Origin of the sequence: Algoriphagus sediminis (assembly GCF_030403435.1) — a bacterium.
GTDB classification, from domain to species: domain Bacteria; phylum Bacteroidota; class Bacteroidia; order Cytophagales; family Cyclobacteriaceae; genus Algoriphagus; species Algoriphagus sediminis.
This window is the reverse complement of record NZ_JAUEPH010000001.1, coordinates 115,344-173,014: the sequence shown is the minus strand read 5'-3', so window position 1 is coordinate 173,014 and position 57,671 is coordinate 115,344. Positions and strand designations below refer to the sequence as shown.

Below are 57,671 nucleotides of genomic sequence, written 5' to 3'. Positions count from 1 at the left end.
GGCGACATAGTTCCTGAAGTTACTTCACCGATGTTTTCTCCATTGCTATTTACAATTGGGTAATGTCCACGAGGAATACCTCTTTCCTGCATGACGAAACCTACAAGCCGTCGAGAAACTCCAGCCTCTTTTTGAGCTTTTAAGGCTTCTGAGTTGATAAAATCCTTTGTGAATTTTGTGATCCAGCCCAGGCCTGCCTCAATCGGTGAAGTAGTATCATCAATGTCGTTTCCGTAAAGACAGTATCCCATTTCCATTCTTAGAGTATCTCTTGCTCCAAGACCAATCGGTTTGATATCAAAGTCTTTTCCTGCCTCGAAAATTGCATTCCAAACTTCCTCAGCATCCTCATTCTTGACATATATTTCAAAGCCTCCTGCCCCTGTATAGCCAGTTCCTGATATAATCACGTCCTTCTTTCCAGCGAATTCACCAACAGTGAAGTGGTAAAACTTAACTCCTGCTAGATCCACCGGAGTAAGGGATTGAACTGCTTCAATAGCTTTTGGTCCCTGAACGGCAAAAAGAGAAATATCGTCTGAAATATTGGTGAGCTTGGCACCCATGGTATTATGCTCATTAATCCACTCCCAGTCCTTTTCAATATTAGAAGCATTGACCACAAGCATATATTTCTCCTCTGAGAAGCGATATACAATTAGGTCGTCCACAATTCCACCCGTGGAATTTGGGAAGCAGGAATATTGAGCCTGAAAGTCGACGAGCTTAGAAGCATCGTTTGAGGTCACCTTTTGAATGAGGTTCAAAGCTTCTTTTCCTTCCACCATGAATTCCCCCATATGTGAAACATCAAATACACCAACTCCTTCCCGCACGCATAAATGCTCTTCTTTGTCAGAACTATATCTCACTGGCATGTAGTATCCTGCAAAAGGAACCATTTTTCCTCCCAGTGATTCATGAAGGTCGTTAAGCTGGATTTTTTTGATGTTTTCTTCCATCATATTTGGATTTGGTTTTGCTGGCAAATGTAAGAGTTGATCCCGGGATTATCAGTCCGTTTATATATAATTTGGTCGAAAATCAGGACAAAAAAAAACAGCCCGAAGGCTGCTAAATTAATTTAAGGACTGATCAAACCGAGAAGCTTTCGCCACATCCGCAGGTTCTGTTCGCATTCGGATTTACAAATTGGAAGCCTTTTCCATTCAGTCCATCAGTGAATTCAAGGGTAGTTCCCGCGAGATACAATAAACTCTTTCTGTCTACCAGAACTTTTACACCCTTGTCCTCGAAAACGTGATCAGTCTCAGTTTGGGTAGCGTCAAAACTCAAGTCATACATGAGGCCTGAGCAACCTCCTCCCTTCACCGAAACTCGAATATTTTCGTCTTGGGATCTTCCTTCCTCCTGACGTAATTCGAGAATTCTATCCTTTGCTTTGTCTGAAACGATTATCATATCTTACTTATCTTTACTTCTTCTTACTAAACTGGTCTTACAACATTCGCGTTGCGTAAAAGATTCAGGACAAATATAAGAAATATCAGAATGAGGAAAATAGAGCATATTGGCATTGCTGTGAATAACCTTGAGCAATCAAATGAACTGTTCAGAAAATTAATCGGCAAAAAGCACTTCAAAACAGAGATTGTGGAAGGAGAAGCGGTAGAAACTTCCTTTTTTCAGGTAGGAGAGACTAAGGTTGAATTACTCCAAGCCACCAATGAAAATTCAGCAATCGCAAAATATTTGACAAAGAAACCTGAGGGAGTACATCATATCGCTTTTGATGTGGAGGATATCTATAAAGAAGTGGCTCGATTAAAAGGAGAGGGCTTTGAAATTTTGAATGAAACACCCAAGGAAGGGGCGGACAATAAATTAGTCGTATTTTTGCACCCGAAAAGCACCAACGGGGTGTTGATTGAGCTTTGTCAGGAAAAATCCTGACCCAAATAAAAAAATCTAATGTCAGAAAAGAGAACAGAAATCGGAGACCTGGGGGAATTCGGCCTGATCGATCATATCAAGGAAAGAGTCAAACTCTCTCAAAAGTCAACCCTAAAAGGTATTGGAGATGATACCGCGGTAATCGATGCAGGAGATCATGTGAAGGTGGTTTCTACTGATTTATTGTTGGAGGGAGTCCATTTTGATTTATCCTATGCGCCTTTGCCGCATGTTGGATTTAAGGCAGTGGCGGTGAATGTATCCGATATTGCTTCGATGAATGCTGTTCCAACCCAGATAACCGTTAGCATAGCCCTATCCAATAGATTCAGTGTTGAGGCTGTAGATGCATTGTACGAAGGAATTTACGCGGCATGCGAGCATTATGGGGTTGATCTGGTGGGTGGTGACACAACAGCATCCAGATCCGGTCTGGTGATCTCAGTGACTGCTATTGGGGAAGTGGACAAAGACAAAGTGGTTTACCGCGATGGAGCCAAAATGAATGATATCCTTTGTGTCACGGGTGACTTAGGAGGTGCCTTGGTTGGCTTGCAGATTCTGGAGAGAGAAAAGCAGGTTTTTCTGGCTAATCCTGATATGAAACCTGAACTGGATAAATACACCTTAGTCACAGGTCGGCAATTGAAACCTGATGCCAGGATGGACATCATTCATGAGTTGAAAGAACTTGGGGTTGTACCCACTAGCATGATAGATGTTTCCGATGGTCTTGCCTCGGAGATTTTTCATATTTGCAAGGGATCAAAAGTGGGAGCCACAATCTATGAAGATAAACTACCTATTGATAAGCAGACCTTCGATACGGCTGTGGAATTGAATCTTGATCCGATCACTTGTGTATTGAATGGGGGAGAAGATTATGAGTTACTTTTTACTATTTCACAGGAAGATTTTAAGAAAGTGGAAAAGCATCCTGACATTCATTTTATAGGTCATATGACAAAGCCTGAAGAGGGTAAATTCCTGGTGACCAAAAGCGGAACTGCCGTGAAAATAAAAGCTCAGGGTTGGCAGCATTTTGATTAAAAAATGATTTAATTAAGTAGTTATAAAAAATTGATTATCAAACAAATAAAAAGCCTCACTAAAATAATTAGTGAGGCTTTTATTTTGAAGATTATCAAAACTATTCGTTAGGATAGGGCACATACACAAAACTTGTAAATGCCCCGTCAATTACAAACAGACAGCAAAACTCATCTGGGTCTTTGTAGGCCTTTTTAAACTCTTCTAGGTTCTCCTCGGCGATGAGTTTTCTCTGGACAAATTCATCCACATAGGTGATGAAATAATTCCAATCCAAACCTTTCTCTTCTTTACCCAGAAAGATTTTACCGATAGGCTGCATCTCCTTAGATATAGGGAAAACAGGAAAATCAGAAAAACCTCTGGATCTAACCTGATAAGAAGCCTCCTTAAGCACCTCGGAAATCTTTACAAAATCAGAAGTTATGGTTCCTAAATATTTACCGCTAAGTTCTGGGTCGTTGAAATCTGAAATCATGATTTAAGAGTTAAACGTACGACATTTTCTACGTGGTAGGTCTGTGGAAACATATCCACTGGCTGTACCCGCTCCACTTTGTATTTTTCATCTAAAAGCGCCAGATCTCTCGCCTGGGTTGCTGGGTTACATGAAACATAAACAATGGTGGGTGCCTCAAGCTTCAGAAGCATTTGAACCACCTTTTCATCCATTCCAGCCCTTGGTGGATCTGTGATGATTACATCAGGTGCAGCATGATTTGACATGAATTCTTCAGTTAAAATTTCTTTCATGTCTCCAGCATAGAAAAGCGTATTGTCAATGTCATTGATTGCAGAATTGATTTTGGCATCTTCTATCGCTGCTTCTACATATTCCACTCCTATTACCTGTTTGGCTTGTCTTGCAACGAAGTTGGCTATGGTCCCAGTTCCGGTGTATAAATCATATACTACCTCATCACCTTTAAGCTGCGCAAAGTCTCTAGCCACCTTGTAGAGCTCATATGCCTGTAAAGAATTGGTTTGATAGAAGGATTTTGGACCTATTCTAAATTTTAAGCCTTCCATTTCCTCCTCGATGTATGGAAGCCCATAGAATGTAACTAGCTCCAGGTCATGGAATGTCTCGTTTCCTTTGGTATTTACCACATATAAAAGAGAGGTGATATCAGGAAATTTTTCCTTCAGGAAGATCATGACTTTATTTATTGACTCTTGGTCAAAATCACCAAATTGGACAATTACCATGATTTGGTCCGTACTGGTGGTACGAATAATCAGGTTTCTCAAAAGCCCAACCTGTTCTCTGATGTCATAAAAGCTTAACTTATTTTCCAGTGCAAAAGACCTCAGGCTATTTCTGATTTCATTGGATAAACCCCCTTGGAGGTAGCAATGATCTACATCGACAATTTTATCAAACATCCTTGGGATGTGAAATCCTAATGCATTCCTTTCAAACTCTTCTCCTGACTGAATTTGCTCAAGGGTGAGCCACTTTTTATTCGAGAAGGTAAAATCCAGTTTGTTTCTGTAGTATCGGGTTTCAGCTGATCCAAGAATCGGCGAAATCTCCGGTAAATCAACTTTGGCAATCCTTTGCAATTGGTCTACTACCTGTTGATGTTTATATTTTTTTTGGAGCTCGTAATTGATATGCTGCCACTTACAGCCACCGCAAGTACCAAAATGATCACAGAAAGGCTCAACACGTTCATCAGAATAAGTATGAAATGCTACTGGAACAGCCTCCATAAAAGAGCTGCGCCCCTTGGTGACTCTCGCATTTATCTCATCCCCCGGAGCCACGCCTGATACAAAAACTACCTTATCTTCATGATAGCCAAGGCATTTTCCTTCAGAAGCAATCTTCTCGATTTTAAGGTTCTTGATGACCTTGTTTTTCATTTTCCTTGACATGGCCGCAAAATTAGGGAAAATGAATTAGACAGATCAATCCACAAGGACAATTATCTTTTGCACAGGGATAAGTCCTTCCAAATTCTGTCATTTCCCTATCTTTGGTCACATATGAGCTCAGCACATTTCAAGGATAAAGTAGTAGTGATTACCGGGGCAACTTCGGGAATAGGAGAAGCTTGCACTGATGTATTTGGACAAGCAGGGGCGAGGCTAGTAATCACTGGTAGGAATTCAGAAAAATTAAATAAGAGTTCAGAAAGGTTAGCTCAGAAAGGCTTCGAAAATTTGGCTGTTTTAGCAGATGCTTCATCTGAAGAAGACAATAAGAAAATGGCTGAGGCGGCTATCGAAAAATATGGTGGAATAGATATCCTTATCAATAATGCAGGAATTTCTATGCGAGCCCTATTCGAGGAGATGGATCTGTCAGTGTTTCACAAAGTGATGGATACCAATTTTTGGGGGACTGTGTATGCCACTAAATATTGCCTGCCTTCCATTTTGGAGAACAAGGGATCGATAATTGGGGTGTCTTCAATAAACGGTTATCGCGGGACACCGGCTAGAACCGCCTATACAGCCAGCAAATATGCGATGAACGGTTTTTTTGAATCCCTCAGAACCGAGGTTATGAAACGTGGTGTACATGTTTTGGTAGTAGCTCCTGGTTTTACGTCTTCCAATATCAGGAACAGTGCTTTGAATGCAGAAGGAAAGTCCCAAGGAGAATCTCCACGTGATGAGTCTAAAATGATGACCTCGGAGGAAGTAGCCACCGCTTTGATGAAAGCTACCCAAAAAAGAAAAAGAGATTTGGTTTTGACATCTCAAGGTAAACTGGCTGTTTTTCTGAATAAGTGGATGCCAGGCTTTATGGATGGGATGGTTTATAAAGTTATGGCCAAAGAAGCAGACTCCCCATTAAAATAAATGCAGAAATCCATATTTCAGACCTACCTGAACCGCCTGGTGGATTTGTCTTCTAGAAACAAATCCATTTATCTGGCAAAATTGGAAGGTTCTGGAATGGTCGACATCAAAGACTTTGACTTTCTTAACGGGGAGTCAAGCTTTGAAATCATAAAGAAGCCGATGGAGAGAAAATCGGCTTTCGTTATTCTTCCTGAATCTGATCCCCGACAATCTCAAACAAACCTATTATCAAAAAAGCTTTCCAGGCTAAAATTTAGAGGTGATCTGATCGAACAGGAAACAGGTAATCAAAGTCTTGCGATTGGTCTATACTTTGTAGAAGGGTGCCTTCTTAATGGTCAAGTGGTCAGAGGGCCTCTAATTTTTCAATCCTGCAGGATTTTTCTCCAGAATCAGAAATGGCAATTAAAACCTGAAAATGATTTCTTTTTTAATCCTGCATTCCTCCTTGCCTACAGCAAAGCTTATCAAGTGAGTATTGATACGGAAGAGCTAGATGCAAAGCTTTCGGAGTTACCTAGAGATGCAGTGCAGTTTAGAGTGAGCTTAAATAAACTCATCCAAAATCATTTTTCGATTAAAGTCAGCTCATCTCTATTTGAAGACAAGATTGATTCTTTTCCAGAAAGTCAAAAAAGTATTGACTTGGCAAAATTCAAGGAAGGGATTCTGGAGTTAAAGTCTTATTCTTTATTAGGATTATTTGAGCAGAAGAATAGCTTCCTGTTTAGAGAATACGAGGAGTTTGACCGAGGTTCAAATTCAAGAAGTTTAGAGTCTTTCCTAGAGGAAAAATTCAAAATAGAAGCCGAAATAACTCAACCAAGAGAAGAGGATCGTTTCCCTGCATTTGCCATGGACTCTTCTCAGGAGGAGGTTTTCTTAAAAGTGCGGGCAGGAAATAATGCCGTGATAGAAGGTCCCCCAGGCACAGGCAAATCCCAATTGATTGCTAACCTAATCTCAGACTACACAGCAAGTGGGAAAAAAGTCCTTTTGGTTTCCCAAAAAAGGGCTGCTCTGGATGTGGTACATGAGAGACTTTCTTCTTTGGGCTACGGTAAATTTTTAGCTCTGGTTCACGATTACCGAACAGATCAAAAAGCTTTCTTTGAGCAGATTAAAGATCAGATTGATTCCATAGAGACATATGAGGATGAGAATCGAGGATTAGACTCAGTGGTCTTGGAGAGGGAGGCTTCGATATTGTCCAGAACCATATCAAGGTTATCTGGGAAGTTTGAAGAATTGAGATCTGCTTTGTTTGATCATGAATCCTGTGGACTTAGCATCAAGGAGCTTTATCTAAGTTCAGGCCAGAAAAGTGGTGAAGGCTTGGATCTTGGTTCATTAAAGATGAGCTATCAGGAGGCCTTAAACTTCGAAAAAGAGTTTAAGATTTTTTATTCCTATCAGGAAAAGTTTAAAGATGGATTTTGGACTGAAAGGAGGTCAACAAGCCATCTAAACAGGTTGGAGTTGGAAAGCCTTAAGAGCCTTCTTAAGGAAATGGAATTATTTTATAAGGATAAAAATGGGATTTCTGATCAAAGAAGTGACTTGCTCAATCTGATTTTAGAATTCGATCGCCCAGTTGATCGATTTTCGGATTTATTGAAGGCTTTTGATCAATTATCAAAAAAGAAGGTGGTTCAAAGAATTCTGTCTGGCAGAAATGATAAATCAGAGCTTTCTCAGTTGCTTAGGTTTGGGTTTAACACCAAAGCTAAGCTGGATGAAATGAACCTGAACTTTCCTTCAGATTGGGAAGAAATAGAATCAGAATTTGCCTCTGCTCAAAAGATTATTTCTTCTTCATTCGGATGGTTTGCCTGGATTTTTCAAAAGGGAAGGCTGAAAGGTTTTAAAAAATGGCTGGGCTCAAACTCAATTTCATATTCTATTTCAAACCTCAGGCTGGCAGTTGAAAGTTTTAATTTCTTACAAAATAAGTACATCGAGTTTAGAAAAATCCCATTGGCGGAGGCCGAAGGCATCCATTTACAAGATGTTGTAAAAAATGAAACAGGTTTTAAGAAGGTATTTGAATGGATTGAGGATTGGGAAGCAATAGATTGGAAGGATGAATTTGGATTTGATTTCAGTGATGAGGAAGGTTTAGAGTCCATTAGAAGGGTTGAAATAATGGGTAAGGAAATACAAAATTGGGTAGATAGGCTGCGGGTATTTTTTACAGATGATCAAATCCGTCAAGTTGCAATAGGTGGAAAAAAGGTAGCGGATAGAAATATTGACCAGGAGCTAGGTGATCTTCATTCCTTTGATGTTTTTCTCTCAAAATGGAATAAAAAGGAGTTAGGTTTTCTGCTATATAAAAATAGAAGCACCCGTGAGTTAAAAGACTTACTTGAAGTCTTTTGGATAGAGTGGAGGTTACAATGGATTGATGCATTAGAAGAAAAGGATCCGGTTTTAAAAGAAGCAGGTTCGATAAAGCTTGGGCATGAGATAGATGAGCTTAAGTCTGCGATTCTCAAAAAACGAGAGCTTGGAAATCATATCGGACTTTTGAGGCTAAGGGAAGGGGTGTGTAAGAATTTGGAGTATAACCGACTTGGAAATCGCACCACTTACAGGGACCTATTTCATGAAGTGAATAAAAAGCGAAGACGCTGGCCGATCAGAAAACTGGTGGAAAGCTTTTCCGATGAGATATTCAGGTTAGTGCCTTGTTGGATGGCGAGTCCGGAAACTGTTTCTGCCCTATTTTCCAGTAAGCAAGAATTTGATTTAGTGATTTTTGACGAAGCGTCTCAATGTCCTGTGGAGAGGGGATTGCCAGCTTTGCTTAGAGGGAAACAAGTAGTGATTGCGGGTGACACCATGCAGCTTCCCCCTTCGAGTTTTTATCAAAGCACATGGGATGATGAGGGGGATGGATTGGAATACGAGGCAGAATCTCTTTTAGAATTAGGGAGAGGATATTTTGATTATGTGAGATTGAAGGGGCATTATAGGTCGGCGCACCCAGCACTTATCCATTTTTCTAATGCTAATTTTTATGGAAATCAGCTGCAATGCCTTCCGGATTTACCCACCGTTTTAGAGAATGAATCTGCATTTTCCTGGACTAAAACAGAAGGGGTTTGGTCTGAACAAAGGAATCGCACCGATGCCGAGGAGGCTGTCAACAAGGTTTCTGAAATTTTGAAAGAGAACCCTGAAATTAGCATTGGTGTGGTGACCGGTAATTTCTTTCAGATGGAATTGATTTCAGATTTGCTTTGGCAAAGTGGTCTAGGGCAAGCGAATGTGAAAGTCAGAAATATTGAAAATGTTCAGGGAGATGAGTTTGATGAGGTCGTGCTTTGCCTGGGGTATGCCAGAAATCGAGATGGAAAGCTGAGCACTAATTTCGGATTACTATCCAAGAAAGGTGGAGTAAATCGCTTGAATGTAGCCATTAGCCGGGCCAGGAAGAAAATGCATGTGATTAGTAGTCTTGAAGCAGAGGACTTTCGTCCAAAGCTTTTAGAAAATCCAGGTCTAAAATTGCTTAAAGAATATTTGACCTTTGTAAAAGAACAAAGTCAATCTCCGGATATACCTGTCCCTCTCTTTGAAAGCTCTTCTCGAAATAGCTTTAAGACCTTGAAACAATATTTGTTGGAAAGAGAGAAATATATGTCTGAAAGAATTCCTAGTGCCTTAATGGACCTCATTGAAGAAAATATCGGTCAAGCGCCAAGGGCGATTTTGACTGATGATCAGCGATTTTTTAATGCATCTTCCGCCAAAGCAGCTTTAGCTTACCACCCCATATTACTTGAACAAAAAGGCTGGCCGTTTGAAATCAGGTGGAGTCGAGAGATTTTATTTTAAAATTGAATGAAATATCATACATTATAATCTTATATTAAGTTTAATGAATGATATTTCATTCGAATAATTATCTTAAAAAAGATTGATAATTCATTCATTAAATTGTATTTTTGGGTTTAAAGCATGAAATATCAGTCATGAATATTGCCTCAAATACGGATTTAGCCATTTTGGCTATGATTGGTGACTTTGTAAAAAAGAAAAGAGTAGCCCAAAACAAAACTCAGGGGACACTTGCTTCTGAAGCAGGGATAAGCAGATCCACATTGAGTTTATTGGAAAGAGGTGAAAAGGTAAACCTCATTACTTTGATTCAGGTTTTGAGAGTTCTAGATGAACTTCAGGTGTTGGAGGGTTTTGAGGTCATCCCAGAAATCAGTCCCATAGAATACATCAAGCTCCAAAAGAAACAAGAGCGGCAGCGGGTTAGGAACTCTGATATGGCTGCAGAAAACCCGCCTAGTGAATGGTAGTGGCTGCAGAAATCTGGTTATGGGATCAATTGGTTGGAGCGGCTCTTTGGAATGAGAGTCAAGGCCTTGCAAGTTTTGAATACGATTCTGGCTTCTTAAAGACCAAACTTGATATTGCCCCTCTGACTATGCCTATTTCAGCTGGGAGAAAGGTCTATAGCTTTCCTGAGAACAGAAGTAGGAGAAATGATCCTTACGACACATTTCGAGGACTGCCAGGCCTTCTGGCAGATATGCTTCCAGATAAGTATGGAAATCAGCTCATCAATTCCTGGTTAATTCAAAATGGAAGACCTAGTGACAGCCTGAATCCGGTTGAGCTATTGTGTTTTATCGGTAAGCGCGGGGTAGGTGCTTTGGAAATAAAGCCCTCTTTGCGGAAAGAATCGACCAGAGCCAGCTCTCTCGAGTTAGATAGCCTCATTGGCGTTGCCAATAAAATTTTAAATACCAAAGAAGGTTTTAAAGCAGATTTTGAAAAACAGGAAGAAAAGGCACTGGCCGATATTCTGAAGATTGGAACTTCTGCAGGAGGAGCTAGAGCAAAGGCGGTAATCGCTTATAATCCTAAGACAGGAGAGGTCAAAAGTGGACAGGTCAAAGCGCCATCAGGATTTTCGAACTGGATCATCAAATTTGATGGGGTAACTGATCATCAGTTTGGGACTTCAGAAGGCTATGGTCGAGTTGAGATGGCCTATTATTTAATGGCTTTGGAGGCTGGGATTGAAATGAATGAATCTATCCTTTTGGAAGAAAATGGAAGAGCCCATTTTATGACTAAAAGGTTTGATAGGACAGAATCAGGTGAAAAAATTCATATGCAAAGTTTATGTGGTTTGAGGCATTTTGATTTCAATCAGGTAGGTTATTTCAGCTATGAACAGGTTTTTGAGACCATGCGAATGCTTAAGCTTAGTTATCCCGAAGCTGAACAAATGTTTTTAAGGATGGTCTTTAACGTGCTATCTAGAAATTGTGATGATCATACTAAGAACTTTGCATTTCTCATGGATAAAACGGGGCAATGGAAGCTATCTCCGGCCTATGATATTTGCTTTGCCTACCGGCCGGGAAGTATTTGGGTAAGTTCCCAATCTCTTCAGGTGAATGGGAAAAGGGAGCATATTACAGACTCCGATTTTTTGGAAGTAGCCAGAAGAATGAATATTAAGAAGGCCAAAGAAAGCATACAGAAAGTAAAGGATGCGATTTTGAAATGGGAAGAATTTTCTGGGGAAACAGGGGTTTCCGCTGATTTGGCCAAAAAAATCCAAAAGGCACATCTGGTTTAGCTTTCTGGCTTGGAACCTGCACTTCTCAGATTTACTACCTTGTTTAACGTGTCAAACCAGAATGGGGCTCCTACTATTCCCGCGACAACTGATAAGAATAAGCCCAGGATTTTATTTAAGAGATTTGTTTCTACAGCGGAATTTGTTCCCCATCCAAATGGAATTTTTGCGGACTCAATCTCTCCCTTAATTCTTTCCAATTCTTTGATATTTGACTCGATCTTCTGTTCCGTGGTAGAGTTTTCGTATACCGAGTCTCTAGGTTCCAACTTTAAATCCTCAATATTTTCTGAAATTGTATTAGCCAGTGCTTCGGATTCAGCAGGATGATTGTACAGATATTGAATGATTTGAATACTGTCAATATTGAAACTAACCACGGTAATCGTGGAAATAATAATGAGAAAAATCTGCGCCTTCTTTTTATAAGTACCAGCTATTCTGGTCATACAATCATTAAACCAGCCTTCAATATTTTTTCTTAGTTCTTCCAGACCATTACCTGCTTCTGATATGGTTTGAAGTAATTGCCGCTTCAGGTCTTCCGGAAGTTCAGAGTTTTTAATGGAGTCCTTAATTGAGTTTATCGTATAGGGCTCTTCTTTATCATTAACCAAGTCGAGCAAAACCCCTGAAAACACTTTGGAAGGAATATAGCTCGCTTTTCTTCCTGCAGGAGTTAGACCATCGATAAGCCTGTGCTCCAGAAACTTTTCGCCCAACTTATTTTCTTTAAAGGCGCTTTTGAGCCAGTTTTCAAGATTATTGGCTCTAAGGTCCAGATACTGCGCAATAAGCTCCTGAACGGTAGAGCAGGCTAAGGACAAAAGAAAATAAACGAAAATTAGGCCGATGACCAGATTGAGTATAGCTGAAAAATCCATAAGAAAAGAATTAATGAAAAAAACGCTAGAACTCTATTTACAAAATATATGACTGAAAATCAATAGGTTATAAACCAAAAATTAACTCTGAATATCATATATATCCCACTAGTTTATAAACAGTGATTCCAATCCACTCCTTCACTAACTTATGCCAATAGGTCAATGCATCTGCACTGGGGAAAAACAGTGCTGGAATATCATACTTGGGGTCGTAGGAGTAATAGTCAGTAGGGAATGTTTCTGTCTGTAAACCTACCTTTTCAAAGCATCCTTTTGCCCGATACATATGAAAAGCAGAGGTGATTAGAAGAAAATCCTGCGATGTGTCAATTCCTTTTTGCTCCAAAAACTCCCTGGTAAACTGTGCATTTTGGGCGGTGTTTTTACTTTGATCTTCAATTAGAATATCCTGACTAGGAACTCCAGTCATTTCCAGAAATCGCTTAAGTAGTTCAGCCTCACTTTGTGGATTCACCGGGTTTAATCCTTGCCCTCCAGTAATCAGGATTTTCTTGATCTTGCCAAGGCGATAGAGCTGGAGCGCATGGGTAATCCGATCGGCACCTTTATTAAAAAATGTCCTGTCATAAGCAGTTTTGCTCAGGTTGGTCACTCCGGTCAAGACAATACCAATTTCATGGTTCTGGACCTCCTCAAATTCTTTGTAATCAGGCTCCCAAGCCAATAGTGCCTGGTTGGCGAGGAAAGGGTTGGTACAGAAAATCAAAAGACCAATTCCTATCGAGAGAATCCTTTTCCCCCATTTCTTTCTGAATTTGAATGTACCTAGAATTATCAAAATCATGATAATGGTCAAGGGCATAGCCAGAAAACTTAGAAACTGGGAGAGGTAGAAAAACATGGAAACAAAGAAAACTTGCAAAATCCAAATTCCAAACCTTTATGAAATGGCCTTGAAATTTATTTAATCCTGTGATACGAATCATCTAAAAGGTAAATAGAGCTTTTCTTATAGATTCCAGTAACCTATTTTTGAAAATGCCTTCCAATCAAAAAGACATCAAAGGAGCGCTCCATCAATTAAACCAAAAAATTGAAGGAGAGGTACGCTTTGATTCCTTAAGTAAAACTCTTTACGCCACCGATGCCTCCGTCTATCGGGAGATTCCTCTAGCAGTAGCCTTTCCCAAGTCCGAAAAGGATATCCAAGAACTCATTCATTTTGCTACCGAAAGCGGCACCTCCCTGATTCCTCGTACTGCGGGAACTTCTCTCGCGGGTCAATGTGTAGGAAATGGAATAGTCGTAGATGTCTCAAAACATCTCACTCAAATCTTGGAATTCAATAAGAAAGAGCGATGGGTACGGGTTCAACCAGGAGTGGTTAGAGATGAGTTGAATAGGTTTCTAAAACCTCATGGACTTTTCTTTAGTCCAATTACTTCCACTGCAAACCGTGCGATGATCGGGGGAATGGTCGGCAATAATTCCTCGGGGACGACTTCTATCGTTTATGGGGTGACTCGGGATAAGGTGATTTCCTTGAATACTATTCTAAGTGATGGAAAAAAGGTTGTTTTCGGGGAGATTAGCCAAGATGACTTTGACCGAAAATGTGGGCAAAAAGACCTTGAAGGAACCATCCATCGACAGATTTTTGACGAACTCAATAATCCCGAAATCAGGGACGAGATACATGCCCAATTCCCTAAGAAAACTATCCATCGCCGAAATACGGGCTATGCGGTGGATGAATTGCTAAAAGCAGAGCTTTTTGAAGGGAAGGAGCCGTTCAATTTCTGCAAGTTACTTTCAGGCTCGGAGGGAACTTTAGCCTTCACCACTGAAATTAAGATTAGTTTAGACCCTCTTCCGGAGCCCATTGATATTGTTGTTGCAGCGCATTTTGAAACTATCAATCAAAGTATGCATGCCGCTCAGGTGGCGATGAAACATCCTGCTACAGCAGTTGAATTAATGGATAAGATCATTTTGGACTGCACCAAAGAGAGTATAGAATATTCAAAGAACAGATATTTTGTGGAGGGAGATCCAGAAGCAATCTTGATGGTAGAATTTCGAGGAAGGACTTTGGAGGAAGCCCTGGACAAAGGAAAAGCTTTGGTCGAAGACCTGAAAAAGGCTGGGCTTGGCTACAGTTTTCCAATCATAGAAACTGAAAAGGTAGCATCGGCCTGGGCTTTACGGGCTGCCGGTCTTGGGCTCTTAGCAAATATTCCAGGCGATAAGAAGGCTGTGGCTTGTATCGAAGACACAGCGGTGGATATCGAAGATCTAGCCGATTACATCGATGAGTTTGATAAGCTCATGGAGGATTTCGATCAAAAGCCAGTTCATTACGCACATGCCGGAGCAGGGGAGATTCATTTGCGGCCGGTTTTGGATTTAAAGAAGAAGAAAGGGGTAGATGATTTTTTTAAGATTTCTGAGACCTCAGCGAAGCTGGTGAAGAAATATCAAGGATCTCTTTCGGGGGAGCATGGTGATGGTCGAGTACGGGCAGCTTTTATCCCGCTAATGGTGGGCGAAAAGAATTACGAGCTTTTCCGTAGGATCAAATACACATGGGATCCAAAAAATATTTTTAATCCTGGCAAAATCGTGGATGCCGCCCCTATGAATGAGTTCCTTCGCTATGAACCTGAAATGGAGACTCCGGTGCATGATACAGTTTTGGATTTCGATCAGGTGGGAGGAATCCTGCGGATGGCTGAAAAATGCAATGGATCTGGGGATTGTCGGAAATTGCCAGGATCAGGCGGAACCATGTGTCCCTCCTATATGGCTACTCGAAATGAAAAAGACACTGTTCGTGGGAGGGCCAATACCCTCAGAGAATTTTTAACTCAGGATAAAAAAGAGAATGCTTTTGATCATCCGGAGATTAAGGAGGCACTGGATTTATGTTTGAGCTGTAAAGGCTGCACGGCCGAATGCCCATCCAATGTGGATATGTCAAGTATGAAAGCCGAATTTCTTTATCAGTATCAAAAAACTCACGGTATACCCCTTCGCTCAAAAGCTTTTGCTTACATCAATGAGTTGAATCGATTGGGTTCAGCTACTCCAGGGATTGCTAATTTCTTTCTTAGGAATTCACTGACGGGAGGGATTTTAAAATCCATTTTGGGAGTGGCAACTGAGCGAAACTTGCCAGCCATAAGTGCTATCAGCTTGCGGCAGTGGTATAAAAGGAATTATGATTCTTTGCCCAGCGGGCAAAGCCAAGGTAAGTCTGTCTTTTTCTTCGTAGATGAATTCACTAATTATAACGACACTGAAATTGGTATCAAGTCTATTTCTCTTTTGAAGAGACTAGGCTATGAAGTGAAGGTGGTAGATCATGAGGAAAGTGGACGATCAGCTTTGTCCAAAGGACTGCTGCAAAAAGCTAAAAAGCATGCAGAGGCCAATGTCAGGGTTTTCGAGAAACTCATAGACGGAGATACTCCTTTGATCGGTTTGGAGCCTTCAGCGATTTTAAGTTTTCGGGATGAGTACCCGAGAATAGTGAGCCCGGACCTTTTGGATGCAGCGAAAAAGCTGAAGTTTCATGTACAGTTAGTGGATGAGTTTTTAGGTAAGGAAATAGTAGCTGGAAATATTGATTCTAGTTTGTTTTCATCTGAATCGAAGAAGATTAAACTTCATGGTCACTGCCATCAAAAAGCACTTTCCTCCCTGAGTTGGACTCAAAAGATTTTATCCATACCTGATAACTATTCTGTGGAGATCATTCCAAGCGGATGTTGCGGAATGGCAGGAAGTTTTGGATATGAAAAGGAGCACTACGAGGTAAGTCAGCAAGTAGGGGAGTTGGTGCTTTTCCCAGCTGTGAGAGAAAGTTCGGAAGATGAAATAATTGCCGCGCCAGGTACATCTTGCCGTCACCAGATAGCTGATGGAACGGGAAGAAGTGCATTTCATCCTGTGGAGATTCTCTGGGATGCGCTTAAAAAATAGGAGAATTTGATAATTTCATGATTGATCGGTTCTTAAATTAAATATCGAAAAAATGCTTCATATGGCCTTTAAGCGCCTATGTCGGGTAAATGTCGGGTGAAATCCGAGTGGTTTTCGTCCTTTGTTTTTCATCAATAGAAGAAATTGCTATGGCAAATCAAAAACTATTAACAATGAAACAGCCGAAGTTAGGAAAGCGAATTTCCGAATTGAGAAAAGCAAAAGGATGGACTCAGGAAGAGTTGGTCGAAAAATGCAATTTGAATGTAAGAACCATTCAGCGTATCGAAGCAGGAGAGGTGACTCCAAGAAGCTACACGGTCAAAGCACTCTTTGAAGCCCTTGGGGTAGAATGGTCAGATCAAGATGAGAAATCCGAGGCTTCTTTGGACCTAGGAAGCAGCAAAAAATGGATCATGTCAGGTTTTGTAGGTGGAATAATATATTTCATTCTATCCTTTTTCGAGATCGCCATGGATGCAGAAATAATGGAAGGAATAGGTTTTTACACCGAGGGATATATTCCGGTAAAGCTTGCAGTACTGGTTTTCTATTCACTTTTTCTTTTTGGTTACATTCACATTGCCAAGGTGATTCCGAATAATGTTCTCGCCATAGGGGCTTGGGTTCTTTTGGGCCTGAATGCATCTTGGATTACGGTGGATATTATTTCTTTCACTGCCTCTCCTTTTCTACTGGAGGATTACTTTGTGGTCAAATTAATCAGCGTTGGCTTGGGCTTTATTCTCTTTGGATTTGGCTTTCTGCAATACAAAAACCTTTGGTCCAATGTTGCTATGATCTTAGGTGTACTTGCAATTATAACAGGAGTACTGTTCGTAACTGTGATTGGAACTGTAATCGGCTTGATTACTTTCACTCTCTTTGAGATTGGGCAATTAGCCTTTATGGTTTGGCTAGTAAATGATGGCGGAAGGAAAAGTCCTTCCGCTTTTGCATTAAATCACTAACTCGTAGTACACTTTTTATTTATCGAATTTTTTATAATTTCAGGAAATTAAATTTCCTGAAGATATGTGCAGAAGACTATTTCCCGCGGCCTTTTTAATTCTTTTACTTGTAAGCTGCGGAGGATCTGAACCTAATGATCCTGTTCCTACCCCTGACCCATCCAATTTACAAATCGATGTAGAGTTTATTGGTGATGGTATTGTTGTGTTAGATTTCACAGCAGACAATGCGCTCTTTTTCAAAGTAAACTGGGGAGAATCTGGATCAATCCCGAACAGGGTAGATGGTAATTCGGCTAATCTTCAGTATAAAGAAAAAGGCCAATATTCGATTGTGGTTCAGGCTCATTCTGCAGAGGATAACTTTGTGGTTGCTATTGAGCGGATCATCATGAATAATGAAAGAATGGGGCTGGATCCAAACACAGGATATGAGACTCCAGATTCTTATCCTGACTATGAGTTGGTGTGGAGAGATGAATTTGATGGGACTGCCTTGTCTGATGATTGGACTTATGAAATTGGTGATGGCTGTCCAGGACTCTGTGGTTGGGGAAATGATGAACTTCAGTTTTACAAAGAAGAAAACACAAAAGTGGAAGATGGTTTTCTGACCATCACTGCTAAGCCCGAAAGTGCAGGAACAAGAACTTATACCTCTTCCAGATTAATTACTAAAGGCAAACAGTTCTTCACCTATGGGCGGATTGATATTAGAGCTGTGATGCCTAAAGGTCAGGGATTATGGCCTGCGCTTTGGATGCTTGGTGAGAATATTGATGAAATTGGCTGGCCAAACTGTGGTGAAATAGATATCATGGAAATGGTAGGTGGGAGTACGAACAATAACGACGGCACGGTTCATGGCACTGTACACTGGGACAGCAATGGTAATTATGCGAATTATGGTGGCAGCACTGAACTTGAGTATGGGACTCTCTCAGATGAACCTCATGTATACTCCATTATATGGGATGAGCGAGAGATTAGGTGGCTTCTAGATGATGTAGAATATCACGTCATAGATATCACCCCTGGGGACCTTGAGGAGTTTCATAAACCTCACTTCTTTATAATGAATGTAGCAGTAGGAGGAAGGTGGCCCGGAAACCCTGATGGGAGTACCATTTTCCCACAAGAAATGAGGGTGGACTACATTAGAGTTTTCCAAAAACCCTAATTTTCAGAAAGAGCTTCGATCATTTTAGATTTCACGCCGGATAAAATTCCGGCGTTTCTTTTGCTCTCAGATTGAATTTCAAGGATTTTTGGGTGCTCGGATGGAGAGAAGAAATCGGCTATAGTATTTTTAAGTTCATCGCGCTCATTGACCAAATTATATTCAAAACCGAATTCATGCGCCAGACTTTCTGCTGAAAGTGGTTGATAAGTTTCAAAATACTCCTCCAACTCTGGTTGGGAGGAAGGTCCCTTGATTAGTCTGAAGATTCCGCCGGCATGATTATTTAACACGATTATTCGGAGATTTGGCTTGGTGTAATTTTGCCAGAAAGCATTCCTGTCATAGAAAAAAGCCATATCTCCTGTAATCAATGTAACCATTTCATCAGTGACCAAAGAACAACCAACGGCGGTGCTATTACTACCATCTATTCCACTAGTACCTCGATTACAAATGATCTCTTGATCAAGTGGGCCTAAGAAATTCACATATCTCACGGCCATACTATTGGCGAGATGAACCTTGGATCTTTTCGGAATTTTTGGAAGTATTTCTGCCAAAGCAGTGTATTCCCCAAAATCAGCGGTTTCAAGAATCTTAGGGAGTGCAGCCTTCGCTTTTTGGTTTAAGCTTGTCCATTTTTCCTTGAACTCAGAATATAAAGGCTCAAGATTTTTAAAAAGCCATGAGAAGAAAAAGGAATTAGATGCATGAATCGTTTTTGTGAGTTTTTGGAAGGGATCACGTGCCTTTCCTGATTCTTGAATATGCCAGTTTATCGCATCAGTACTTCGTAAAAAGAGCTTTAAGGGCTTTGAAATGACGGACATTCCAAAACTTAAAATTAAATCCGGCTTTAGGTTTTGAGTTAGATTGGAGCTTCCCAACCAATGATCATGTTGGGTTATGGTGAACTCTGATTGAAAGTTAGAAATAACATCAGTGACCACCACAACATTCTTTTGGGTGGATAATCTCATTATGATTTCTTCAGTTTCCGGATCTGGTTTGGATTGACCCGCCACAATCATAATTCTCTTGAACCTTGGGAGATTTTCCTCCAAGAACGATTTGGTCGATTTGTTCAAATTCACCTTGGATGTTGGCTGAATTTGAAGTTTTGTTTCAGGCAAAATCAACTCTTGACCTTCTTCTGGATAAAAAGGCTCTCGAAAGGGTAGATTAATATGAACAGGGCCTTTCGGAAAAGATTTCGCCAAATAAATGGCCTCAGTAGAAATATTAATTGCACTTTCAATGGAGGTATCTGAGTTATCCAAAGAAGGAAAAACGAAGGATTTTTTAACGTGCTTTCCATATACCTCCTCCTGAAAAATAGTTTGTCCATCGTACTGATCGATCCACTCAGGCGGCCTGTCTGCAGTAAGAATAAGTAAGGGGATTTGCTGAAAAAAAGCTTCAGCAATGGCAGGAAAATAATTTAAAGCCGCTGATCCACTGGTACAAACAAGCACGACAGGTTCCCCGGTTTGCTGGGCCATTCCAAGGGCAATAAAAGCTGCGGATCTTTCGTCAGACACGGTTTTGGTACTGATTTCGGGATGCCTTGCAAATGCAATGGTCAAAGGTGCACATCTAGACCCTGGGGACAGAATCGCATGTCGGATTCCGTTCTTAGCGCATAGAGCCACCAGATGACTGACTGACTCTATAATCATTCTTTCGGGTTGATAAGGATTTTGCCAATGTTAGCGCATTTCAGCTCCGTTTCCTCCCACTCCTTTTCAGGGTCAGAATCCTCCGTAATACCAGCACCGGCATATACTATGGCTTCCTTTCCTGTCAAGGAGGCTGTGCGCAGATTTACATAGATAGAAGTCTCCTCTCCAATATTCACAGGGCCTAGAAACCCAGCAAAGAAGGATCTGTCGAATTGCTCATTCTCAGCTATAAAATCCAGTGCCTTTTGCCTGGGCATTCCGCATACTGCCGAGGTGGGGTGAAGGAGCTTTAACATAACTGACCCGAGCTGGGGGAAGTTGGTGGCTTTCATATCCACTTTAAAGTCGGATCTCAAATGTAGCAGTGATCCAGCCTGAACTGTTTTAGGACCATGCTCTTCATATTCTCTAAGCCTTATCTTTTTAAAGCAATCGACAATGTAACGACTGACCAAAGCCTGTTCTTCAATCTCTTTTTGAGTCCAGGCGACTGATCGGACAGGATTGTCTCCGGAGGCTGGTTGAGTGCCTGCCAGGGACATTGTATAAAAGTGATCTTGTTTGGTCTCAATTAGAATTTCAGGGCTTGCTCCTAACCACGTTCCTATTCCGGGGAGGTGAAAGAAATTCACAAATGCATTGGGGTACTTTTTCAACATGGTTTCGAAACTGGCCATCAAATCAAAAGAAGAATCCAAAGGAATTCGTTTTGTCCGGGCAGGCACCACCTTTTCGAAGTCACCCTTCTCTATTCCCTTAATCCCCAGTTTTACCAGATTTTCATAATGTTTCTGACTTTCCCCATTTCCCAAATTGCTTTCAGGTGAAAGTCCATTTTTTGTTTTTTGAAACCACTCAAAAATAGAATTTAATTCATCTTTATTTTCTGAACCTCCAGCTATAAATTCCGGTAAATCTTCGGGTGAAATGGGTTGATCTAATTTTACTTGAATATAGTTAGCAGCATCTATAAAGAAGGCTTCCTGATTTTCCTGATCTCCGAATGGATGAACGATAAAACCGGCTGGTAATTCTTCAAGTTCGAGATTCACCTTTTTGAGAGGTCTTTCACTTCCCAGTACTAATTCAAGATTATCTGATTTTGGCTTTCGCCAAATGGCAAACGGGAGATCCTTCTGGAAATTTATTTTGAAAACACGAGTCAAAAACTCCCTTTGATTAAGAGATTTAGTAAGGGTTGATTCTCTCATTTCTTGTCTAAAATCGCCATTGTCAATCGGCTTATGCAGGTCAATTTCTCTGCCTCATTGAATATTCTGATTTCCCAGATTTGGGTGCTTCCACCCAAATGAATGGGAGAGGCAACACCCCGAACCAATCCTTCTCTAACAGACCTAATATGGTTGGCATTGATTTCTAATCCTACTACACTTTTTTCTTTTATGTTTACTGTCAGCGAAGCTGCAACACTTCCCAAAGTCTCCGCCAGTACTACATTTGCTCCTCCATGTAACAAGCCCATGGGTTGTTTGGTTCTAGCATCCACAGGCATGGTAGCTTCTATGGTGTTTTCGGTGATAGAAGTGAAAGTTATCCCTAAATGATCGACCATTGTGTTGCTACTCATGTTATTTAATTGGTCGAGGGAGGGTATTGTCCGAAATGTCATGGATTGAAATAGAAATGCACTTAATTTACCTATCAAAATTAGAGAATCTTGAATCCAAAAAAAATATACTTAGTCCGTCATGGTCAAACTGATTTTAACCTTAAAGGGGTTGTTCAGGGAAGTGGGATAGACGCTCCGATCAATGAGACAGGACAGAAACAAGCCAAAGCCTTTTTTGAAGCTTATAAGAATGTGAAGTTTGATCATCTTTATCATACTGAGCTGATTCGAACCAGGCAATCCATTCAGAATTTTATCGATTTAAATATACCGACCACGGAGCTCCCAGAGTTAAATGAAATTTCTTGGGGGAAATATGAAGGAACTCCGATGACTCCTGAAGAGGGAGAGTATTACAAGCATATGCTTAGCCAGTGGCAAATGGGCAATTTGGATTATGCTATCGAAGGCGGAGAGAGTCCAAATGTAGTAGCCAGTAGAATGAAACCTGGGATAGAAAAACTAAAAAAAGCAGAAGGGGAGACACTTCTTGTTTGCATGCATGGTAGAGCCATGCGGATTTTCCTAAGCCTGATTTTGAACTATGACTTGAGATATATGGATAATTTTCCACACAACAACTTGTGTCTATATTTACTTCAGGAGTTAGGAGATGGAACATTCAGGCTAGAAAAAGCCAATGAACAAGAACACTTAAAAAATCTTTAGGGCTTTTCTGCCTTGCGGTCGGCTTTCTTATCTTGTAGGCTTTCTTCATATGCCGTAAGCAGGGCAGATGTCACTTGCCTTGTTTCGGTTAAATCAACCATTCGAAAGGCAATCTCCTCTAATTTTAAATTAATGTTTTCCTTATTCCGGATAAGGAATTGACCCACAAAGCACTCATCAAAATTTCCAGCTGGAGTTTCAAGAATTAAAGCTAATTCAGAGTTTCCACCATAAACTTTGGTCTCGAAAGAAGAGAATTGCTTCTCTATGTCCTTCATTGTGAGTTTATACTCTTTAAGCTCTTTTTTATTAAAAAGAAAGAGAAATTTTTTGGAATCGCCATCCCCTGCCATGACAGCAAAGGACATTAAAAAACAAATAAATAGCGCTCCGTATTTTTTCATATCTCTAAAGAAGCAAAAGATCAGGTGGATAAACAAGTTGCTTCAATATTAAAAAAGAAAAAAGCCTCGAAATGTTCGAGGCTTTACTTTTAATTTTTCTTTTTAGCTCTTGTGGTTCGCTTTCTCTTTGGTGGCTCTTCCACCACTTCTTCTTCCACGCCAACAAGAATTCTTCCGCAATGCTCACAGACGATCAGTTTTTTCTTTTCTCTGATATCAGCTTGTCTTTGTGGTGGGACGGTATTAAAACATCCGCCACAAGCACCTCTTTTTACCATAACCACGGCCAGGCCATTTTTGGCATTTTCCCGGATTTTATGATATGATTTAGCGAGTCTATCGTCTACTTTTTTAAGTGCCTTTTCTCGATCAGCATTAAGCTTGGCTTCCTCAGATTCGCTTTCAGCAATAATCGTATCTAGCTCACCTTTCTTTTGATCCAAATCTTTTTGACGGTCATCGAGGGTGGCTTTTAATTCGTCAAGGTCAAGTTTTTTCTGATCGATTCGAACTCCAGTCTCAGCTATTTTTTTCTTAGCAACTTGAATTTCAAGATCTTGAAGTTCTAATTCTTTCTGAAGTGCATCGTATTCACGATTGTTTCTCACATTCATCTGCTGCTCCTGATATTTCTTAATCAGTCTCTCAGAATTCTTAATGGCCTCCTTGTAATCTGAAATATCAGTGTCAAACTGAGCAAGTTCCGCTTGAAATTTCTCCAGTCTGGTTTGGTAACCAGCTATTTCATCTTCTAAATCTTGAACCTCTTCAGGCAAAGCACCACGTACTTTGAGAATAGAATCAAGTTTAGTGTCAATTTGCTGAAGATTAAAAATAGCGTCGAGTTTTTGTGCTACTGTACTTTCCATGTACTATCGGTAGGATGTGGGATTTGTAACTACTTTTGTCAAATAGAGTGCAATATTAGGAAAATTTTGCGACAATAGCTCAGAGAGTAATTCTTTTGTAAAAATTTCACTTTCATAGTGTCCAATGTCGCAGAGAATTAACTGAGAATCGGCATCAAAAAACTCGTGGTATTTGATGTCAGAGGTGATGAAAATATCAGCTCCTTTAGCTTTGGCGGAGCCTAACAGAAAAATACCTGCACCACCACATACAGCCACCTTTCTAATATTTTTACCTAATAGTCGGGTATGTTTTATCACTTTCAAATTCATTTTCTCTTTCAAATAATCAAGAAATTTTTCTTCTGCCATAGGGGCTGCGAGATGTCCTATCATACCTGCTCCTACTTCCTGATTTTCATTTTCAAGAGATTGTAAATAATAGGCTACTTCTTCATAAGGATGAGCCTTTTTCAAAGCGCTGAGGACTTTATTCGATAGGTGGGAAGGTAGTATGACTTCCACCTTAACCTCTTGAACTTCTTCCTTTTTATTCTGCTCCCCAATCGCAGGATTAGCAGAGTCTGAAGGTTTGAAAGTTCCCTGGCCCTCTGTTTGAAATGAGCAATCTGAATACTCACCAATATGACCGGCTCCGGCGTCGAAAACTGCCTCCAGTGTCAAGGCTTTCGATTCGCCAGGGACAAAATAAGTGAGTTTGTTCAGTATGTTTTTTTTGGGTTGTAAGATCGATGTTCCTTGTAGGTTTAGTTTATCCGAAATTCGCTTATTCACTCCACGAGCCACATGGTCCAGATTCGTATGAATAGCATAGATGGCGATATCTCCTTTTATGGCTTTGATGACGGTACGTTCTACATAATTTTTGCCAGTAAGACTTTTTAAACCCTTAAAAACAATGGGATGATGAGCCACAATTAGATTAGCCCCCAGCTCGATCGCTTCTTCTACGACATCCTCGGTACAGTCCAGCGAACAGACTATTCCTGAGCAGTCCCAGTGCGCGCTTCCAGTAATCAAAGTAGCATTGTCATAACCTTCCTGATATTGCGGAGGAGCAATTTTTGACAAGTACGAAATGATATCACTAATCTTATATCCCATTATTTTTCTTTTTATTTGATCAAAAATACGAATTCCCACGAATGGAAAGGTTTTCATTTCTTTTATACCCTTTCGCCGTTTTATATGGCTGGATCACCGGAATTCGTAATTTCCTTTTTGATATAAATTTTTTTAAGTCAAAGCTATCTCCTATTCCAAGTATAATAGTTGGGAATTTGTCAGTGGGAGGGACGGGAAAAACTCCCATGGTGGAATATCTGATTTCGCAGTATTTCGGGGAAATGAAATTAGCCACGCTAAGCCGGGGTTATGGGAGAAAAACCAAAGGGTTTTTAAAAGCAAGACCCAATTCTACCCCAGAGGAAATTGGGGATGAACCCTTTCAAATTTATCAGAAATATGGAGACTCTGTATCCGTATTTGTAGGGGAAGACCGGGTAAAGGCTTTAGCGGAAATTAATTCAACAAGTGAAAAATTCAATCTGGTCATATTGGATGATGCTTTCCAGCATCGCCATGTGAAAGCACACATGAATATTCTTCTCACGACTTACCAAAAGCCTTTTTATTCAGATTTCCTTTTGCCTATGGGAAGACTACGAGAGTATAGGTCTTGTGCCAAAAGAGCTGATGCAGTAGTTTTTACAAAGTGTCCTAAAGCTTTGGGTATTACAGAACGGGAAAACCAAAAACAAATGGTTTCTAAATATCTTCTATCTGAAACCCCAGTATTGTTTTCCTCAATTTCCTATGGTAAGCCGTATCCACTAGTTACAGGGATGAAGTTTAAACCAGATTTGATTCTCATAAGTGGAATTGCGAATCCTCAGACCTTGATTGATCATTTAGATCAGAATTATAATTTATTGAAAAGCATTCGTTTTGGAGATCATCATGATTATACTGAATCTGATGTAAAGGAGATTACTGAAGTATTTGAATCCTTTAAAGAGGAACCTGTTCTTATCATTACTCAGAAGGATGCTGACAAAGTAAAATTGCTGCTACAGTCTGGATTTCTTAAAGAAATTCCGATTTTTGTCCAGCCAATGGAGGTGCAATTTTCATCAGAAGATGAATCTATTTTGCGAAAGTTGATCGCGCAAAAAATAGGATAAACTAAACCAAGTGAATCAATTTCGACTTCTTCTTTTTATTCTGGGATTTGGGGTTCTGAGTTCTTCGGTACTCGCTCAAGACATCCGCACGGGAAGGCAGACGAATACCACAACCGCTAATCAAAGACAGGAGCGTCAATTAGTTGAAACCGAGGAGGAGACCGAAGGCAGGAGAACGCTTTTGGATGATAGTACCCGCATGGTCTATGGTCCAACTACCAGCCTTTACTTTTATGAAAAAGATATCAAACGAAACAGTTTGGTACTTTATCCTCAGGACACCTCACTGGTAAACTTCCATAATTATGACCCTGTGGCTAAGAGCGGCTGGAAATACCAGGATCTTGCGAATATTGGGAGTGCGGCCCAACCTGTTTTTTTTGAATTACCGGATGTGATAGGTACACGTTCGGGCTATGAAGTGTATGATATTTATTTCCGCGCCCCGGAAAATAATCGATACTTTGATACCAAATCCCCATTTACAGAGATGTCAGCTTTTTTTGGTGGGGGCAATAGAAATATGTTGGATTTGGCTTTCGCCAGAAATATAAATCCCCGATGGAATGTGGGGTTTAATTTCAATACCATCCGGTCAAGAAAAACTTTAAATCCCAATGCCAGAGATGATAATATGGTCGAAAATACGGCTTATTCCCTGCATACTAATTATAGATCCGAAAATGGAAAATATTGGTTTCTGGGCAATTTTTCCAGGATGCGCCATGTCGTAAATGAGATAGGGGGGATCATTCCACCCGATGTAGATAGCACCTCTATTTATTTTACCTATGAGGATGCAAAAGTTTGGCTTAGTCATACCCAGGCCAGGGACCTTCGCCAGGAGTATCATTTTTACCATGAATATAAGGTAAAAGACGGTCTTCAGATATATCATGTTTTTGATAATAAGGATCAGGAGATGACTCTTGAGGCAGATTTGACCACAAGCGATTCATCTTATTACAACTCTGAAAGGCTTAATATGCAGCAAGATACTACTCGGAATTTCTATGATTTTTCTGAGTGGAGAAATGAATTTGGGTTCAAGGGAACCTTTGGTGGGTTTTATTATAATGCTTTCGCCCGATTAAGAAATGGTAGGATGAAGAATCGCTTTTTTGATGAAGCAGATCGGTTCAATGAAGTTTTTATTGGGGGAGAGTTAATCGGGAAAATTTCTGAAAAATGGAGCCTCAGTGCAGATGGAGAATATCTTTTACCCGGTGCCTTTCGAATCCATGGTAGACTGGTTTCCCCGCTTTTGGAGTTGGATTATACCAAAGCGTTGTACAAGCCCACTTCCATGCAACAAATCTATCGAGGCAATCACTACGCCTGGACCAATGATTTCGCTAATACGGGAGTGGACCAGCTGAAGGCAAAGCTTGTTATTAACTTTGATAAAATCAGGATTCGTCCAAATTTGACCTTGAATAGAATAAATAACTATGTCTATTTCGATGAGAACCGGGAAGCAGCACAAAACTTGAATGAGGCCTTTATCCTTCAACCTGGCTTGATAGCGAACTTCCAAATTGGCAGAAAATTCAGATGGGAGAACGAGCTGATTTTTACAGAAGTGACAGGGGATGGGGCCGATGCCTTGCGAATTCCTAGTTTTTATGCGAACAGCAGATTTTATTTTGATAGCCCACTTTTTAATGACAACGTTTATGTGCAGCTAGGTATTGATGTAAGGTATCATTCAGATTATTTTGCTGACGCTTACAATGTGTCCACTCAGCAGTTTTTCCTACAAAATAACTTCAATGTTTATGCCTACCCTGTAGCGGATTTATTTCTGGATTTCAGAATAAACCGAACACGGGTTTTAGTTAAATACAATCACCTGAATAATGGGTTTATGGCTCAGGAGGGATATTTCGTAACACCTGACTATACCGGATACAAGTCATTTATCGATCTAGGAATTACTTGGTATTTATTTGATTAGTATGAATTGGGAAGAAAGCACAAAGCAAAAAATGTTGAACCTGAAATTACCTACTGATCCCAGGTGGGTAAATGTGGCTCAAATGCAAATAGAAGATGTTCTTGTCGATCATGCCTATTGTGAGCAAAAAGCTGCTTCCTCTTGCATCAGCCTCATTGTCCGTTTCAATGAGCTGGATGAACTAGTGGATACCTTAACTCCAATTGTGGCGGAAGAATGGGGGCATTTCGAGAGGGTTATGGACCAGCTTCGCAAAAGAGGGATGAAATTTGGGAAACCAAGGAAGGATGAATACGTCATTAAGCTTAGTCAATTCGTAAAAAAGGGGGGGAGTCGAATTGAACAATTGACAGAAAACCTGCTCATGAATGGATTGATAGAGGCCAGGAGTTGCGAAAGATTCAAAATTCTATCAAAAAATATAGAAGATGAGGAGCTTAGGAAATTTTATTATGAGCTGATGATTTCTGAAGCCGGGCACTATGTAACATTTCTTGACCTTGCAAGAAGGTATCAGGACGTTGAAAAGGTAAACCAGCGCTGGAAAGAGTGGTTAGAGTATGAGGCGGAGGTGATTTCGAACCTTAAAGTTCGGGGAGATCGGATGCATTAAAACAAAGTTCCACACATCAAAAAAATAACCTTTACATGAGTGTGGAAGGCGATTTTTAGTAATATTGAAGAAGCGTAAACCACTATTAAATAAAACTGTCACGATACTGAACGATTTATGAATTTGTTTCAAAACGTACGAGAAGCAGTCACTGCTGTAAAAGTCAATTTGCTTCGGACCATTTTGACGGGGGCAATTATCGCTATTGGCATTTCAAGTTTGGTGGGGATGCTTACCGCAATAGATGGAATTAAGGCTCAAATTGCTGAGAGTTTTTCCGGACTTGGGGCAAATTCATTTGATATTGAGGATAAGGATGCAAGTGGAACAAGGGCGATTGTCGACGGTGAAAAAGAAAAAGTATATTCAAAATTAACTTATAGGGAACTAAGAGACTTCAAAGAAGAATATGCTTCGATAGGAAGATCTACTCTATTCTTTCGAGTTTCGGGTTCTGCAGAAATAAAAAGAGGATCTGAAACTACAAACCCAAATACCAGAATTACTGGGGCTGATGAGAATTACATGGACATCAAGGCCATCAAACTTCAGGATGGAAGAAATTTTAGTGAGGTAGAGCTTCGTTATGGAAATAATGTCTGCATAATAGGAAAAGACATTAAAGAGACTCTTTTTGAGGATAATGAAAATCCAATTGGTGATCGCATATCTTTTTTCGGAAATAAATACCAAGTAATTGGAGTTTTGGAAGAGCAAGGTGGCGTCGGCCAGGATTCAGGTGCAGATCGTCAGATTTTAATTCCTTCACTGAATGCCAGCCGCCTGGATAGGGGAGGAAGTTTTAGATACAGAATTACGGCTGTGGCCTCAGATCCCCAAAAGATAGATTATGAAATGGGCCAGGCTATCGGAATCATGCGTAAGATTAGGCAGGATCAGGTTACCGAAGAAGATTCATTCGACCTTACCAAAAGTGAGTCGGTCGCTGAGAGTCTTGAAGAAGTTGCTGGCTACTTAAGAATTGGCGGTTTTGGTATCGGGTTTATTACTTTGCTGGGAGCTTCCATTGGTTTGATGAATATCATGCTTGTGTCCGTGACCGAAAGAACCAGAGAGATCGGGATTCGAAAAGCTTTGGGTGCAACCCCACTTAGAATCCGCCAACAGTTTCTGATTGAAGCAATAGTCATCTGTATTTTCGGAGGGATTTTTGGCGTGATCTTAGGAATATCCATTGGGAACGTAATTGCCAATTTTATCGGTCCAGGTGGGTTTATTATTCCATGGCTATGGATTTTGATCGCATTTATGATTTGTGTGGTCGTAGGTTTGCTTTCAGGTTATATACCAGCTTTCAAGGCTTCCAGACTTGACCCGATTGAATCACTTCGATACGAGTAAGCTTAATCAATATTTAAAAAAAGCCGGTGAGTAATTACTTCCCGGCTTTTTTTCGTTTTTACCAAAAGACAAATTCAATTTTTTTGTAAAAGTCAGGTACAAAAACCTAAATTTCCGAGATGAACGATCATGAATACGATGCCATAGTAATTGGTTCTGGAATTAGTGGAGGATGGGCAGCAAAAGAACTTTGTGACAAAGGGATGAAAACCCTTGTTTTAGAAAGAGGTAGAGATGTGAAGCACTTGGTGGACTATCCCACTATGACTACTCCTCCCTGGGAGATGCCACATAGAAATCAAATTCCCCTCAAAGAAAAAGTGGCTGACCCCGTGGTAAATCGCTGCTATGCTTACAAGGAAGACACTCAGCATTTTTTTGTAAAGGATTCGGATCACCCATATATTCAGGATAAGCCATTTGATTGGATCCGAGGTTATCAAGTAGGTGGGAAGTCTCTTATCTGGGCGAGGCAGACGCAGCGTTGGAGCCGATTTGAGTTTGAAAGGCCTGCACGTGATGGATATGGCATAGAATGGCCTATTTCGTATGATGATCTTGCACCTTGGTATAGTTATGTGGAAAAATTTGTTGGGATCTCTGGAAGCTATGAAGGACTAGAAACCTTGCCAGATAGTGAATTTCTTCCAGCATGGGAGCTTAATTGTGTAGAGAAGGAAGTACAAAAAAGGATCAAGACGGCCTATCCTGACCGTCATCCCATAGGTGGGAGATGTGCTCACCTTACAGAACCGAAACCGGAGCATCTGGAACAGGGAAGAGGACAATGCATGGCTCGTAATCAATGTTACCGTGGATGCCCATTTGGAGGGTACTTCAGTAGTAATTCAGCTACGCTTCCTCATGCTGCAAAAACTGGAAATCTAACTCTTCGTCCTGATTCAGTGGTTCATTCGATTATTTGGGATGATGAAAAAGGGAAGGTCACTGGGGTTAGGGTGATTGACAGAGTAAGCAAAGAGTCTACGGAATATTTTGCCAAAGTCATTTTTCTTAATGCTTCCGCACTGAACTCGAATCTAATTCTTTTAAATAGTACTTCAAGTCGATTTCCTACTGGCTTGGGTAATGACTCAGGTGTTTTAGGAAAATATATTGCCTTCCATAATTATCGAGGAAGTCTTGGGGGGGACTTCGAAGGGTATGAAGACAGCTATTACTTTGGCCGAAGGCCAACAACTATGATGATGCCGAATTTCCGGAACGTAAGGAATAAGGATGTGGATTTTCAAGGTGGATATATGCCCTTTTTCAGCGCAGCAAGAGCAGGTTTTGGCCATGCGCAAAACCCAGCAATGGGGAAGGATTTTAAGGAAGCAAATACGAAACCCGGGCCATGGAGAGTGTGGATGATGATGCAGGGAGAAACTGTTCCTAAAGAAACGAATCAAGTTAGCCTCAGCCCGAGTCAAAAAGATGAATGGGACATGCCCTTACTAAAGATAGATGTGGCTTATGACGAAAATGATGAATATATGCTCAAGGATTTTTATGAGCAGGGCACTGCCATGCTGGAAGCGGCTGGTTGTAAAAATATTGTGACTTCGGATTCGGGACAGGCACCTGGTCTTGATATCCATGAAATGGGTGGAGTAAGGATGGGTAAAGACCCAAAAAACTCAATGTTAAATGGAAATAACCAACTTCATTTGGCACCGAATGTTTTTGTAACGGATGGGGCCTCAATGGCTTCTACTGGAGTTCAGAATCCATCTTTAACTTACATGGCTCTTACCGCGAGGGCTGTGGATTTTGCTGTAAAGGAATTGAAAAAAGGCAATCTTTAATGAGAAAGGTTGAGCACTAGCTCGAGCCCTTTTTATTAAACCAAATCCGTTCTTTTCGGGTCTAAACCATATTCATTTTTACCAATCGTACCGGGTTTGGCCGCAAGCCAAATAAAACCGATTAAGTTTACAGGTGGTGGAATCAATAAATAAAGGACATACTTCCAGTCTTTTCCTATATCATGAAGTCTCTTAATTGACTGCACAATTAAAAATACGATCGAAGCGATCAAAATTATTCCAAACGAGAAAAATATTGTCCATGCTTCTCGATGATAGGATTGCCACATTAGCATAAGACTCAAAATGTTCGTGAAATATGAAACCATAAAAAGTACCAAGTACTTTCTCCTCGTTATTCTTCCGGTCGGTGTAAATATAGAACTCATGTCTATACAACCATTTAATTACCTAATTGTTTTGTTATGAATTGATTTTCAAGGAATTATAAAAACTATTCTATTTTTAATCGGCTAATAATCTCAAACTGAATAAGGTCAAATGGTTTATGTAGCCATAGATTTTATGGTAAAAGAAAGGGTAGCACGAATAATCTAAGGGAGTCCTGTCAATCCTTTTTAAAGATCAAAACAGTCCTATTTGGTAGGTATAATTCAAGTTGAGAGTCCTTGTTGGTTGGGTAGAGCATCCCGGTTTCCACCCTATCAAATCCTCCGAATTTCTTTTCGTCTGAATGAAGGATAAGCTTGTATTTACCTTTGGTAGGAACTTTAACTTTGAAACCCACCAGGGATTCCGTTGGATTAAAGGAGAAAACAAAGACTAGCTCCCCTCGTTCGTAGGCAAGAATTTTTTTATCAGGATCAAGATATAATTGGCTGGCATGGGGCGATTCAAAAAGGTTATGAGTTTTAATCAGGGCAATCATTTCCTTGTCCCAGAGAAGTAATTGGCTATATCTTAAGTGATCGGTATCAGCCAGTGACCATTGTCTCCTGGCATATTGATAGCTCCAGTTGTTCCCTTCGCGAGGAAAGTCTACCCATTCAGGATGTCCAAATTCATTTCCTATAAAATTCAAATAACCTTCACCTCCCAATGAAATTGTAATCATTCGAATGAGTTTGTGCAGGGCGATCCCGCGATCCACCACCAGGCTCTCCTGAAGCACTGACATGCTGGAATACATTTCCGCATCCATGAGCCAGAAAGCAATGGACTTATCTCCAACTAATGCTTGATCATGACTTTCGGCGTAAGCAATTGATTTTTCATTCTTCGGGCGATTGGTTAGTTCATGCCAAAGCTCAAACATATCCCATTGTTCATCCGGCTTATGCTTCAGTGTTTTGATCCAAAAATCAGGTATACCCATCGCCAGCCTGAAATCAAACCCTATTCCTCCATCCTGGATTTTTCTACAAAGTCCGGGCATGCCACTAACTTCCTCGGCAATAGAAATTGCCTCAGGATTGACTTTGTGTATCAGGGTATTGGCAAGTTGTAAATACAAAATGGTGTCATCGGAGACTCCCTCGTCAAAATACGCTTTTGCATCCCCAAAGCTCACATGTCCGTGATGTTCGTAAATCATGGAAGTGACTCCATCAAAGCGGAATCCATCAAAGTGAAATTCCTCCATCCAATATCGGATGTTGGAGAGCAAGAATTGCTGTACTTCTTCTTTACCGTAGTTGAAAAGCTTGGAATCCCAGCCTTCATGATATCCTTTCTCACCAGGGTGAAAATATTGATAGGGAGTTCCATCAAATTCATTTAAACCTTCATTCACATTTTTTACCGCATGAGAATGAACAATGTCCATGACTACAGCAATTCCAAGAGAATGGGCCTTATCAATTAGGGATTTTAATTCTTCAGGTGTACCGAAGCGGGATGTAGGAGCAAAGAAATTAGATACATGGTATCCAAAGGAGCCATAATATGGATGTTCCATAATAGCCATGAATTGGATTACATTGTATCCGGCTTCCACTATTCTTGGAAGAATAATCTCCTCGAACTCCTTGTATGTACCTACCTTAGGATCTTCCTGGGCCATGCCTATGTGGCACTCATATATGAAAGGCTCAGCAAAACTCTTTTTCGGAGAAAACTTTTTATCGCTCCATTTAAATGGTTTAGGGTTCCAAACCTGACCGGCGAAATCATGGCTTTTCTCATCCTGAACTACTCTCCGAATGTAAGCAGGAATACGATCTAGTGCGACATCATTGGCTCCTGTGACATGTACTTTTACTTTCGATCCATGGACGAACCTTCCCGCGTACTCTTTCTCGTCCAGAAAAATCTCCCATTCTCCTCGTTTATTTTTCTTCATTGGGTGACTGTAGCGATCCCACCAATTGAAATCACCCATGAGGTAAAGCTGCTTTGCCTCTGGTGCCCATTCTCGATAAATCCAGCCTTTTCTCCAGGGTTCGTAGTGTATCCCAAAATATTTATGAAACCCAGCGTACTCTAAAATATCACCATACTGATCTCGAATATGATCCATGGCGCCTAGGTATCGATTATTTCTAGACTTAATCTCGGATGCAAAGGGTTGCAACCATTTTTCATCCTGAAGAATTTGTAGTGATTTAGCCTCTGACACTTCGATGAGATTTAAAAAATTAAGGTAGAAAAAAGGTTTGAATTAAAGGAGTCTTAATTCATGATTTCGCTTAATGCTTTTCGTAGATGAATTCTGGTTCCAAAACCTCTACATTCCCGTCTTCATTAATGTAATCAAGAGTAACCTGCTTCAATTCATTTACCAGCATAGGGTCGTATTTTGCTGCAACTCGGATATAGTTTTCGGTAAATCCGTGAATTTTGCCGTTTTGGACATCGTCTTCAAAAAGTACTGTGAAAGTTTTCCCTAGATTTTCTTCGTAGAATTTTCTTCTCTTCTTTTCAGAAAGTATCCTAAGCATTTTGGATCGCTCACTTCGCTTTTTCATTGGAACTACATCAGGCATTTCTGTAGCACGCGTGTTGGCTCTTTCGGAGTATGTAAAAACATGGAGATATGAGATGTCAAGATCGTTCAAGAAATTATAAGTTTCCAGAAAATACTCGTCCGTTTCTCCCGGGAAACCCACGATCACGTCGACCCCAATGCAGGCATGAGGCATGAGTGATTTGATGCGATTGACTCTATCTTCATAAAGCTCTCGCAAATATCGCCTTCCCATTTTTCTCAAAATAGTGTTTGATCCCGACTGTAATGGAACATGAAAATGTGGCACAAAGCGATTTGAAGTGGCTACAAAACTGATGATGTCATTGTTGAGTAGATTTGGTTCGATGGATGAGATTCTCAATCGGTCAATTCCCTGAACCTGATCAATTTCTTTTACCAGATCTTCAAACCTAGATTGCCTTTTACCTTCTACAATTCCAAAATCACCAATATTTACTCCAGTAAGTACTACTTCTTTTACTTCTGTTGATGCAATTTCTTTAGCTGCAGAAATCACTGATTCAATCGAACTACTTCGGCTTTTACCTCTGGCTAAGGGTATGGTACAAAAGGCACAACCATAGTTACACCCATCCTGAACCTTGAGAAAAGTTCGGGTGCGATCGTTTATTGAATATGCTGTATGGTAAGTGGTAGCATCCTTGATTTCAGAAGCGAGGACTTTAACTTCCTGCTCTTTCGCAAAATCATCGAGAAGTTCAATAAGTCTAAATTTTTCAGCAGCCCCAAGTACAGCATCTACGCCTTTTATTTCCGAGATTTCCCTGGGTTTCAATTGAGCATAGCATCCGATTATGGCCACATAAGAATTGGGAGAAATCTTCTTCGCTTCCTTTACGATCTTCTTGCACTTTTTGTCAGCATTTTCGGTGACCGAGCAAGTGTTTATAATGAAGATGTCTGGGTTTTCTTGAAAGTTTACTTTCTGAAACCCTTTTTCTTCAAATTGCCTACTGATGGTAGACGTTTCCGAGAAATTTAGCTTACAGCCTAATGTATAAAATGCAACCTTTTTCACAACCCTGATCCCTTGATTAACAGGCTGCAAATGTACATAAATTGAGATGAAAATCTATCGATCCCGAAAAATGCTGAAATTGATTAATTTTCTGTTTTTGGGGCTTATTTTTGATTATAAAACGCAAAAAGGAAGAAAATTTTTTAAAAATCGCTTCAAAAAACAGCTAAATCGTATTTCGAACCAGTATTTTTTTATTTTTGTCGGTATTATTTCAAACCATAAAACCTCAAATTGTAGAGATGGCAACATTAAGACAAGAAGCACTGTCCTTGGTGCAAGGAAGAACGCGGAGATCAGCGACGCCTCCTTCTAATAAAATTTCAGATTACTTTGGTGTCAATACCTTCAACGATGCGCAAATGAGACAATCTTTGGCGCCATCTGTTTATAAGAAGGTCGTAGAAGCGATTGAAAAAGGAACTAAAATTGACACTGCCACAGCAGAAGAAGTTGCTTCTGCAGTTAAAACTTGGGCTATCTCTAAAGGGGTAACTCACTATACTCACTGGTTTCAGCCACTAACTGGTTCGACGGCTGAGAAGCATGATTCCTTTTTTGATGCTCTTTCAGGCATGGAAAGATTTAAGGGTTCAACCTTGGTACAGCAAGAGCCTGATGCATCTTCTTTCCCGAATGGTGGTATTAGATCCACTTTTGAGGCAAGAGGTTACACTGCTTGGGATCCTTCTTCCCCAATTTTTATTTTTGAAAACACTCTTTGTATTCCTACCATCTTTGTTTCCTACACAGGCGAAGCTTTGGATTACAAAACACCACTTTTGAAATCCATGGATGCAGTAAATGCTGCGGCCGTTAAGGTTTGTCAATTGTTTGATAGAAATGTGAAAAAGGTGCAGCCATCCCTTGGTGTTGAGCAGGAATATTTTGTAGTGGACAAAGCTCTTTTTGCTGCAAGACCTGATTTAGTAATGGCAGGGAGAACTGTATATGGTCATAACCCAGCTCGAGGACAGCAGCTAGATGATCACTACTTTGGTAGTATTCCAACTAGAGTGAAAGATTTCATGTTTGAGTTTGAAATTGAAGCATTAAAGCTAGGAATCCCAGTTTCCACTCGTCACAATGAAGTAGCTCCAGGTCAGTTTGAAGTGGCGCCTCTTTTTGAAGAGATTAATAAAGCTACTGATCACAATCAGCTATTAATGGATGTGATGGAAAAGGTTGCTGAGAAGCATGACCTGAAAGTTCTTTTGCATGAGAAGCCATTTGCAGGGCTAAATGGAAGTGGTAAGCATAATAACTGGTCATTGATTACTGACACGGGAGTGAACTTATTCCAGCCGAGCAGTTCTGCGAGGGAAAACCTTCAATTTCTGACTTTCCTTGTAGCCACTGTTAAGGCAGTACACGACAACGCTGATTTGCTTCGTGCGAGTATTGCTTCTGCAGGAAATGATTATAGGCTAGGAGCAAATGAGGCGCCTCCAGCCATCATTTCTACCTTCCTCGGTGAGACACTTACAGAAGTTCTCGACGAACTCGAGAAAAATGGAAACATCAAGATCGAGAAAGGTGATAACATGTATATGAAGCTTGGAATTGCTAAGATTCCAGAAATCATCCTTGATAACACGGACCGAAACAGAACCTCGCCTTTTGCCTTTACCGGAAACAAGTTCGAATTCAGAGCGGTGGGTTCTCAGGCTAACGTAGCCGGACCAATGACTGCCTTGAATGTAATCGTGGCAGATACACTTTCACAAATGTCTGATGACATTGAAAAAGAAATGTCAAAGGGTAAGGATAAGAAAATTGCGGTGGTGAACGTGCTTAGAAAGTATATCACAGAAAGTAAAGCGGTAAGATTCGAAGGTGATGGGTACTCTGAAGAGTGGGAGAAAGAGGCTGAGAAAAGAGGTCTTTCTAACCTTAAATCTACTCCAGAAGCTCTGGATGTTTATACCACGAAAAAAATAAAAGATCTATTCACGAAGCACAAGGTAATGAATGAAGTAGAACTTCATGCGCGTCATGAGATAATGCTAGAGAATTTCATTATGAAGGTACAGATCGAAAGCCGTGTGATGGGTGACCTAGGATTGAACCACATTATTCCAACCGCTATCCTTTATCAAAATAAATTGATCCAAAATGCCAAAGGTATGCAAAGTTTGGGTCTAGATAATTCGGCAGCGGTAGAGACGATCAAGGAGGTTTCAAAGCATATCGAAGCATTGAAAACGAATATCACAAGTATGATAGATACTCGAAGAAAACTTAATACAGATGAAGATATCGCTCGAAAAGCAAAGGGATATCAGACTTTGGTAAAAGAAGGATTCTTTGAAAAGATCAGATATGCTGCAGATAAACTTGAGTTATTAGTGGATGATGAGTCTTGGCCACTGGTGAAGTATAGAGAGCTATTATTTATCAGATAATCTCATATTTTTCATTCAAAATTAAAAAGCCATCCAGAAGGATGGCTTTTTGTTTAGGCCGACTTGATTCAGATTCAACTGATATTAAAATAATCTTTGGATTCGATGGTACTTTCGTTTAATACTTAATATTTTCTTTTGAATCGAAGAGGCTGGTATTCAACAAAAATCAATTAAGAATAAGTATAAATTATCTTTTTTCAATTATGGCTTCAATTGGTCACTAAAAAATTGTATTTCATCTGGGGTTTAGCTGAAATAACAAACAAAGTTTTCTTACTTTTTTAAAAAAATATAATAAGATTCTTGAAATTGATTAAAAAAATAAAGAAATCCTTTTTGAAAAGAAATATCATTTTTTAGCTTTATCTAATGAACCGTTTGGAGAATGGGCTTTTTGTGGATGATACTTCTTTAAATCGCTCATTACTAAACGATTTATACTTGTATTCTTCACATAACCCAAATATTTATGAAGCACGTTTTACAAGCCAATTACAACTTTGGCTCCGAGGTACCGGACCGAAAAATCAATTTATTTCTAACCTTTAATTACCAGCTATGAGAAAAGTTTTATCAATTGCTTTTGCTCTGCTGCTCGTGTTTGGTGTGTCCTTTGTGTCACAGGGCCAAACAAGGGAGCTGAGGGGTACTGTCACGGCTTCGACCGATGGCTTACCTATGCCGGGAGTAACGATCCTGGACAAGACTAGGCAAACAGGTACCACCACAGATGTGGATGGTCAGTATTCGATCTCGGTTGATGAAAACACCGTTTTGGTTTTTTCATTCATTGGTTTCGAATCACAAGAATTCACCGTAGGTAACCTTACGGAGCTAAATGTTACACTTAATGAATCAGCTAATGAACTTAGCGAATTCGTGGTGACATCATTTGGTATGGAGAGAGAGAAGAAAGCTCTTGGTTATTCTGTCACCCAATTGGAAGGTGATAAGTTTACCGAATCCAGAGCAATCAACGTAGGTAATGCATTGACTGGTAAAGTAGCCGGTGTCAATGTAACTCCTCCTGCGACAGGTGCCGGTGGTTCTACTCGAGTGGTAATCCGAGGTGGTTCTTCATTGGGAGGATCAGATCAGCCACTTTATGTAGTGAATGGTATTCCTGTTCAATCCGGAAACCTGGGAAATGCAGGTATGTGGGGTGGAAATGATGCCGGTGACGGCCTGGCGGCTATAAATGCCGATGACATCGAGAGTATTTCTGTCCTAAAAGGTAACACCGCAGCTGCTCTTTACGGAGCCAGAGCCGCAAATGGTGTGATTATGATTACTACCAAAGGTGGTTCAGCAAGAAAAGGAGTAGGTATTGCTTTCAATTCTAACTTCACTGTAGACCAAGTTCGTGATTTCACCGATTTCCAAAGAATTTATGGCCCTGGAATTGACGGTGAAAGACCAGGTACTCAGGAGGATGCGATCAATACTGCTACAAATGGGTGGGGCGATCGATACGATGGAGCTAATTCGATTCAATTCGATGGAGTACAAAGACCTTATAGCTTTACAGGTGAAGATTTCAATGACTTCTATCGTCAGGGAACTACCTGGAACAATTCGATTGCACTTTTCGGTGGAAATGAGAATACAACTTATAGATTTTCATTTTCTAATTTGACCAATAATGATGTGTTGCCAAATGCTGGCTTTGACAGAAATGTGGCAAACATAAATGTGAACTCCAAGCAAGGTAAATTTACTTTAGCTGTTTCAGGTCAGTACTCGAAGCAAATTGCCGAGAACAGGCCTAGACTTTCTGACTCTCCGGGAAATGCAAATTTCTCCATGGTCCTAAAACCAGGTAATATCCCTCTTGATGTGATGAGGGGAGATCCTAATAAGCCAGGTGCCAGAGAAGATGGTCAGGAATTAAGATATCAGGGTAATGTCTTCCAGACTAACCCTTATTGGACAGCTTATCAGTGGGGAAGAGAGGATAACACAGATCGTTTTCTAGGAAACATGTCATTGAGATATGATATCACTGACTGGTTATATATCCAGGGTAGATATGGTACTGACTACCAAACCAGAGATGAATTCTCATTTACAGCGTATGGTACTGCTTTCAAACCACTTGGCGACTATAATACCAACGTAAGAACCTTTAGAGAAAACAATGCAGATCTCTTTATTGGCTTTGATAAAACTTTTGGAGATTTCAATTTTGACGGCTTCATTGGAGCAAACCAAATGAGACAGACTACTGAGTCAACTGGTGGTGGTGGAAATGACCTTGTGGTTCCTTTCTTTCACTCAGTAACCAACGTAGCGGCTCCACAGTACAGGTACGGATTCTCTGAATTTGGAATAAATTCATATTTCGGATCATTGAACGTGGGCTGGAAGAATATGCTCTTCCTGAACTTAACAGGACGTCAGGATGCATTCTCAACTTTATCTCCTGATGACTATAAAGTGTTCTATCCATCGGCAACTTTGAGTGCTGTGATTAGTGACATGTTTGAGATGCCAAATGCAATCACTTTTATGAAATTGAGAGGTGGTTGGGCACAAGTAGGTGGTGGAGGTCCAAATCCTTACCAGCTTAACTTGAATTATGGTCTTGTAGGCTCAGGCCACTTAGGTGGTAACTTAGGTACAATCAGAAACGGTTCCATTCCAAATTCAACACTTTCTCCATACATCTCTACAGAATTCGAGATTGGTGCTGATTTTAGATTCTTCGATAATAGGTTTGGAGTAGACTTCGCTTATTATGACAGACAAACTTCAGATGATATTTTGAATACGGGTATTTCAGCTACTTCTGGATTTGGATCCACCGTTGTAAACATTGGTGAACTTCAAAACAGAGGTGTTGAATTATTGGTAAATGTAACTCCTATCGTAGGTGAATTCAGATGGGATATTTCTTTCAACTTTGCTCATAATATTTCAGAGGTTCTCAGTCTGGGTACCAACGCAGCAGGTGAGCCGATTGAATTGATTAATCTTGACGAATCTCGTGTAAGAAGAGAGCGAATCGCTCACATCGTGGGTGAAGAGCTAGGTATGATTACAGGCTTTAAGCATCTAACAATTGATGGACAGCCGGTTTATAATGACCAAGGTTTTCCTGTAACCACTCCTGGTTATGAGACCATCGCCAGAGGCCGTCACCCAACTTCAGGAGGTTTGACAAATAATTTCTCTTACAAAGGCTTCAATTTGATGTTCTTGATCGACTTTAGAGCAGGTGGTTCTATGATGTCAGGTACTAATTACTTTGCGTTCCAAAACGGCCTACATCAGGAAACCTTAGCTGGACGTGATGGATCATTGACAGTTACTGGTGTAACTCAGGAAGGAACCCCAAATACCTGGACGATACCTGCTGAAGACATAGATCTTTACTGGCAAAACTATGCAAGAATTACTGAAAATGTAGTTTATGATGCCGGTTTCGGTAAGTTGAGAGAGTTTTCTTTCGGTTATACTTTCCCACAGTCGTTCATCGAAAGAACTCCATTCCAGTCACTTTCACTTTCACTAGTCGGAAGAAACCTTGCATTACTCTGGTCTGATGTTCCAAACTTAGACCCAGAGGCCGCTTACAATGTGAGTGGTAACTCTCAAGGTTTAGAATTCTTCGCAGTTCCTGCGAATAGAAGCTTTGGATTTAATTTGTCAGCTAACTTCTAATCTGAGGTCTAAACTAAATAATTCAAAAAATGAGAATATTTAATAAAATAACCGCTCTTGTCTTGTGTGTTGCGATGGTAGCCACTTCTTGTAGCGACGATGATCTCCTGGAATTGAATGTCGATAAGAACTCAGTGACGGAGATGGATATGGCTTTCCTTTTCTCTTTGGCAACTTTGAGAATCGGGGGTGAGTATGAAAATACTCGTGCGAATATGCTTTATGCTGCGACTATGATCCAGCACACTGCTTCGACAGCAGGATATTTCAGTGGAGATAAATATTTCTATAATGCTGGTTATAGTGGAGCTTATATGGAGCGTCATTTTACAGGGGTGATAGGACCTTTGACTCATGTCATCAATATGACTGCCGAAGATCCAAATGAGGCAAATGTAAATGCAGCAGCGACAGTAATGCGAGTGTTCGATCTTCACAGAATGACTGACATGTATGGAGATATGCCTTACACTGAAGCAGGACAAGGTCTGGAAGGTGAGGAATTTTGGTTTCCAGCGTATCAGTCTCAGCAAGAAGTTTATACGCAAATGATTGCTGATTTGAGATCCGCTAGAGATAAATTCACAGAATCTGCCAGAAATCTTGGAAATCAGGATTATCTGTATTTCGGTGATTTAAACAAGTGGAGAAAGTTCTCTAACGCCCTTCTTATGAGGATCGCAATGAGGATGAGCAATGTGGATCCGGGAACTGCAGCTTCTGTGTTTGCTGAAGCAAACTCGAATTCTTTTGATTCTAATGATGATATTGCTTTCATCCATTATACTGATGGACCTATTGGTGTAAACAGAAATGGCTTAAATGATGGCTATTGGAACACTTATAAGTACTCAAGAGATTGTAAAATTTCCGAGACTTTTATGGATTGGATGAAGGCTAATGATGATCCAAGGTTGATGATTCTTTCAGGTGGTATTGGTGATCCAGAGGATCCATCTACTTGGAACACCGATCCAGAAGCTCAGGTAGGTATGCCAAATGGTTATACTGGAACCACAATTCTTGATGTGTTGTCTCCTGAACAAGCGGCAGAATACCAAACTCAAGCCAATAAGATTTTCTCTATGCTCAACCTGAAATATTTGGATTGGGCTGATCCTTATTACTTGATTTCTTATGCTGAGGTAGAGTTTATGAGGGCTGAGGCTGCAATTAAGGGATGGATTTCATCCGATGCTTCCACTCACTTCTCGAACGGTGTGACAGCAGCTATCCAAAGCTGGGAATTATTTGATCCTTCATTCGCAAGAGATACAGGTGCTATTCAGGCCTACATCGATGGTAGAGGCTTTGACTCTGCTTCTGATGAAGATAAGTTAAGGCTGATTGGTGAAGAATACTGGGCAGCTACTTACTTGAATGATCTTGAATCTTGGGCAAACTGGAGAAGAACAGGTTACCCTGAGCTTACTCCAACTCAAGACCCAAATGCTTTCGAAGGAAACTTTATCCCAAGAAGATTAAGGTACTGGGAGTCTGAGATCGGTTCAAACCCAGATAATTATCAGACTGCAATTTCAAGAATGGGAGGAGATACCTTTGCCACTAGAGTATGGTGGGATGGAGGAAATTGATCTTCATAGTTTAATTTAGATTGTGATAGAGGTTTTGATTTTTCAAAGCCTCTATCTTTTTTACCCTATTCCAATTAAATATCAGTACAATTTCGTTTGTGATTCTAACCGATGTTCTGACATCCAAAATTATTTGTGAAAACCATAGGACTTGATATAGGAGGTTCGCATATCTCAGGTGCAGAGTTGATAATTTCAGATAGAGATTTCCAGGTTGGACCAATCACAGAAAAAGTGATGGACACCAGCAGGACTAAAGAAGATTTAATACTTGACTGGGCTAGCTTGGTTCGTAGTATCAATTCGAGTGATTCAGATATTCGGTTAGGAATAGCTATGCCAGGACCCTTCGACTATGAAAATGGGATTTCCTTGATTAAGGAACAAGGTAAGATGAAGAGTCTTTATGGTCTTTCCATAAAGTTGATGTTGGCGGAAGAATTAGAAATTCCAATTCGAAATATCCATTTTGTGAACGATGCTGAAGCTTTTTTGCTCGGTGAGAAATATGCCGGAGAGTTGAAGGGCTTTGATAAGATTATGGGGATCACTTTAGGAACGGGTCTGGGTTCAGCGATAGGGATTGAAAATGTAGTCAAGGATGCCAAGCTTTGGAGTTCACCTTTCAAGGATGGAATTGCAGAGGACTATTTAGGAAATGCATGGTTCGTTAAGGAGGCTCAAAGGCGTTTTGGAACCCAAGTCTCTGGGGTTCGGGATATACTATCCTGGACTGATCAATCTAGGATTCAGAACATTTTCACAGACCTTGCCAATACGCTGAGTGAGTTTTTGCTGCCCTATCTCATTCGTATTCAGGCAGAAGGATTGGTTTTGGGAGGGAAGATCAGTCTTGCTCATGAATATTTTTTACCGAGGCTATTGGAAAACCTAAAAAAATTTGACTGTCAAACTGAAATAAAAATCTCAAAATTAGGCGAGAAGGCTGCTTTAATCGGAGCCATCCTTCCTTGCCTTTCACAATTTAACAATGAAGAGAATTAAGATTTATTTTCTTTTTTTAATACTGACTGTTTCTTCATGCAGCCCTGATCTCCCGAGTCCGGCTAATAATTCGGATCAGAACCTCTTGCAATGGGTAGATCCATTTATCGGCACAGGTGGTCATGGCCATACCTACCCAGGGGCAGTAGCACCTTTTGGGATGGTTCAGCTGAGCCCCGATGGAGATACAGAAGGCTGGGATTGGTGCTCTGGCTATCACGATTCTGATAGGAATTTGATGGGTTTTTCACATACTCACCTCAGTGGAACTGGGATTGGAGATATGGGGGATGTTCTTCTTATGCCTTTCACCGGCAAAGATTACTGGGCCCCTGGGCCAAAGGATAATCCTGATGCTGGATACAGAAGTAGATTTGATAAAAATACTGAAAGTGCCAGTCCAGGTTATTACTCCGTGGATTTAGCCGACCATAAAGTTAAGGTGGAACTGACTGCCTCAGAAAGAGCAGGCTTTCATAGATATACTTTTCCATCAGACTCCGTGCCCAAGGTTATCCTTGATTTGGAGCACGGGATTGGTTGGGATGAAGCGATCGATACCCACATGGAAACCCCTGAGAATGGGCTTATCATGGGGCATAGATTTTCCACAGGTTGGGCGAAAAATCAAAAACTATTCTTCGCATTGAAGACTCATTTGGAATGGGAAGATTTGAAAATGATGGAAGTAGACAGCTCCAAAGCAATATTAAGCTTTGCTGAAGGCGAGGAAAACCTAATGATAAAGGTGGGGATATCTTATACCTCATCTGAAGCTGCTTTAGCCAATTTAGAAGCAGAAATTCCTCATTGGGATTTTGACAAAGTCAGGACAGAAACTGAGGGAAAATGGCAAAAGGAATTGCAAAAGGTTCAGGTTTCTGGCGGAACTGATCGAGAAAAAAGGATTTTTTACACCGGCCTATACCATGCTTTTCTGGTACCTCAATTATTCAATGATGTAGACGGAGCTTATCGAGGAGCGGACGATGGAATTCATCCAGATCCCGGATTTGACAATTACTCTGTATTCTCGCTTTGGGATACTTTTAGGGCTGAAATGCCTTTATTCACTTTATTACAGGAGGAACGTCTCGACGGAATTTATTCCTCGATTCTTCAATTTTACAAGGAATCCGGACTGCTGCCAAAATGGTCTTTGGTCGGGAATGAAACCAATACCATGATCGGATATCATGCTGTGCCTGTTTTGGGAGAGGCGATTATGAAAGAGCTGGATTTTGGGAATGAAAATGAGATTCTCGAAGCCATGATTCAGACCGCAAATCAAGAAGGAGAAGCCTTTGAAGCTTATCGTAATTTAGGTTATTTCCCTGCGGACAAAGCCAGTTTTTCTGCCTCAGCAACCATCGAGCATTCCTATGATGATTGGGTGATTTCTGAAGTGGCTAGGAAGCTTGGCAATGAGGAGGTAGCAAATCAATTTAAAGTACGCGGAAAGAATTACAAGAATCTTTTTGATCCTCAGTATGGCTATTTAAGAGGTAAGAATTCTGATGGTTCTTGGGTTTCTCCGTATGCGCCTGCCGATGTGCAGCATTCAGGAGTTTTTATAGAAGGGAATGCCATGCAATACTCATGGTTTGTGCCTCATGATGTTGCTGGCCTAATGGAAGTCATGGGAGGCCGAGAGCAATTCAAGGAGAATCTAGACACATTTTTTTCATTTGAAATAGATAGTACGGTGAAATTTGAAGCTGCTGATGTCACTGGGTTGATTGGACTCTATGCCCATGGAAATGAGCCTTCACACCATATTGCTTATTTGTACAATGAATTAGATGAATATCAGACCACTCAAAGGATTCTTAAACAGATTTATGCTGAAATGTACGATGACAAACCTGATGGATTAAGCGGAAATGAAGATTGTGGTCAGATGTCAGCTTGGTATATTTTCTCGGCCATGGGATTTTATCCTTTGAATCCTGTAAGTGCCGAGTATAATTTAGGCTCCCCAATTTTTGATAGTATCAAAGTAAAAACAGGAAGTCTGGATTTTGAAGTGAAAAAGGAGGGGAGTGGCCCTTTTCAGGAAGTCTTATTAAATGATAATCCCATCGAAAATTTTAAATTAAAGCACAGCGACCTTCAAAAAGGAAGTGTGCTCACATTTAAACCCATGCCATGATGAAAAGAGTTTTCAGTTTTATTTTAGGTGTATTGTTGTCCCAATCAGTTTTGGCCCAAGAGGCCTATGATCTGATTATAGTTGGTGGAGGTGCCAGTGGAACCGCTGCAGGAATTTCAGCGGGTAGAGCAGGGACTAAAACATTGATTATAGAACCAACAACCTGGCTAGGGGGGATGCTGACTGCTGCAGGTGTATCGGCTATAGACGGAAACCATCAATTGCCTTCCGGGATTTGGGGAGAGTTTCGGCAAAGACTGGAACAGCACTATGGTGGGCCCAAAAAGCTGTCCACCGGTTGGGTAAGTAATACACTTTTTGAGCCTTCTGTGGGTAATCAAATTTTACAGCAAATGGCTGGCTCAGTACCTTCTTTAACCGTAAGCTTTGAAAGTGATTGGCTTGAAGCAAGCTTTGAAAACGGGGTCTGGACGGTAGAATATTTGAAAGATGGAGATAATCACCTTGTCAATGCACCTTTATTAATTGATGCCACCGAGCTAGGAGATGTTGCGGCTTCTCAGGGTTTGGAATACAGGATAGGAATGGATTCGAGAGATGATATTGGAGAAAGCTTTGCTCCTGAAATAGGAAACGACATCATTCAGGATTTGACGTATGTGGTGACCTTAAAAGACTATGGAGAAGGCACCGACAAAACCATTCCAAAACCTGATGGCTATGATCCTGAATTATTTGCTTGTGCTTGTGCCCATGCAGATCCCATCACCGACGATGCCCCAACTTTGGACTGTGGAAAGATGCTGGATTATGGTAAACTACCAAATGGGAAATACATGATCAATTGGCCGAATTGCGGTAACGATCACTATACCAACATCATTGAGCTAAGCCCAGAGGAAAGAGAAGCTGAACTCGAGAAAGCTAAATTGAGAAGCCTCCAATTTGTTTATTACATCCAGAGCGAATTGGGCTTTAAACATCTCGGTTTAGCAGATGATGAGTACCCGACAGAGGACAATATGCCTATGATTCCATATCATAGGGAATCCAGAAGATACTATGGGTTGGTGGACTTTACCCTTCCTTACGTGCGAATGCCATACAATGCTCCTAAGCCATTGTTCAGAACTGGTATCGCAGTAGGTGATTACACTATTGATCACCATCATAGAGAACGACCAGATGCCCCTGAAATTGATTTTATAAAGATTCGGGTACCCTCTTATAATGTTCCTCTAGGGGCTTTGATTCCAAGAGATCACCCAGCTTTAATTTTAGCAGAGAAGAGTATTTCCGTTTCAAATATTGTAAATGGAGCATCCAGATTGCAGCCTGTTGTTCTGGGTATAGGACATGCTGCCGGAGCTTTGGCCACTGTGGCCATCAAAGAGGGTAAAGCTTTAGATCAAGTGTCGGTAAGGGAAGTTCAGCAGCTTTTACTGAACCAAAATGCTTATATCATGCCCTTCATTGATGTGAACCCGGAAATGAAAAGCTTTCAGGCGATTCAAAAAGCCGGAGCTGCCGGGATATTTAGAGGAGAAGGAGTGCCATATCTTTGGGCAAATCAAACTTGGTTTTACCCGGGAAGAGCCGTTACCGAATATGAATTAATTCTAGGCTTAAAACCTATTTACTCAGAACTGGACAAGTTCTGGGGAGCTTCAGGAGACTATTTGACTTTGAGCCGATTTGAAGAACTCCTAAAGCTTGTGGATGAATCTATATCAAGGGTAAGAGTTTCTGAAACCTGGGATAAGCTTGGAATGCAGGGTCAACTTTTTGATGGACTGGTCCTTAACCGGGAACAGGTTTCTCTGCTTCTTGATGACCTTTTGAATCCTTTTGGAAAAGAAGTGAATTGGGATGGCGAATTTATCGGAGAGTAAGTTACTTCTCCAAGTTAGCCCATATATATTCTCCGATCTTTTCTCCCTGCTTAACACCTTCCTCGATGGCATCTCGAAAATGAATGCCACCATAAAGTCTGGAAATTGCGGCTTCCTCAGAAGCTTGGAGAAAAGATTGGAACTCCCTTTCAGGAAGTCCAAAATAAATCTCAGAGGTATCTAAAAAGTCGAAATTATCCCCGAAATAATTGGTCAGTATTATGGCAGAAGCTCGGCTTATTACCGAATGCCCTGAAGTGTATTCTGGGAAGGGCGGAGTTTGAAGAAGGGGCCTCCAAGTTCGGTCTAATTCTTCATTGATGACCGTTTCAGGCCTAATTCGGTCCGTTTCATATTTGGCTTTCCAACAGGATATAAAGGCATCATGAAGGGTCATTCCCACCAGTGTATGGATGTAGGCCGTTTCGGCAAAGCTCAAGTCTTCCATTTCAGCCGCAATACCCGTAATACCCATCCAATGTCCTCCAGGGCTGATTTTCTTGATCCCGATAGCCATGTGGCCGGTGACATCCACCATAAAAGGATTACAGTCCCAAAAGTTCGCGATTAACTGTTCCTCCTCTGTCAAATTCGAGGTGACTTCAATGATTTCATCCAGTTGACTTCTGAAGCTACTTCCCTGGCTCAAATTGAATGGAGCCATTTCTTCGGGGTCAAATGGGTCTAAATCTTGAAGAAAAAAAGGCTTAATTGTTTTCCATTCTGGTTCTATGGCTGCGATATATGCCGGTGGAGTCGGATACCATCGGCCTTTCTCTTTGGTTGGTGAGTAGCGCGTTAAGGTTGAAAGCTGCAGGTAACCATCCTTGCTAGCCACTGAAATTACCCAGTCCGCTACTTTTTTTGCGGTAGAAATGTGAATATCAAGCTCCTTCTTTTTAAGAAGTTTCTCCTTTAAGCCAAAGCTTTCCCATTCCTGCATCTTTTCCTTCAAAAGATATCCAGAAGGCATTATTTTCTCACCGACCAAAAGCATAGCATAAATGGCTGCAAACTCAGGTGAGCTCAGGTTCGAGTTGTCGAAATTTTGATCTTCCAAATAAGTGAAAGGAAGAAATTCTGGGTACCTGAAAGATTCGGTCGAACCTTCTATTACGAGGAATGAAGCCAGGTTGGTGTATGCATAAATTCTCGCTGCCACAGGGGGACTTGCCACATCGGTAACCATTACCTCAGTGATATGAAAAAGTTCATCCGCATAAATCTCTGGCCAGCTACTCACCTTTGAAACTGGGCTGCCAAAAGTGTTAAAGCAAATGAGCAATACTCCTACCAATATTCCTGTTCTTTTAATCATTGATCTTGTAGCTCTCTATAGGTCCTTGGCTGACACCAAAAAGGACCAAAGAATCATTTTCAAGGGCGATGGTGGATTTAATGTCTCCCTTTATTGTAATGCCTGATTCATTCGGCTTAAGCACGTTAAAGTTTCCTTTTCCATCTCCCAATGTCACCATTCCAAATCCTGCATCAATCATTCCAATTCTAATTCGTGTAAAATTTTGATTTCCTCCGGCAATAAAATCAAGATTACCGTCTCGGTTTACATCGATAGGAAGAATGCTGTAAATAGGAAAAGCCTGAAGTAGTTTTGGAAGGGGAGTTGCTTTAAACCCTTCTGGTGTGTTTTCTAAATAATATGATTCAAGGGTAGCGGCTGTCAAAACTTGTGCCTTCTCTAACTCCTCCTGGGAGAATAGATCTTCCATCTTTGCAGTAGAGTAGGAAGCATAGTCTGTAAATTTACTTCTCATAGAGACCATTTGATCAAGCAACTCATCTCTACTGGGAAAAGGATAGGCTTCATCTTCTACGTAGCATTCCAAGATTGGATCAATGGACCCATTTTGATCAAAATCAGCAGAATATAACTTCAGCCTTTTGGCTTCATTCGCCACAAACTGAGAATTTAAACCGAAGTTGCCTGCTAGGAAATCTTCATCTCCATCCCCATCAAAATCTCCTTTTGCAAGACTTCCCCACCAGCCTGAAAGATCCTGATCGAGATACTTTTCTGTTTGGTCTTCCAAAGCTGATCCCGTATTGATCAAAAAGGTAGGTGCCATAAACTCACCCGCCAAGATAACATCGTCAAAACCATCTGAGTTGGCATCAATAACAATGGAGCTGCTTACCATCCCTATTTTTCCTCCAGAAGGCAATAAACCATCTGAAACCGAGAAATTGCCTGAGCCATCATTAAGTAAGATTTGACTGGTGGGAATTTCTGGGTATCTACCTGGAAGCATTCTAGCTCCTACCACCAAGTCAGGATTTCCATCACGATTCACATCTACGAATTCTGCTGTTCCTGTTGAGAATTTGTAATCCGGGAAATCAGTGGATAGCTCCAGGTTCCCATTTTGGTTAATATAGAGCCTGTCCACCAGACCCTCATCCGAGCTGATGTAGTCATGAAACCCGCCACTTCCCACGAAGAGATCCATCATTCCGTCTCCATTCACATCTGCAAATCTGGCCACAGCATCAGTATAATATGAATCGCCTTTAAACCCTGAATAATCGATCCATTTCCCGTCCTTTAAGGTTTTGATTTCCGCCGGTGTACCCTTTGTTCCTCCAAAATAAACTTCAAGGTTTCCATCACCATCTAAATCAGCTTTTGCCATTACTGGGGCTATATAACTAGGCATAGAAATCATGAGGGGCTGCCTTTTGAAATCATTAAAACCAACTACCCCAGAGCTGTAATTAGGTGCTTCAGCTGCGGTAAAAATTGTTTTTTGGCTTTCAGCCAAAGCTGAAGAAGTAGAAGTGGACTTTTCTATTTCTAAAATTTGATTTATGCCTACATCACTTAGTTTTTGTATACTACCGTCAGGCCATGTAATCTCAATGGTTTCAATTTTTTCCTCATCTCCAAGTCCGAAATGAAGCACAGGAGGGACGCTAGACTGAAAACCTCTTACCGGCTGAAGATCAAGGATTTGCTGATTTTTCCCATAGGTTATTTTAGCCCTTGACCCCACAGCAAATGGATTCTGAGAATCTTCTTTTAATTTTATGGTTAGGTAGTTTGACCCTTTGCTTTGATTCTCGTAAATGCCGGGTGGCTCATTAAGATTGTTTATCACTAGATCTAGATCTCCATCATTATCGAGGTCAGCATAGGCCGCACCACTAGAAAACCCTGGCTTATCAATATTCCAATCTTCAGTACGATCGGTGAAGGTCAAATCCCCATTACTTTCGAATATGTAATTACTCACCGGGGTGGACGTCATACTCGTTACCAGATGCAGGGTGTCAGCCTTTTCATTAGCCACAGCCTGTTTGAAATAATAGTCTCCCTTATATTTTAAAAAATCTCTGTTCGTATAATCTCTATAATATCCATTAGTCACCAGTAAATCTTTATTCCCATCATTATTGGCGTCAAAGAAAAGAGCTGACCAGGACCAGTCGGTATTTGATATTTTTGCCATTTGGCCTATTTCAGAGAATAATCCATCTCCTTGGTTGAGCTGGAGCATATTCCTCATATTTTGGTGATAAAAGCCGCGCTCTACCATTAAGGCATACTGCTCATAGTTCTCAGGGCCATAAAGTAATTTCTGCCTTTCATTATCCTCAGGAAGCATATCCAGAGTATAGATATCCACTAAACCATCATTATTGATATCGGATATATCTGCTCCCATGGAAAAATGGGAAATGTGTTGAAAGTATTCTGTGGTTTTATCCTCAAAGGTCCCATCTTTCTGATTGATATAGAGATAATCTGGCTCTATATAATCATTGGTGACCAATAGGTCTGGCCAGCCATCATCATTTACATCAGAGGAAACCACACCTAAACCAAACCCCAGTGCATTGCCTTTAATCCTCGCTGCTTCTGAAACGTCTATGAACTTTCCATTATCATTTCTGTAAAGTTTATCCCCGGCGTAGGGATGCCTGACTCCTCGGGCCTGATCAAATTCAATCTCGGTAATTACTTCGATGTGATGATTGAGCAGATACATGTCAAGATCTCCATCCCGATCATAATCGAAAAACAAGGCTTGTGTGGAATTTGATGGATCATCTAATCCGTATTCCTTTGCCTCATCTAGAAAAGTGAAATCTTTTTGATTTATCCAGAGCTCATTTCTGCGACTTTCTACATCACCTTTCCCTGAGTAAGAAACATAAATATCTAACCATCCATCGGCATTTATGTCCACCATTGCCACGCCGGTAGTCCAAGACTTTTTGCCTGCAATTCCAGCTTTTTTGGTCATGTCTTCAAACCTCCATTCTCCTAGGTTTTTATATACCTCATTTGAAGACATATTGGAAGTGAAAAAAATATCATTCAGGCCGTCATTATCAAGGTCCCCAATGGCTACTCCTGCACCATTATAAAAGTATTCATATCTGAGGATATTGTTTTGTTCGTCCTCCCGAAGATTATTTTTGAATCCAATTTTGAGTTTTCTGGGATTAAGTTCCTTGAAAAGTGGGGAGGAGTTTTCTTGAGCCATCCCGGATTCAAATGAAATCAAGAAAGCTAAAATGGAGTAGATCCATTTATTTATTCGAATTGATGGATTGAGTGCAGGCATGGGTACTTCAGGGTAATCGTTCTTTGGGGTTATTCAATAATATCCTCAAAGAGTTTTTCATTAACAACGGCAACTCCGCCTAAAAGGCCAACATTATCTCCTAATTTATATAGGGAAAGCTTAGTTTTTTCTCTGGACTTTGCCATACAGTAAACGTTTAGAGCTTGCTGTATTGGAATTAACAGATACTGATCGGATTCAGCTACAGAACCTCCCACGATAATTAATTCAGGATTAAGGAGTTGGATTAAAATGGAAATCCCTCGTCCCAGATCAAGTCCGGCTTCAGAAATCAAAGTAATGGCTCTTTGATCTCCAGATAATGCGGCCTTTACTACCAGAGAAGGATCAAGATTGCCTTCATGACTTTTGACGATCCTCGCCAAAATACTATCAGGATCAGCTTCGATTGCCTCTTGAGCCTTTTTTACTATTGCAGTCCCAGAGGCTACCGCCTCCAGACAATCTTTTTTCCCGGAAGTAGAAGTTTCTTGCCTTGAGTCGAAAATAGTACAATGGCTAAATTCACCCGCAAATCCAGAGGATCCCTGATAAAGTTTTCCATCGATAATCACTCCTAAACCAATCCCCCAACCAACAAAAACCCCCAGCACATTTTTATACTCTTTTCCAGCGCCAAATTTGAACTCTGCCAGAGTCATTGCTCGGGCATCATTTTCAAGAAAGACTTTTTTCCCAAACCGCCTTTCCAGATTCTCTCGAAGGGTTTTATTCCCAAACTTCAAATATGTATAGTTTACCCCCTCTAAAGAGTCCACCAAACCAGGCATAGAAATCCCCATCGCAATTATTTTGTCATCTGGGATGTTAGTTTCTTTTAAGAACTCCTCTATTTTATCACCAATATGTGAAAGAGTTTTTTCCTCATTATTTAGACTGATATTATAGCCTTTCTTTGATTGTACCAATTCATGAGTACAGGAGTAAAGTGCCAGATTCATATTGAATCTTGAGAGATCCACAGATAACACATAAAAAGCATTTGGAGCCAGTCGGTAAAGATCTGGTTTACGACCTCCCTGAGATTCTGCTCGACCATGCTTAATCACTTCACCAGATTCCATAAGATCCGTGAGAAGAGAATTCACAGTTGGCAGTGAAATACCTACTTGATTACAAATCTCGCTTGCAGTGTTGGCTTCATTGAGGTAAAGGTTCTTGATAATCTTGAGTTTATTGATGTAGCTTTTAGTCTCTACTACACCGTCCATCTTTGCGATGATGGCCTCCGGGTTGATAAGGTGCATAATATCCTATTTGCTATGAATTACGCATTTTTTTCATTTTGATGAAAACACTTCTTTAAAAAAATATAGAAATAAAGTCCAACTTCTTTAAAGTCTCTTTATATTTTTCTTTTTTGAGCTTTGATTTTATAAAATATTGCTACTTAGGTCTCTTTGGCCTAAGTTTAGATTTCATTATTAAGCAGGAGTTATGTCACAAGTCATTTTTTCTAGTAAGGATAAGAAAGAAGAGATTTTTAATAAGATTAGAGAGTATTTAGAAGACTTGGAATTTCAAATTCAGAATTAGGATCAATCCAGACCATGGGGAGGTTTTTTTGTCATTAATGAAGAACAGGTGCCAAAGTTTCGAGATACATTTTTTAAAGAAGTGGAATTATCAGAACATCAGTTGTCCCAAAAACTTAGCCCTAAGATTCTGGTAGTAGCTCCTTGGCAAAGATTGTCTTGGCAATACCATCACAGGCGGGCTGAAATTTGGAAACTTATTTTCGGAGAAGGTAAGATTTCAACAAGCCAGACCGATGAAGAAAACCCCGCATTTGATTTGAATAAGGATGAAGTGGTTTCTCTGGAGAAAGGTGAACGACACCGACTAATAGGAGGGGACAATTGGGGTGTGGTAGCTGAGATTTGGATGCATACAGACCCATCCAGTCCTTCAAATGAAGATGATATTGTGAGAGTTTCGGATGATTATGCCCGTAAATAAAGAAACCCGAATCCGAAGATTCGGGTAAAAAATTAAATTACTTCTCGTCCGTAGCTCAATCACCCTTAAAATAATATGTACTAGTTAAAAAAATGTTCTATCGGACTAGCTAAAAAAGTAGATAAATAAGGTAGCTAAATATATTTAAAAAACAAATTTATAGGTACAAAATGTGCCTGATAGAGCATCAAACTTTAAGCTGATCTATTTTTTTAGCAATTTCCTCCGCTTCAGCCATAAGTTTATCAGCCTGAGTTCGATTTGAATGGGATACCTTGTGAGCCTCGCTCATTTTCTTCTGATAAGCTTCTTGAAGCTTTTGTTTCTCTGATTTCTTTTTGAATAATCCGAACATAGGGTCTTTTTATATAGAACCCCTGAAGCGGAGTAAGGTTTAGGATTAAAAAGAGAAAGTTGTTACTGGGTTTGGTTCTTCTTCCTCTTCTACGATTTCGTCTGCCTTATAATTGATAATGTCTGATAGTCTTCCAGACGAATTAAAGTATCTCCAGGCCCCTTCTTTTTTGCCATCCAACATTTGTCCTTCGGAAGCTTTTCTACCGTTTTCGTGATAAAACACCCAAGTACCTGTGGCCTTTCCATTTTCAAAGCTTCCTTCAGATTCTTTTTGTCCAGATACATAGTAAGTGAATCTGGTACCATTCCCGTCTTTTAGAGTGCCGGCGTCCAGGGTTCTTTTTCCATCATAAGTGTAATACTCACCCACATTCATAAGCCTGCCGTTATCCCAGATCTCTTCCTGTGTTAGTTGCTTATTGTCATAAAAAAGCCCCCAAAGCCCATTTTCAAAACCTACCTCATAGGATCCAACGGACTTGAGTTGTCCTCCGTCATAATAATAAAACCACTGGCCCTGCTCTAACCCCAACTTGTATTCACCTTCAGCAATCAGAATACCGATTTTATTAAAGTATTTCCAAAGTCCTGTTTTCAGATCATTTCGATATTCTCCTATTGAGTAAAGCTCACCATCCGGGAAGAAACTTTTCCAGATTCCTGTTTTCATCCCATTTTGGTACTGTCCTATCACTGAAGTTTCTCCGGAGGGATGATATTCTATATAGTCACCGACGGGAACCCCAAGTTCATAAATCTTTCTTTTAGCCAGGGTCTTATTTGGATGATATTCCTCCCATACTCCGACGGCAATATCTTTATCATAATGCTCGATTCGAGCAATTCTTTTGTTATCATAATAATATTTCCATTCACCATCCCTTCGGCCTTCATCATCATAAAATTCCTCGGACTCTAATACTTTTGTACCTGGAAAATACCTTTCCCAGGGGCCTATTTTCTTACCATTTTTATATTTTCCAGTTTCAAGGACTTGCCTTAAATCCACATATTCTGTGAATAACCCGTCAAGCTCACCGTTTTTATAGTTTGTTTCCAAAGCGAGTACACCATCGGTATAATATTGAAGATAGGGTCCTTCTCTCTTGCCGTTTTTGTAGTACTCTCTGATGGAAAGTTCTCCATTAGGATGGAAAGTCGTCCAAAGCCCTTCTTTTTTACCTTCTTCATATTTTCCAGTGGTCAATACTTGTTCTGGATCGATATATTCAGGAGTTCCCACTCTGCCATAGTATTCAGTCCATTGCCCAACCAAGACACTGTCTCTGAGAATCATTTCCCTCTTTAAAGCTCCCTGAGCATCGTAGACTTTTGTGGGGCCAAAAAGCACTCCATCCCTATAGTCTACAATTAGCCTCATTTTACCATCTGGCCAATAACTTATCCAAGTTCCTTCTCGAATTCCATCCTCAAACTTCCCTTCGATCATAAGGGCATTCGTCTTAGGATTATAATACTTCCAAAGTCCCTGGCGCTTCGAGTTTTCAAGTACACCCGTAGCCATGAGGCTAGAATCCGAATTATACTGCTTAACTATGCTTGCCTGCTGCGAAAAAATTGAAGAGTAGATGAAAAATAAAAGGATAGAAAGTATATGCTTCATATGTACAGCTAAACCAGGGATCAAGCTGGCTTTGGATTTCTAATATGGGTGATCAAATCTGATTCGCTAATTGTACGAAAATTTTCTAATGCAGTTTAAAATTAACCCATTTCTATAATATTTCTTTATGCAAAAGTAAGTATCTCAATCAGACCTTTGATCTCTTCAAAAATTTGAGCCTGGGTCTTCTCCGACTGATCTGTAATGTTTATCTCTTTAAACCAAACAGATAAATCACTCTTTTTATTATACTCAGGACTTCCTTCATTTAGAAGCAAAATACCCGGATAGTCAAATGGATCAGGGTTTTTGCTTTGGATTAAGCCTAAGTCAATCAGGGAATTGAATGGGTGTTTAGAAACCCTGTTATGGCCTAAATAAAGAAAAAGAAACATTCCATGTCCGAACCAATTAAGGACCCGAATATTCAGCCCATTCTTCTCATCCCAATTACGTACAATATCCAGCACTTGATATGGGAAACCGATCAAATCATTTCCTTTGGATACTTTTATTCCTTTTGAAAAATTGAAATTGGCTAAAAGGGAATTGTCCTGGACTTCATTACCAACTTCTGAGAAAATATTCCAAAATCTAGCCTTTAGGCGATTCTGTTTTTTAATCAGCTCTTTATCCTTCCAAAGTTCGAGATCGAGTTTCATGAGAGAAGTCTACCAGTGCAGGAGAGCGGACGCCCATGCGAACCCTGAGCCAAAAGCTGCAAGGCAAAGCAAATCTCCTTCTTTGATTCTACCTTGTTCCCAAGCTTCACTAATTGCAATTGGAATAGTGCCAGCCGTGGTGTTTCCCCGAGTCATGATATTGTTATAAACCTTATCATCTGGAAGCTCAAGTTTCTTTTGGACATATTGGCTGATTCTAAGATTCGCCTGATGGGGAATTAAAAGGTCAATATCAGATT

At 40.5% G+C, this 57,671-nt stretch carries 44 protein-coding genes (2 of these 44 cut by a window edge); 22 read left to right on the top strand and 22 right to left on the bottom strand.

The genetic code is table 11. The features are described from left to right. Together gcvT and QVH07_RS00745 are read right to left on the bottom strand one after the other, a co-directional pair. Positions 1 to 962, bottom strand: partial view of a glycine cleavage system aminomethyltransferase GcvT gene (gcvT, locus tag QVH07_RS00750; protein ID WP_289998700.1) — the 5' portion only. 133 nt of this gene lie to the left of the window's left edge; only the first 962 of its 1,095 coding nucleotides appear in the window; the start codon lies at positions 960 to 962; its stop codon lies beyond the left edge, outside the window. A gap of 133 nt (positions 963 to 1,095) precedes the next feature. Further along, positions 1,096 to 1,422, bottom strand: coding sequence for a HesB/IscA family protein (locus QVH07_RS00745; protein WP_289998196.1), 327 nt, complete (start codon positions 1,420 to 1,422; stop codon positions 1,096 to 1,098). Between the two features lie 90 nt (positions 1,423 to 1,512). Between QVH07_RS00745 and mce the strand changes: the two genes are divergently transcribed. Together mce and thiL are read left to right on the top strand one after the other, a co-directional pair. Further along, a complete protein-coding gene (gene mce, locus QVH07_RS00740; RefSeq protein WP_289998195.1) occupies positions 1,513 to 1,914 on the top strand; it encodes a methylmalonyl-CoA epimerase in 402 nt (133 codons plus the stop codon). Between the two features lie 18 nt (positions 1,915 to 1,932). Then, positions 1,933 to 2,964 carry a thiamine-phosphate kinase gene (thiL, locus tag QVH07_RS00735; RefSeq protein ID WP_289998194.1) on the top strand — a complete coding sequence of 344 codons (1,032 nt, stop codon included), beginning with the start codon at positions 1,933 to 1,935 and terminating at the stop codon, positions 2,962 to 2,964. 100 nt (positions 2,965 to 3,064) lie between these two features. On the opposite strand, the gene QVH07_RS00730 is transcribed toward thiL, so the two are convergent. After that, positions 3,065 to 3,442 carry a hypothetical protein gene (locus tag QVH07_RS00730; protein ID WP_289998193.1) on the bottom strand — a complete coding sequence of 126 codons (378 nt, stop codon included), beginning with the start codon at positions 3,440 to 3,442 and terminating at the stop codon, positions 3,065 to 3,067. Further along, entirely contained in the window at positions 3,439 to 4,845 is a 1,407-nt protein-coding gene (gene rlmD, locus QVH07_RS00725; protein WP_289998192.1) for a 23S rRNA (uracil(1939)-C(5))-methyltransferase RlmD, read from the bottom strand. Before rlmD ends, QVH07_RS00730 begins: the two co-directional genes overlap by 4 nt. A gap of 111 nt (positions 4,846 to 4,956) precedes the next feature. Between rlmD and QVH07_RS00720 the strand changes: the two genes are divergently transcribed. The 4 genes from QVH07_RS00720 (at position 4,957) to QVH07_RS00705 (ending at position 11,392) form a co-directional block, all read left to right on the top strand. Continuing rightward, positions 4,957 to 5,778 carry an SDR family oxidoreductase gene (locus QVH07_RS00720; protein ID WP_289998191.1) on the top strand — a complete coding sequence of 274 codons (822 nt, stop codon included), beginning with the start codon at positions 4,957 to 4,959 and terminating at the stop codon, positions 5,776 to 5,778. Then, entirely contained in the window at positions 5,779 to 9,624 is a 3,846-nt protein-coding gene (locus QVH07_RS00715; protein ID WP_289998190.1) for an AAA domain-containing protein, read from the top strand. Between the two features lie 137 nt (positions 9,625 to 9,761). After that, positions 9,762 to 10,097: a helix-turn-helix domain-containing protein gene (locus QVH07_RS00710; RefSeq protein ID WP_289998188.1), complete on the top strand. Its 336-nt coding sequence runs from the start codon at positions 9,762 to 9,764 to the stop codon at positions 10,095 to 10,097. Continuing rightward, the gene (locus QVH07_RS00705; RefSeq protein WP_289998186.1) at positions 10,091 to 11,392 is read left to right on the top strand and encodes a type II toxin-antitoxin system HipA family toxin; all 1,302 of its coding nucleotides are present in this window, start codon (positions 10,091 to 10,093) and stop codon (positions 11,390 to 11,392) included. The genes QVH07_RS00710 and QVH07_RS00705 overlap by 7 nt, the downstream gene beginning before the upstream one ends. Here the strand turns inward: QVH07_RS00705 and QVH07_RS00700 are convergent. Together QVH07_RS00700 and QVH07_RS00695 are read right to left on the bottom strand one after the other, a co-directional pair. Beyond that, the gene (locus tag QVH07_RS00700; protein WP_289998185.1) at positions 11,389 to 12,276 is read right to left on the bottom strand and encodes a hypothetical protein; all 888 of its coding nucleotides are present in this window, start codon (positions 12,274 to 12,276) and stop codon (positions 11,389 to 11,391) included. The genes QVH07_RS00705 and QVH07_RS00700 overlap by 4 nt on opposite strands. Positions 12,277 to 12,370: 94 nt before the next feature. Beyond that, positions 12,371 to 13,141 (bottom strand): YdcF family protein, encoded by a 771-nt coding sequence (locus tag QVH07_RS00695; RefSeq protein WP_289998184.1) that lies wholly within the window; start codon positions 13,139 to 13,141, stop codon positions 12,371 to 12,373. 137 nt (positions 13,142 to 13,278) lie between these two features. On the opposite strand from QVH07_RS00695, the gene QVH07_RS00690 reads away from it, so the two are divergent. The 3 genes from QVH07_RS00690 to QVH07_RS00680 all read left to right on the top strand — a co-directional run bounded on the left by QVH07_RS00690 (position 13,279) and on the right by QVH07_RS00680 (position 18,375). Beyond that, positions 13,279 to 16,224, top strand: a complete 2,946-nt coding sequence (locus QVH07_RS00690) for an FAD-binding and (Fe-S)-binding domain-containing protein (RefSeq protein WP_289998183.1) — start codon at positions 13,279 to 13,281, stop codon at positions 16,222 to 16,224. A gap of 173 nt (positions 16,225 to 16,397) precedes the next feature. After that, complete coding sequence (locus QVH07_RS00685) at positions 16,398 to 17,195, top strand: helix-turn-helix domain-containing protein (RefSeq protein ID WP_289998181.1); 798 nt, start codon at positions 16,398 to 16,400, stop codon at positions 17,193 to 17,195. A 64-nt stretch (positions 17,196 to 17,259) separates the two neighbouring features. Continuing rightward, a complete protein-coding gene (locus QVH07_RS00680; protein ID WP_289998180.1) occupies positions 17,260 to 18,375 on the top strand; it encodes a glycoside hydrolase family 16 protein in 1,116 nt (371 codons plus the stop codon). Here the strand turns inward: QVH07_RS00680 and menD are convergent. The 3 genes from menD to QVH07_RS00665 are packed head-to-tail and all read right to left on the bottom strand — an operon-like array spanning position 18,372 to position 21,690. Continuing rightward, positions 18,372 to 20,057: a 2-succinyl-5-enolpyruvyl-6-hydroxy-3-cyclohexene-1-carboxylic-acid synthase gene (gene menD / locus QVH07_RS00675; RefSeq protein WP_289998179.1), complete on the bottom strand. Its 1,686-nt coding sequence runs from the start codon at positions 20,055 to 20,057 to the stop codon at positions 18,372 to 18,374. The two genes, QVH07_RS00680 and menD, sit on opposite strands and share 4 nt — an antisense overlap. Beyond that, positions 20,054 to 21,271, bottom strand: coding sequence for a chorismate-binding protein (locus QVH07_RS00670; protein ID WP_289998178.1), 1,218 nt, complete (start codon positions 21,269 to 21,271; stop codon positions 20,054 to 20,056). The genes menD and QVH07_RS00670 overlap by 4 nt, the downstream gene beginning before the upstream one ends. Next, a complete protein-coding gene (locus QVH07_RS00665) occupies positions 21,268 to 21,690 on the bottom strand; it encodes a hotdog fold thioesterase (RefSeq protein ID WP_435367049.1) in 423 nt (140 codons plus the stop codon). Before QVH07_RS00665 ends, QVH07_RS00670 begins: the two co-directional genes overlap by 4 nt. Before the next feature lie 48 nt (positions 21,691 to 21,738). On the opposite strand from QVH07_RS00665, the gene QVH07_RS00660 reads away from it, so the two are divergent. Further along, positions 21,739 to 22,359 (top strand): histidine phosphatase family protein, encoded by a 621-nt coding sequence (locus QVH07_RS00660; RefSeq protein WP_289998175.1) that lies wholly within the window; start codon positions 21,739 to 21,741, stop codon positions 22,357 to 22,359. Here QVH07_RS00660 and QVH07_RS00655 read toward each other — a convergent pair. The 3 genes from QVH07_RS00655 to QVH07_RS00645 form a co-directional block, all read right to left on the bottom strand. Beyond that, the gene (locus tag QVH07_RS00655) at positions 22,356 to 22,763 is read right to left on the bottom strand and encodes a hypothetical protein (RefSeq protein ID WP_289998174.1); all 408 of its coding nucleotides are present in this window, start codon (positions 22,761 to 22,763) and stop codon (positions 22,356 to 22,358) included. The two genes, QVH07_RS00660 and QVH07_RS00655, sit on opposite strands and share 4 nt — an antisense overlap. Positions 22,764 to 22,852: 89 nt before the next feature. Beyond that, on the bottom strand, positions 22,853 to 23,632 hold the full coding sequence (locus QVH07_RS00650) for a zinc ribbon domain-containing protein (protein WP_289029153.1): 780 nt from the start codon (positions 23,630 to 23,632) through the stop codon (positions 22,853 to 22,855). Between the two features lie 3 nt (positions 23,633 to 23,635). Continuing rightward, on the bottom strand, positions 23,636 to 24,736 hold the full coding sequence (locus tag QVH07_RS00645; RefSeq protein WP_289998699.1) for a Nif3-like dinuclear metal center hexameric protein: 1,101 nt from the start codon (positions 24,734 to 24,736) through the stop codon (positions 23,636 to 23,638). A gap of 41 nt (positions 24,737 to 24,777) precedes the next feature. Between QVH07_RS00645 and lpxK the strand changes: the two genes are divergently transcribed. The 5 genes from lpxK to QVH07_RS00620 all read left to right on the top strand — a co-directional run bounded on the left by lpxK (position 24,778) and on the right by QVH07_RS00620 (position 31,555). Next, complete coding sequence (gene lpxK, locus QVH07_RS00640) at positions 24,778 to 25,815, top strand: tetraacyldisaccharide 4'-kinase (RefSeq protein ID WP_289998172.1); 1,038 nt, start codon at positions 24,778 to 24,780, stop codon at positions 25,813 to 25,815. A 10-nt stretch (positions 25,816 to 25,825) separates the two neighbouring features. Continuing rightward, the gene (locus tag QVH07_RS00635; RefSeq protein ID WP_289998171.1) at positions 25,826 to 27,772 is read left to right on the top strand and encodes a putative porin; all 1,947 of its coding nucleotides are present in this window, start codon (positions 25,826 to 25,828) and stop codon (positions 27,770 to 27,772) included. A 1-nt stretch (position 27,773) separates the two neighbouring features. Further along, on the top strand, positions 27,774 to 28,385 hold the full coding sequence (locus QVH07_RS00630; RefSeq protein WP_289998170.1) for a MiaE family protein: 612 nt from the start codon (positions 27,774 to 27,776) through the stop codon (positions 28,383 to 28,385). 117 nt (positions 28,386 to 28,502) lie between these two features. Further along, entirely contained in the window at positions 28,503 to 29,747 is a 1,245-nt protein-coding gene (locus QVH07_RS00625) for an ABC transporter permease (protein WP_289998169.1), read from the top strand. 119 nt (positions 29,748 to 29,866) lie between these two features. Further along, positions 29,867 to 31,555: a GMC oxidoreductase gene (locus tag QVH07_RS00620; protein ID WP_289998167.1), complete on the top strand. Its 1,689-nt coding sequence runs from the start codon at positions 29,867 to 29,869 to the stop codon at positions 31,553 to 31,555. Between the two features lie 35 nt (positions 31,556 to 31,590). Here the strand turns inward: QVH07_RS00620 and QVH07_RS00615 are convergent, their stop codons facing one another. The 3 genes from QVH07_RS00615 to mtaB all read right to left on the bottom strand — a co-directional run bounded on the left by QVH07_RS00615 (position 31,591) and on the right by mtaB (position 35,523). Further along, entirely contained in the window at positions 31,591 to 31,944 is a 354-nt protein-coding gene (locus QVH07_RS00615) for a DUF805 domain-containing protein (protein ID WP_289998165.1), read from the bottom strand. 179 nt (positions 31,945 to 32,123) lie between these two features. Next, positions 32,124 to 34,133 (bottom strand): alpha amylase C-terminal domain-containing protein, encoded by a 2,010-nt coding sequence (locus QVH07_RS00610; protein WP_289998164.1) that lies wholly within the window; start codon positions 34,131 to 34,133, stop codon positions 32,124 to 32,126. Positions 34,134 to 34,203: 70 nt separating this feature from the next. Next, complete coding sequence (mtaB, locus tag QVH07_RS00605) at positions 34,204 to 35,523, bottom strand: tRNA (N(6)-L-threonylcarbamoyladenosine(37)-C(2))-methylthiotransferase MtaB (protein WP_289998163.1); 1,320 nt, start codon at positions 35,521 to 35,523, stop codon at positions 34,204 to 34,206. Positions 35,524 to 35,765: 242 nt separating this feature from the next. Between mtaB and QVH07_RS00600 the strand changes: the two genes are divergently transcribed. From QVH07_RS00600 to QVH07_RS00575, 6 genes are all read left to right on the top strand, one after another. Further along, entirely contained in the window at positions 35,766 to 37,928 is a 2,163-nt protein-coding gene (locus tag QVH07_RS00600) for a glutamine synthetase III family protein (RefSeq protein ID WP_289998162.1), read from the top strand. Between the two features lie 561 nt (positions 37,929 to 38,489). Then, positions 38,490 to 41,594 carry a SusC/RagA family TonB-linked outer membrane protein gene (locus QVH07_RS00595; protein ID WP_289998161.1) on the top strand — a complete coding sequence of 1,035 codons (3,105 nt, stop codon included), beginning with the start codon at positions 38,490 to 38,492 and terminating at the stop codon, positions 41,592 to 41,594. Positions 41,595 to 41,623: 29 nt separating this feature from the next. Next, positions 41,624 to 43,189 (top strand): SusD/RagB family nutrient-binding outer membrane lipoprotein, encoded by a 1,566-nt coding sequence (locus tag QVH07_RS00590; protein ID WP_289998160.1) that lies wholly within the window; start codon positions 41,624 to 41,626, stop codon positions 43,187 to 43,189. A gap of 135 nt (positions 43,190 to 43,324) precedes the next feature. Further along, positions 43,325 to 44,194, top strand: coding sequence for an ROK family protein (locus tag QVH07_RS00585; RefSeq protein WP_289998159.1), 870 nt, complete (start codon positions 43,325 to 43,327; stop codon positions 44,192 to 44,194). Beyond that, positions 44,181 to 46,346, top strand: a complete 2,166-nt coding sequence (locus QVH07_RS00580; protein ID WP_289998158.1) for a GH92 family glycosyl hydrolase — start codon at positions 44,181 to 44,183, stop codon at positions 46,344 to 46,346. Before QVH07_RS00585 ends, QVH07_RS00580 begins: the two co-directional genes overlap by 14 nt. Further along, complete coding sequence (locus tag QVH07_RS00575) at positions 46,343 to 48,199, top strand: FAD-dependent oxidoreductase (RefSeq protein WP_289998157.1); 1,857 nt, start codon at positions 46,343 to 46,345, stop codon at positions 48,197 to 48,199. Before QVH07_RS00580 ends, QVH07_RS00575 begins: the two co-directional genes overlap by 4 nt. 1 nt (position 48,200) lies before the next feature. On the opposite strand, the gene QVH07_RS00570 is transcribed toward QVH07_RS00575, so the two are convergent. From QVH07_RS00570 to QVH07_RS00560, 3 genes are read right to left on the bottom strand one after another with little or no spacing between them, the layout of a single operon-like run. Next, the gene (locus QVH07_RS00570; RefSeq protein ID WP_289998156.1) at positions 48,201 to 49,517 is read right to left on the bottom strand and encodes a vanadium-dependent haloperoxidase; all 1,317 of its coding nucleotides are present in this window, start codon (positions 49,515 to 49,517) and stop codon (positions 48,201 to 48,203) included. Further along, positions 49,510 to 52,788, bottom strand: a complete 3,279-nt coding sequence (locus QVH07_RS00565; RefSeq protein ID WP_289998155.1) for a VCBS repeat-containing protein — start codon at positions 52,786 to 52,788, stop codon at positions 49,510 to 49,512. The genes QVH07_RS00570 and QVH07_RS00565 overlap by 8 nt, the downstream gene beginning before the upstream one ends. 29 nt (positions 52,789 to 52,817) lie before the next feature. Further along, positions 52,818 to 54,056 (bottom strand): ROK family transcriptional regulator, encoded by a 1,239-nt coding sequence (locus tag QVH07_RS00560; protein ID WP_289998154.1) that lies wholly within the window; start codon positions 54,054 to 54,056, stop codon positions 52,818 to 52,820. A 337-nt stretch (positions 54,057 to 54,393) separates the two neighbouring features. Here QVH07_RS00560 and QVH07_RS00555 point away from each other — a divergent pair, with 337 nt between their 5' ends. Continuing rightward, positions 54,394 to 54,768, top strand: a complete 375-nt coding sequence (locus tag QVH07_RS00555; protein ID WP_353890974.1) for a cupin domain-containing protein — start codon at positions 54,394 to 54,396, stop codon at positions 54,766 to 54,768. A gap of 187 nt (positions 54,769 to 54,955) precedes the next feature. Here QVH07_RS00555 and QVH07_RS00550 read toward each other — a convergent pair whose 3' ends face one another. From QVH07_RS00550 to QVH07_RS00535, 4 genes are all read right to left on the bottom strand, one after another. Next, entirely contained in the window at positions 54,956 to 55,123 is a 168-nt protein-coding gene (locus QVH07_RS00550; RefSeq protein WP_289998153.1) for a Lacal_2735 family protein, read from the bottom strand. A 45-nt stretch (positions 55,124 to 55,168) separates the two neighbouring features. After that, on the bottom strand, positions 55,169 to 56,749 hold the full coding sequence (locus tag QVH07_RS00545; protein ID WP_289998152.1) for a toxin-antitoxin system YwqK family antitoxin: 1,581 nt from the start codon (positions 56,747 to 56,749) through the stop codon (positions 55,169 to 55,171). A 125-nt stretch (positions 56,750 to 56,874) separates the two neighbouring features. Further along, complete coding sequence (locus tag QVH07_RS00540) at positions 56,875 to 57,411, bottom strand: hypothetical protein (RefSeq protein ID WP_289998151.1); 537 nt, start codon at positions 57,409 to 57,411, stop codon at positions 56,875 to 56,877. A 9-nt stretch (positions 57,412 to 57,420) separates the two neighbouring features. Then, positions 57,421 to 57,671: the end of a 3-oxoacyl-ACP synthase III family protein gene (locus QVH07_RS00535; protein WP_289998150.1), read on the bottom strand. 748 nt of this gene lie beyond the right edge of the window; 251 of the gene's 999 nt are visible here — the last part of the coding sequence; the start codon falls outside the window, past its right edge — the gene reads right to left on this strand; it ends in the stop codon at positions 57,421 to 57,423.

What these genes read in the sequence shown, in the direction of transcription:
- QVH07_RS00745 (WP_289998196.1), bottom strand. Translation starts at nt 1,422, where the DNA reads ATGATAATCGTTTCAGACAAAGCAAAGGATAGAATTCTCGAATTACGT.
- mce (WP_289998195.1), top strand. Translation starts at nt 1,513, where the DNA reads ATGAGGAAAATAGAGCATATTGGCATTGCTGTGAATAACCTTGAGCAA.
- thiL (WP_289998194.1), top strand. Translation starts at nt 1,933, where the DNA reads ATGTCAGAAAAGAGAACAGAAATCGGAGACCTGGGGGAATTCGGCCTG.
- QVH07_RS00730 (WP_289998193.1), bottom strand. Translation starts at nt 3,442, where the DNA reads ATGATTTCAGATTTCAACGACCCAGAACTTAGCGGTAAATATTTAGGA.
- rlmD (WP_289998192.1), bottom strand. Translation starts at nt 4,845, where the DNA reads ATGTCAAGGAAAATGAAAAACAAGGTCATCAAGAACCTTAAAATCGAG.
- QVH07_RS00720 (WP_289998191.1), top strand. Translation starts at nt 4,957, where the DNA reads ATGAGCTCAGCACATTTCAAGGATAAAGTAGTAGTGATTACCGGGGCA.
- QVH07_RS00715 (WP_289998190.1), top strand. Translation starts at nt 5,779, where the DNA reads ATGCAGAAATCCATATTTCAGACCTACCTGAACCGCCTGGTGGATTTG.
- QVH07_RS00710 (WP_289998188.1), top strand. Translation starts at nt 9,762, where the DNA reads ATGAATATTGCCTCAAATACGGATTTAGCCATTTTGGCTATGATTGGT.
- QVH07_RS00705 (WP_289998186.1), top strand. Translation starts at nt 10,091, where the DNA reads ATGGTAGTGGCTGCAGAAATCTGGTTATGGGATCAATTGGTTGGAGCG.
- QVH07_RS00700 (WP_289998185.1), bottom strand. Translation starts at nt 12,276, where the DNA reads ATGGATTTTTCAGCTATACTCAATCTGGTCATCGGCCTAATTTTCGTT.
- QVH07_RS00695 (WP_289998184.1), bottom strand. Translation starts at nt 13,141, where the DNA reads ATGTTTTTCTACCTCTCCCAGTTTCTAAGTTTTCTGGCTATGCCCTTG.
- QVH07_RS00690 (WP_289998183.1), top strand. Translation starts at nt 13,279, where the DNA reads ATGCCTTCCAATCAAAAAGACATCAAAGGAGCGCTCCATCAATTAAAC.
- QVH07_RS00685 (WP_289998181.1), top strand. Translation starts at nt 16,398, where the DNA reads ATGAAACAGCCGAAGTTAGGAAAGCGAATTTCCGAATTGAGAAAAGCA.
- QVH07_RS00680 (WP_289998180.1), top strand. Translation starts at nt 17,260, where the DNA reads ATGTGCAGAAGACTATTTCCCGCGGCCTTTTTAATTCTTTTACTTGTA.
- menD (WP_289998179.1), bottom strand. Translation starts at nt 20,057, where the DNA reads ATGATTATAGAGTCAGTCAGTCATCTGGTGGCTCTATGCGCTAAGAAC.
- QVH07_RS00670 (WP_289998178.1), bottom strand. Translation starts at nt 21,271, where the DNA reads ATGAGAGAATCAACCCTTACTAAATCTCTTAATCAAAGGGAGTTTTTG.
- QVH07_RS00665 (WP_435367049.1), bottom strand. Translation starts at nt 21,690, where the DNA reads ATGACATTTCGGACAATACCCTCCCTCGACCAATTAAATAACATGAGT.
- QVH07_RS00655 (WP_289998174.1), bottom strand. Translation starts at nt 22,763, where the DNA reads ATGAAAAAATACGGAGCGCTATTTATTTGTTTTTTAATGTCCTTTGCT.
- QVH07_RS00650 (WP_289029153.1), bottom strand. Translation starts at nt 23,632, where the DNA reads ATGGAAAGTACAGTAGCACAAAAACTCGACGCTATTTTTAATCTTCAG.
- QVH07_RS00645 (WP_289998699.1), bottom strand. Translation starts at nt 24,736, where the DNA reads ATGGGATATAAGATTAGTGATATCATTTCGTACTTGTCAAAAATTGCT.
- lpxK (WP_289998172.1), top strand. Translation starts at nt 24,778, where the DNA reads ATGGAAAGGTTTTCATTTCTTTTATACCCTTTCGCCGTTTTATATGGC.
- QVH07_RS00630 (WP_289998170.1), top strand. Translation starts at nt 27,774, where the DNA reads ATGAATTGGGAAGAAAGCACAAAGCAAAAAATGTTGAACCTGAAATTA.
- QVH07_RS00625 (WP_289998169.1), top strand. Translation starts at nt 28,503, where the DNA reads ATGAATTTGTTTCAAAACGTACGAGAAGCAGTCACTGCTGTAAAAGTC.
- QVH07_RS00620 (WP_289998167.1), top strand. Translation starts at nt 29,867, where the DNA reads ATGAACGATCATGAATACGATGCCATAGTAATTGGTTCTGGAATTAGT.
- QVH07_RS00615 (WP_289998165.1), bottom strand. Translation starts at nt 31,944, where the DNA reads ATGAGTTCTATATTTACACCGACCGGAAGAATAACGAGGAGAAAGTAC.
- QVH07_RS00600 (WP_289998162.1), top strand. Translation starts at nt 35,766, where the DNA reads ATGGCAACATTAAGACAAGAAGCACTGTCCTTGGTGCAAGGAAGAACG.
- QVH07_RS00595 (WP_289998161.1), top strand. Translation starts at nt 38,490, where the DNA reads ATGAGAAAAGTTTTATCAATTGCTTTTGCTCTGCTGCTCGTGTTTGGT.
- QVH07_RS00590 (WP_289998160.1), top strand. Translation starts at nt 41,624, where the DNA reads ATGAGAATATTTAATAAAATAACCGCTCTTGTCTTGTGTGTTGCGATG.
- QVH07_RS00580 (WP_289998158.1), top strand. Translation starts at nt 44,181, where the DNA reads ATGAAGAGAATTAAGATTTATTTTCTTTTTTTAATACTGACTGTTTCT.
- QVH07_RS00575 (WP_289998157.1), top strand. Translation starts at nt 46,343, where the DNA reads ATGATGAAAAGAGTTTTCAGTTTTATTTTAGGTGTATTGTTGTCCCAA.
- QVH07_RS00570 (WP_289998156.1), bottom strand. Translation starts at nt 49,517, where the DNA reads ATGATTAAAAGAACAGGAATATTGGTAGGAGTATTGCTCATTTGCTTT.
- QVH07_RS00565 (WP_289998155.1), bottom strand. Translation starts at nt 52,788, where the DNA reads ATGCCTGCACTCAATCCATCAATTCGAATAAATAAATGGATCTACTCC.
- QVH07_RS00560 (WP_289998154.1), bottom strand. Translation starts at nt 54,056, where the DNA reads ATGCACCTTATCAACCCGGAGGCCATCATCGCAAAGATGGACGGTGTA.
- QVH07_RS00550 (WP_289998153.1), bottom strand. Translation starts at nt 55,123, where the DNA reads ATGTTCGGATTATTCAAAAAGAAATCAGAGAAACAAAAGCTTCAAGAA.
- QVH07_RS00545 (WP_289998152.1), bottom strand. Translation starts at nt 56,749, where the DNA reads ATGAAGCATATACTTTCTATCCTTTTATTTTTCATCTACTCTTCAATT.
- QVH07_RS00540 (WP_289998151.1), bottom strand. Translation starts at nt 57,411, where the DNA reads ATGAAACTCGATCTCGAACTTTGGAAGGATAAAGAGCTGATTAAAAAA.